This is a genomic window from Frankia sp. AgPm24 (genome assembly GCF_023243055.1).
GTDB lineage: Bacteria > Actinomycetota > Actinomycetes > Frankiales > Frankiaceae > Frankia > Frankia umida.
Genome location: NZ_JALKFW010000164.1, coordinates 1 through 48,245, shown reverse-complemented (window position 1 = coordinate 48,245; position 48,245 = coordinate 1). Strand labels below are relative to the sequence as shown.

Annotated in this window: 33 protein-coding genes; 15 read left to right on the top strand and 18 right to left on the bottom strand. The window is 70.5% G+C overall.

Features of this window, described 5'->3' with window-relative positions; all coding sequences use genetic code 11:
• Positions 1-164 precede the first annotated feature (164 nt).
• The gene (locus tag MXD61_RS09575; protein ID WP_248812485.1) at positions 165-1,181 is read right to left on the bottom strand and encodes a TIGR03617 family F420-dependent LLM class oxidoreductase; all 1,017 of its coding nucleotides are present in this window, start codon (positions 1,179-1,181) and stop codon (positions 165-167) included.
• 20 nt (positions 1,182-1,201) lie between these two features.
• Complete coding sequence (locus MXD61_RS09570) at positions 1,202-2,386, bottom strand: CaiB/BaiF CoA-transferase family protein (RefSeq protein ID WP_248812484.1); 1,185 nt, start codon at positions 2,384-2,386, stop codon at positions 1,202-1,204.
• A 306-nt stretch (positions 2,387-2,692) separates the two neighbouring features.
• Here MXD61_RS09570 and MXD61_RS09565 point away from each other — a divergent pair, with 306 nt between their 5' ends.
• Positions 2,693-3,760, top strand: a complete 1,068-nt coding sequence (locus MXD61_RS09565; protein ID WP_248812483.1) for a CoA ester lyase — start codon at positions 2,693-2,695, stop codon at positions 3,758-3,760.
• A gap of 145 nt (positions 3,761-3,905) precedes the next feature.
• Positions 3,906-5,159, top strand: a complete 1,254-nt coding sequence (locus tag MXD61_RS09560) for a lysylphosphatidylglycerol synthase transmembrane domain-containing protein (RefSeq protein ID WP_248812482.1) — start codon at positions 3,906-3,908, stop codon at positions 5,157-5,159.
• A gap of 96 nt (positions 5,160-5,255) precedes the next feature.
• On the opposite strand, the gene MXD61_RS09555 is transcribed toward MXD61_RS09560, so the two are convergent.
• A complete protein-coding gene (locus MXD61_RS09555) occupies positions 5,256-7,031 on the bottom strand; it encodes a kelch repeat-containing protein (RefSeq protein WP_248812481.1) in 1,776 nt (591 codons plus the stop codon).
• A gap of 411 nt (positions 7,032-7,442) precedes the next feature.
• Here MXD61_RS09555 and MXD61_RS09550 point away from each other — a divergent pair, with 411 nt between their 5' ends.
• Complete coding sequence (locus MXD61_RS09550) at positions 7,443-9,416, top strand: ABC transporter ATP-binding protein (RefSeq protein ID WP_248812487.1); 1,974 nt, start codon at positions 7,443-7,445, stop codon at positions 9,414-9,416.
• Positions 9,417-9,471: 55 nt separating this feature from the next.
• Here the strand turns inward: MXD61_RS09550 and MXD61_RS09545 are convergent, their stop codons facing one another.
• Positions 9,472-10,470 carry a lysylphosphatidylglycerol synthase transmembrane domain-containing protein gene (locus MXD61_RS09545; RefSeq protein ID WP_285223209.1) on the bottom strand — a complete coding sequence of 333 codons (999 nt, stop codon included), beginning with the start codon at positions 10,468-10,470 and terminating at the stop codon, positions 9,472-9,474.
• A 119-nt stretch (positions 10,471-10,589) separates the two neighbouring features.
• Positions 10,590-11,978: a glycosyltransferase family 4 protein gene (locus MXD61_RS09540; RefSeq protein ID WP_248812480.1), complete on the bottom strand. Its 1,389-nt coding sequence runs from the start codon at positions 11,976-11,978 to the stop codon at positions 10,590-10,592.
• Between the two features lie 231 nt (positions 11,979-12,209).
• Here MXD61_RS09540 and MXD61_RS09535 point away from each other — a divergent pair, with 231 nt between their 5' ends.
• Positions 12,210-12,881, top strand: a complete 672-nt coding sequence (locus MXD61_RS09535) for a TIGR03086 family metal-binding protein (RefSeq protein WP_248812479.1) — start codon at positions 12,210-12,212, stop codon at positions 12,879-12,881.
• On the opposite strand, the gene MXD61_RS09530 is transcribed toward MXD61_RS09535, so the two are convergent.
• Complete coding sequence (locus MXD61_RS09530) at positions 12,852-13,436, bottom strand: hypothetical protein (RefSeq protein WP_248812478.1); 585 nt, start codon at positions 13,434-13,436, stop codon at positions 12,852-12,854. The two genes, MXD61_RS09535 and MXD61_RS09530, sit on opposite strands and share 30 nt — an antisense overlap.
• 233 nt (positions 13,437-13,669) lie before the next feature.
• Here MXD61_RS09530 and MXD61_RS09525 point away from each other — a divergent pair, with 233 nt between their 5' ends.
• Entirely contained in the window at positions 13,670-13,873 is a 204-nt protein-coding gene (locus MXD61_RS09525) for a DUF4236 domain-containing protein (protein ID WP_163549811.1), read from the top strand.
• A gap of 64 nt (positions 13,874-13,937) precedes the next feature.
• On the opposite strand, the gene MXD61_RS09520 is transcribed toward MXD61_RS09525, so the two are convergent.
• Both MXD61_RS09520 and MXD61_RS09515 read right to left on the bottom strand, forming a co-directional pair.
• Positions 13,938-15,074, bottom strand: a complete 1,137-nt coding sequence (locus tag MXD61_RS09520) for a PP2C family protein-serine/threonine phosphatase (protein WP_248812477.1) — start codon at positions 15,072-15,074, stop codon at positions 13,938-13,940.
• A 102-nt stretch (positions 15,075-15,176) separates the two neighbouring features.
• Positions 15,177-16,847, bottom strand: coding sequence for an amidase (locus MXD61_RS09515; protein ID WP_248812476.1), 1,671 nt, complete (start codon positions 16,845-16,847; stop codon positions 15,177-15,179).
• 380 nt (positions 16,848-17,227) lie between these two features.
• Here MXD61_RS09515 and MXD61_RS09510 point away from each other — a divergent pair, with 380 nt between their 5' ends.
• Positions 17,228-17,953: a hypothetical protein gene (locus tag MXD61_RS09510; protein ID WP_248812475.1), complete on the top strand. Its 726-nt coding sequence runs from the start codon at positions 17,228-17,230 to the stop codon at positions 17,951-17,953.
• 109 nt (positions 17,954-18,062) lie between these two features.
• Complete coding sequence (locus MXD61_RS09505; protein WP_248812474.1) at positions 18,063-18,368, top strand: GlsB/YeaQ/YmgE family stress response membrane protein; 306 nt, start codon at positions 18,063-18,065, stop codon at positions 18,366-18,368.
• A 287-nt stretch (positions 18,369-18,655) separates the two neighbouring features.
• Here the strand turns inward: MXD61_RS09505 and MXD61_RS09500 are convergent, their stop codons facing one another.
• The 5 genes from MXD61_RS09500 to MXD61_RS27975 all read right to left on the bottom strand — a co-directional run bounded on the left by MXD61_RS09500 (position 18,656) and on the right by MXD61_RS27975 (position 23,850).
• Positions 18,656-20,125 carry a mechanosensitive ion channel family protein gene (locus MXD61_RS09500; RefSeq protein WP_248812473.1) on the bottom strand — a complete coding sequence of 490 codons (1,470 nt, stop codon included), beginning with the start codon at positions 20,123-20,125 and terminating at the stop codon, positions 18,656-18,658.
• Positions 20,126-20,320: 195 nt separating this feature from the next.
• A complete protein-coding gene (locus tag MXD61_RS09495) occupies positions 20,321-20,638 on the bottom strand; it encodes a hypothetical protein (RefSeq protein WP_248812472.1) in 318 nt (105 codons plus the stop codon).
• A 7-nt stretch (positions 20,639-20,645) separates the two neighbouring features.
• Entirely contained in the window at positions 20,646-21,062 is a 417-nt protein-coding gene (locus MXD61_RS09490) for a hypothetical protein (protein WP_248812471.1), read from the bottom strand.
• A gap of 283 nt (positions 21,063-21,345) precedes the next feature.
• Positions 21,346-21,951 carry a GNAT family N-acetyltransferase gene (locus tag MXD61_RS09485; protein ID WP_248812470.1) on the bottom strand — a complete coding sequence of 202 codons (606 nt, stop codon included), beginning with the start codon at positions 21,949-21,951 and terminating at the stop codon, positions 21,346-21,348.
• Positions 21,952-22,206: 255 nt separating this feature from the next.
• Positions 22,207-23,850, bottom strand: coding sequence for a protein kinase (locus MXD61_RS27975; protein ID WP_308222711.1), 1,644 nt, complete (start codon positions 23,848-23,850; stop codon positions 22,207-22,209).
• A gap of 265 nt (positions 23,851-24,115) precedes the next feature.
• On the opposite strand from MXD61_RS27975, the gene MXD61_RS09475 reads away from it, so the two are divergent.
• The 3 genes from MXD61_RS09475 to MXD61_RS09465 all read left to right on the top strand — a co-directional run bounded on the left by MXD61_RS09475 (position 24,116) and on the right by MXD61_RS09465 (position 27,589).
• Complete coding sequence (locus MXD61_RS09475; RefSeq protein WP_248812469.1) at positions 24,116-24,811, top strand: GntR family transcriptional regulator; 696 nt, start codon at positions 24,116-24,118, stop codon at positions 24,809-24,811.
• Between the two features lie 292 nt (positions 24,812-25,103).
• Entirely contained in the window at positions 25,104-26,702 is a 1,599-nt protein-coding gene (locus MXD61_RS09470; RefSeq protein WP_248812468.1) for an NCS1 family nucleobase:cation symporter-1, read from the top strand.
• Between the two features lie 158 nt (positions 26,703-26,860).
• Positions 26,861-27,589 (top strand): aspartate/glutamate racemase family protein, encoded by a 729-nt coding sequence (locus tag MXD61_RS09465; protein ID WP_248812467.1) that lies wholly within the window; start codon positions 26,861-26,863, stop codon positions 27,587-27,589.
• Between the two features lie 449 nt (positions 27,590-28,038).
• Here MXD61_RS09465 and fxsT (MXD61_RS09460) read toward each other — a convergent pair whose 3' ends face one another.
• Together fxsT (MXD61_RS09460) and MXD61_RS09455 are read right to left on the bottom strand one after the other, a co-directional pair.
• Entirely contained in the window at positions 28,039-31,968 is a 3,930-nt protein-coding gene (fxsT, locus tag MXD61_RS09460; RefSeq protein WP_248812466.1) for an FxSxx-COOH system tetratricopeptide repeat protein, read from the bottom strand.
• Between the two features lie 9 nt (positions 31,969-31,977).
• The gene (locus MXD61_RS09455) at positions 31,978-33,531 is read right to left on the bottom strand and encodes a TIR-like protein FxsC (RefSeq protein ID WP_248812465.1); all 1,554 of its coding nucleotides are present in this window, start codon (positions 33,529-33,531) and stop codon (positions 31,978-31,980) included.
• Between the two features lie 517 nt (positions 33,532-34,048).
• Between MXD61_RS09455 and MXD61_RS09450 the strand changes: the two genes are divergently transcribed.
• Positions 34,049-35,290 (top strand): FxsB family cyclophane-forming radical SAM/SPASM peptide maturase, encoded by a 1,242-nt coding sequence (locus MXD61_RS09450; protein WP_248812464.1) that lies wholly within the window; start codon positions 34,049-34,051, stop codon positions 35,288-35,290.
• Between the two features lie 128 nt (positions 35,291-35,418).
• Positions 35,419-37,143, top strand: a complete 1,725-nt coding sequence (locus MXD61_RS09445) for an HEXXH motif domain-containing protein (RefSeq protein ID WP_248812463.1) — start codon at positions 35,419-35,421, stop codon at positions 37,141-37,143.
• 14 nt (positions 37,144-37,157) lie between these two features.
• Here the strand turns inward: MXD61_RS09445 and fxsT (MXD61_RS09440) are convergent, their stop codons facing one another.
• Positions 37,158-39,707 carry an FxSxx-COOH system tetratricopeptide repeat protein gene (gene fxsT, locus MXD61_RS09440; RefSeq protein ID WP_248812462.1) on the bottom strand — a complete coding sequence of 850 codons (2,550 nt, stop codon included), beginning with the start codon at positions 39,705-39,707 and terminating at the stop codon, positions 37,158-37,160.
• A 931-nt stretch (positions 39,708-40,638) separates the two neighbouring features.
• Between fxsT (MXD61_RS09440) and MXD61_RS09435 the strand changes: the two genes are divergently transcribed.
• Both MXD61_RS09435 and MXD61_RS09430 read left to right on the top strand, forming a co-directional pair.
• Complete coding sequence (locus tag MXD61_RS09435) at positions 40,639-42,696, top strand: hypothetical protein (RefSeq protein WP_374628689.1); 2,058 nt, start codon at positions 40,639-40,641, stop codon at positions 42,694-42,696.
• 49 nt (positions 42,697-42,745) lie between these two features.
• Positions 42,746-44,167, top strand: coding sequence for a glutamate decarboxylase (locus MXD61_RS09430; protein ID WP_248812460.1), 1,422 nt, complete (start codon positions 42,746-42,748; stop codon positions 44,165-44,167).
• 80 nt (positions 44,168-44,247) lie between these two features.
• On the opposite strand, the gene MXD61_RS09425 is transcribed toward MXD61_RS09430, so the two are convergent.
• Positions 44,248-46,281 (bottom strand): AMP-binding protein, encoded by a 2,034-nt coding sequence (locus MXD61_RS09425; protein WP_248812459.1) that lies wholly within the window; start codon positions 46,279-46,281, stop codon positions 44,248-44,250.
• A 236-nt stretch (positions 46,282-46,517) separates the two neighbouring features.
• On the opposite strand from MXD61_RS09425, the gene MXD61_RS09420 reads away from it, so the two are divergent.
• Positions 46,518-47,315: a VOC family protein gene (locus MXD61_RS09420; protein ID WP_248812458.1), complete on the top strand. Its 798-nt coding sequence runs from the start codon at positions 46,518-46,520 to the stop codon at positions 47,313-47,315.
• A gap of 24 nt (positions 47,316-47,339) precedes the next feature.
• Here MXD61_RS09420 and MXD61_RS09415 read toward each other — a convergent pair whose 3' ends face one another.
• Positions 47,340-48,113, bottom strand: a complete 774-nt coding sequence (locus MXD61_RS09415) for a GntG family PLP-dependent aldolase (RefSeq protein WP_308222712.1) — start codon at positions 48,111-48,113, stop codon at positions 47,340-47,342.
• Positions 48,114-48,245 lie beyond the last annotated feature (132 nt).

The window sequence follows — 48,245 nt, the reverse complement described above, 5'->3', positions numbered from 1 at the left end:
AGAACGGGGCCAGTGGCTGGTTGCGGTGCGCCAGCGCCCGACGCACCGCCGGATCATCCCCGAGTCGGACCCGGCGGGGCCCCCCCCCCGGGCGCGGGGGGGCCGCCGGGCCGGGGGTCCCCCCCGGGGCCCGCCGCGGGGCGGTGCCGCGCGGCCCGGTGCGCTCAGGCGGCCGGGGGCCGGACGTGGGCGAGGAGCTCGGTGAGCAGACCCGGCTCGGCGTCGTAGGGCGTGTAGAAGGAGGTCCGGGCGAGGACGTCGCCGACCTTCGCGTACAGCGCGGGGCCGGCCTCGGCGGGGGTGCCGACGACGGCGAAGGTGTGCAGGATGTCGTCGGTGATGAGCGAGCCGAGCTCGTTCCAGCGGCCTTCCTTCGTCAGCCGGGTGAGCTCGGGCTGCAGGTCACCCCAGCCATGCAGCTCCAGCACGGGCCGGTAGGCGGGGGTCGAACCGTAGAAGGCGATACGCGCGCGGGTGCCGGCGACGGCGGTCGCGAGCTCCTCCTCGGTGCGTCCGACGGCGACGAACATCGGGCCGTTGAGGACGAAGTCGTCGAGGGTGCCGCCCCGCTTGGCCCGACCGCGGCGCAGCGCCGGCAGGGTCACCTCGTCGAGGTAACGGCGGGTGGTGAAGGGGTGCAGGAAGAAGCCGTCGGCGACCTCACCGGCGGCCTCGGTCATCGCCACGTTCACCCCGGCGACGTACACCGGCGGCGGCCCGGCCGGATGCGGCTCGGGGGCGAAGAACGGCGTCATCAGGGTGTGGGAGTAGAACTCGCCCTGGAAGTCGAGCTTCGTGCCGTCCTGCCAGGACGCCCAGATGGCCTTGAGGGCCAGCACGTACTCGCGCATCCGGGCCGCCGGGCTCGACCAGGTCATCGAGAACCGGCGCTCGATGTGCGACTTGACCTGCGAACCGAGGCCGAGAACGAACCGTCCCTGCGCGTAGCGGGCCAGGTCGTAGGCGGAGGTGGCGGTCGTCATCGGGCTGCGGGCGAAGGCGATCGCGACGGCCGTGCCCACCGTGATGTTCTCGGTGGCCTGCGCCGCCTGCATGATCTGCAGGAACGGGTCGTGGTTGGTGTCGCCGACCCAGGCGCCCGCGTAGCCGGCGGTCTCGGCGTGGCGTGCCGCGGTCGCCGCGAGGTCGATGTCGGTGCCCAGGACAGCGTCGATCTTCATCGATGTTTCCCTTCAGCCTGTCAGATCACGCGGTCGGCGCGTAGCTGGGCGATCTCGTCGGTGGTGAGGCCCACCTCGGCCAGGACGGCCTCGGTGTGCTCGCCGAGGGCCGGGACGGGCCCCATGGGCAGGGCCCAGTCGGGGGTGATCGGCGGCGGCAGGGGGGCGCGCCAGGGGCCGGCGGGGGTGGCGACGTCACGCCAGCGGTCCCGGGCGCTCAGATGCGGGTGGTCGATGACCTCCTGCACGCTGTTGAGCCGGGAGTTGCCGATCGCCGCGTCGTCGAGGATCTTCTCGGCCTGGGCGATGGGAACGGTGGTCGTCCAGGCGCGGATGGCCTCGTCCAGGCGGGGGCGCAACCGGACCCGGTCGTCGTTGTGGGTGAAGGCGGGATCGTCGGCGAGGTCGTCGCGGCCGAGCACCGTGCGGGCCAGCCGCTGCCATTCGCCGTCGTTGGTGGTGCCGAGCACGAGGGTGAAGCCGTCCGCCGTCGGGTAGGCGCCGTAGGGGGAGACGGCCGGGGAGCTCACCCCGTTGGGAACCTGCTGCTCACCGGTGCCCATGGTGATGTTCATGGTGTAGCTCATCCACTCGACCACCGTGTCGAACAGGCTGATCGACAGGGCGGTGCCGCGGCCGGTCGCCGTGCGGGCGTGGATCGCGGCGAGCACGGAGGTCACCGTGTACATGCCGGCGCCGATGTCGGCCACGGGGATACCCGGCTTGGCCCGGTGCTCCTGCGTTCCGGTGATCGAGCAGGAGCCGGCCTCGGACTGCACCAACAGGTCGTAGGCCCGCTTGTGGGACAGCGGGCCGCCCTCGCCGTAGCCGGAGATGTCGACCGCGACGATCCGCGGGAAGCGTTCGACCAGTTGCTCGGCGGCGAATCCGTAGCGGGCGGCCGCGCCCGGTGCGAGGTTCTGCACCACGATGTCGGCCCGGGCGAACAGCCGCTCCAGCGCCTCGGCGCCGCGCGGGTCGCGGAAGTTCAGCGCGACCGACTCCTTGCCCCGGTTGAGCCAGACGAAGTGCGCGGCCAGTTCGCCGAGCACCGCGTTGTCGTAGTCGCGGGCGAAGTCACCGCCGCGCGGGTTCTCCACCTTGATGACGCGGGCGCCGAGGTCGGCGAGGGTACGGGTGGCCGTCGGGGCGGCGACAGCCTGCTCCAGCCCGACCACGACGAGATCCCGCAGCGGGAGATCCAACGCTCCTCCTGGCAGTCGAGCGGGCAGTCACTCTGGCGACTGCCTCAATAAACCAGAAGTGCGTCTGTGGCGCGGGGTTGCGCGTCCAGGCTCACCCTGCCCTGACCGCGCACTGCGAGCTGCGTCACTCTGGGCAAATATCGTTACTCTGTGTGATTTAACTCGGGGCGGGTGAAACGGGGAGCTGGTAACGTGCCTCGTCGTCGAGCGTCGTGCCCGTCGCTGGTGGTGACCCCGTCCGCCCGACGGTTCGGTCCGCCCGACGGTTCGGTCCGCCAGCCAGGTTCCCCTTCCGGGAGACTCCCCATGCGCAGTGCCAAGGACTTCTTCGCTCCGCTCGCCGTGGGCGCGCCGGCCCCGGCGCGTGAGATCCCGTGGCGGCCGTCCCGGGTGATCCACTTCTTCGACCCCAGCAACGCCAAGATGGCCGCGAAGCTGCCGACCCTCATCCCCAAGGTGGATGTGCTGCTCGGCAACCTCGAGGACGGCGTCAGGGCCGACAACAAGCTCGCCGCCCGCGAGGGACTCATCAAGATCATCGAGGGTGGCGCGGAGTTCGGCGACACCCAGTTCTGGATCCGGGTGAACAGCATCGACTCGCCCTGGGGGCTGGACGACCTGCTCACCCTCGTGCCCGCGATCGGCGCGAAGCTCGACGTGATCATGCTGCCGAAGGTGCAGGGCGCCGAGGACATCCACTACGTCGACCGGCTGCTCGCCCAGCTCGAGGCCCAGGCCGGCCTGACCCGCCCGATCCTCGTGCACGCGATCCTCGAGACCGCCCGCGGCGTGAGCAACGTCGAGGAGATCTGCGCCGCGAGCCCCCGCATGCAGGGCCTGTCGCTGGGCCCCGCCGACCTCGCCGCCGACCGGCGGATGAAGACCACCCGGGTCGGCGGCGGCCACCCCGGCTACCTGGTCCGCCAGGACCCCACCCCGGACGACCCGAGCGCCGTGCGCGCCACCTTCCAGCAGGACCCCTGGCACTACACCCTGGCCCGGATGGTCGACGCCTGCGTGGCGCACGGGATCATGCCGTACTACGGCCCGTTCGGTGACATCGCCGACACCCTGGCCTGCGAGGACCAGTTCCGCAACGCGTTCCTGCTCGGCGCGGTCGGCGCCTGGTCGCTGCACCCGGTGCAGATCGACATCGCCAAGAAGGTCTTCAGCCCCGAGCCCAAGGATGTCGCCTGGGCCAGCCGGGTCGTCGAGACCATGGGCGACGGCACCGGCGCGGTGATGGTCGACGGCACCATGCAGGACGACGCCTCGGTCAAGCAGTGCCAGGTCATCCTCGATCTCGCCCGCCGCCTCGCCGCCCGCGACGCCACCCTCGCCGCCAGCTACAACCTGCCCGGACCCACCGCCTGACCAGCCCTGCGACCACCGCCGGCCGGCCGGTGCGGCCGGGCCGGCCGGCGGTGGGCTGATTCGCCTCGTCGATCGCTCGTCTAGGGTGACGCGCAGGAGGTACGTCGGGCGGCCCGCACCGCAGGTGGGGCGGAGGAGGGCGCGAGTGCCAGCCGACCCAGCCGGCAAACCGCTGGACAAAACCTGCAAGCCGGACAACCTGGACGACGTGGACGACGACGCATCCGCACCGACCGCGACACCGGCCGCTGCCTCGACCGCCGCACCGGAACCCACCGTCCCGACGGATTCGGCCGAGCCGGCACCGCCAGTGGAGCCGGTACCGCCGGTTGGGTCGGCGCCGTCAGCTGGGGGTGGCGGGACGCGGCCGCGGCGGTTGGGAGCGGCGGGGCGCTTTCGCACCGATGTCGTTCCCGGCGGTCTGGCCTGGGGGCGGATCGCCGGCCGGGTGATACCGCTCGCGGTCACCGCGGTGGCGATCTACCTGCTCGCCCCGCAACTGCTCACCGTGTTCTCCGCCTTCCCCCGGCTGCGGCACTTCCGTCCGTGGTGGTACCCGGCGATGGTCGGCTGGGAGATCGCGAGCTTCGCCTGTGTGTGGCAGCTGCAACGGCTCGCCATCGACGGGCTGAGCTGGTTTCTGTCCATCACCTCGCAGCTCGCGTCGAACAGCATCAGCCGGATCATCCCCGGCGGGATCGCGGTGGGCGGCGCCGTCCAGTTCCGGATGCTGAGCCGGGCGGGCTGTGATCCCGCGGCCGCCGGGTTCGCCCTGACCGCGATCTCCATGGTCACGACCAGCATCGTGTTCGGGCTGCCGCTGTTCGTCCTGCCCGCGTTGATCTTCGGCCAGCCGGCGCCGCGCGGTCTGATCGCGGCGGCGTGGCTCGGGGGCGTCGCTTTCGCGGTACTGGCGGTGGCCGGCCTGGTGCTGGCCCGCTCGGAGGCCGCGATGCGCCTGCTGGCGCGGCTGCTCGCCCGGGTGCTGCAGCTGGCCCGCCGCCCGGTTGATCCCGACCTGTCCGACCTGCTGCTGATCCGCCGCGACGAGGTGCTGCACTCGCTCGGACGTCGGCTACCCGCCGCGTTGCTGTTCGCGGCCGGCAAGTGGACCCTCGACTACCTCGCCCTGCTCGCGGCGTTGGCCGGTGCCGGCCAGCATCCTCGGCCGTCCCTGGTGCTGCTGGCCTACGTGGCGGCCAGCGTCCTGGCGATGATCCCGATCACGCCCGGCGGTCTCGGTTTCGTCGAGGCCGGCCTGACCGGGACCCTCGCCCTGGCCGGGGTTCCGCCGGCGGCCGCGGCCCTGTCCACCCTCGCCTACCGGCTGGTGTCCTTCTGGCTGCCGCTGGCCGCCGGCGCCCCCGCCTGGATCGCCTACCGCGTCCGTTACCGCTAGCCGTTCCCACCGGACGACCCAGCCATCCCCGGACGACCCGCCATCCCCCGGACGGCCCACGATGGCCGGCCGTCCGGGGGTGCGGGACGGGGCTGGTCAGTCGGACAGCGTGGCGACGGTGGCCTCGGGCTGGTCACTGTCGGACGTCCCGCCCAGGACGTAGATGTGACCGTCGCCGCCGGTCGTGGCCGCGGCATCCGCCCGGTCGGACGCCTCACCGGAGGTGCCGGAGTCCCACGAGTCGCGATCCGGGGAGTAGATCTGCACGGTGTCGGTGACCGCGTTGTCCGAACCGCGTCCGCCCACGACGTACACCCGCCCGTCCGGGCCAGTGGCACCGGCGGCCCGGGTGACCGGGGTGGGCAGACCGGCCACCTGCGCCCACGAGCCGCTGCCGCCCTCCGTCCCGGGGGTGTAGACGTACGTCGTCGAGGCCACCCGCGGGGCGGACGTACCGTCGATGGTGCCGCCGGCGGCCAGAATCCGGCCATCCGAGAGGGCGACGACGATCGGCGCGTCCAACGCGGACGGCGGAGCCGGCGCGGTCGACCACACGTTCGCGGCCGGATCGTAGATCGCCAGCGTGGTGCCGTCGAGGGCGTAGATCCGTCCGTCCCCGCCGCGGGCCGCCCGGGGCTGGTCCATCGGGGCCGGCAGGGAGGTGGCGTCCGACCAGGAGTCACTGGCCGGCTGGTACACCTCGACGGTGTCCGTCGGACCGTCCGCGTCCTGCCCGCCGATCGCGTAGATCCGTCCGTCCGCCCCGGTGACGGCGGCCAGGTCCGTGCGCGGCGTGGGCAGATCGGCGACGTCCGACCAGGTGCCCGACGTCGGATCGAGCACCGCGACGGAACCCACCGGTGTGCCCGAGGCTCCGGCTCCCGCACCCGCACCGGCACCGGCTCCCGCTCCGTTGCCCGGGCCGGTTCCGGCCGGGCCGCCGGGTGTGGGGCTGCCCGTGCGGCCCGCGGTGGACGTCGCACTCGGGGTGGCCGTCCCGCCCGGGTTGGGGGTGGTGGTCAGGCCGGGTGACCGGCTTGGGCCGGTGGGTGTGGCGGAGTCGCCCGGTTGGGCCGGGTCCGTGCCCGTGGCGCCCTCGGACGCGTTCGGTAGCGGTTCGAAGCCCGGCTCGTCCGTCAGCGCGCCGGGGATGACCCTCGCCCCCGAGGGGGCCAACCCCGCGGGACCCACGCCCGGCGACCCGGTCGTACCCGGCGAGGACGTCCCGCTCGGCGACGTGCTGCCGCCCGGTGAGGCGGTGCGGCCCGGTGCGGTGGTCGTGCCACGGGAGGTGGTCGTGCCCGGGGAGGCGGGAGTGGTCGCGGTGGGGCCGGCGGGGGGTGCGGGTGCCACGCCGGCGCTGGGCGCGCCCGTGGGGCTGGTGCCGGCCGCGGCCGATTCCGCGCTGCCGCCGATCGCGTAGATCTTCCCGTCGCATCCTGTGGTCGTGGCGAGTCCGGCGACGGCGTCGGGCAGGTCGGCGACCGGCTTCCAGGTGCCCAGCGGTCCGGTCGCGGACGCCATTTTCGGGCAGGCCGACCCGCCGGCAGCGCCCCCGCCGGGTGCCACACCTGGCGAACCGGACGTGCCCGGAGTGGACGTCCCACCCGGGTCGCCGCCTTCGTCCGGCCCGGTGCTCCCAGCCGACCCTGCGGTGCCGCTCGGAGTTGGGCCGTCCGTGCTGGGCGGCCTGGTCGTGGGACCGGAAGTCGCTGCCGAGGGCGCCGAGGACGTGCCGGGTGGTGCGCTCGGGAACGCGGTGACGCCGACGGCCGCGTCCATCAGCCCGGGTGTGGCCATCGCGGCGGTGAGGGTCGCGGACAGGACGAACGCGCGAGAGGCGCATCGTCGGGACGTGCGGGACCAGCTCATCGGTTTCCCCCTCTAAGGGCCCGCGTCGGCGGACCCCGGCCGGGTGGTCGCGCGGTGCGTTCGCACCTGCGTCCCGCACCCGCTCCCGCTCCGGCTCCACCTGGCGGGCATGCACGCAGAGTGTTCCCAGGGATGCGAAAGGTAATCTCATGGAGCCGTCCAACCCCCCGCGCCGGGGCTCGCCGATGGTCGCGGCCCCTTCCGCCACCGGTGGGAACTAGCCTCTCCCTCGTGACCTCGCAGCCGCCGACCCTTACGTCAGGGTCCAGTCACCCGACCGGTGCCAGTCACCCGACCGGTGCCAGTCACCCGACCGGCACCGCCGACCCGACGGACGCCACTCACCCGGTGGGCAGAGCCGAGCGGGCGGGGGACCTGAGGTGGGCGGGGGTGACCGGGCTGCACGCGGGGATGGTCGCGCGGCTGACCGGGGTGGGGGAGGCGCGGCGGGCCGAGCGGTTCTTCGCCGATCAGGGGCCGGTCGTGGCGGTGCTGGTGGCGCTGTCGGTGGTGGGGTCGGTCGCGGTGGCGGCGGGGCCGTTCCTGCTGCGGCACCTCGTGGATGTCTCGCTGCCACGGGGGCACGTCCGGGATCTCGCCTGGCCGATCGGGCTGCTGGGGGCGCTGCTGGTGTTCGAGTCGGCGGTGCTGTCGGCACGGATGGCGCTGATCGCGCGGCTGGGCGGGGTGGTCTCGGTGCGCATCCGGCAGACCGTGAACACGCATCTGCAGCGGCTGCCGTTCAGTTTCTTCCCGCGTAGTCAGCCGGGTGAGGTCATGACGGTGATGACCAGTGATGTGCTGGCCGCGCAGAACGCGATCTCCGCCACGGTGCAGGCGGTGATCTGCCGGGTGGCGGACATCGCGGTCGGCACGGTGGTCGTCTTCGTCCTGGACTGGCGGCTCAGCCTGGCGGTCATGGTGTTCGCGCCGGCGACGCTGCTGATGGTCCGTTCGGGCCGGCGGCGCCTCGCGGAACTGTCCCGTCACCAGCGGGAACTCGACGGTGTGCTGATGGCGCGCCTCGCCGACACCGCATCGGTGTCGGGCGCGCTGCATGTGCGGTTGTTCGACCGGGTCGACCATGAACGGGAGTGGTTCGACGCCGCCGGCGCCGAGCTGATCACGGCCTCGCGGGACCAGGCCCGGTTGACGTCCCGGGTCCGTTTCCTGGTCAACCTCGGCATTGTGGCGACGATGACGGTGGTCGTGGCGCTTGGCGCCTGGCTGGTCTCGTCCGAGCGGACCACGCTGGGGACCGTCGCCGCACTGGGTGGGGCGCTGCTGGTGTCGTTCGGCCCGCTGTCGTCCGCGATCGACCTGCGCACGGAGCTCGCCGGTGCCGGCGCCGCGTTCCGTCGCATCTTCGCCCTGTTGGACGTCCCCGAGGACGAGATCCGCGCCCGTTTCGACACGTCCCCCGACGCGTCCCCGGACAGGTCCGCGCGCCGGGACGCGGCTGGTGCGGTGCGCGCTCCGGCGCTGACAACGCCCCGGCCGGCGGTGCCGGGCGGCCGTGGTGACCACAGGGACGAGGGTGACCACAGGGACGAGGGTGGCCCTCGGGACACGGGTGACCTTTGGGGCGCCGGTGGTTCCGGCCGCGGCGAGGAGCTGGGGCTCGGGGTGGACCTGGCGCTGGAGGATGTCTGGTTCGGCTACGACCGCGCCGGCGGCGGCGACGGTGCCGGCGGTGCCGCCGGCGCCGGCTGGGACCTGAGCGGGGTGACGTTGCGGGTCACGGCGGGGACGACGACGGCGGTGGTCGGGGCCAGTGGCGCGGGCAAGACGACGGTCGCCTATCTCGCCAGTGGGATGCACCGGCCGCAGCGGGGATCCGTCCGGCTCGACGGGGTCAGCCTGGACGACATCGCGCCGTCCAGGCTGCACGCGCAGGTCGGTGTGGTCCCGCAGGATCCGCACCTGTTTCACGACACGATCGCCGCGAACCTGCGCTACGGACGTCTCGACGCCACCGACGACGAACTGCTCGCCGCCCTCGACGCCGCCTCCCTGTCCGCGCTGGTCGAACGCCTGCCGGACGGCCTGGAGACCCGGGTAGGCGCCCGTGGCTACCGGCTTTCCGGTGGGGAACGTCAGCGGCTGGCCATCGCCCGGGTGCTGGTGCAGTCGCCGCGGGTCCTGGTGCTGGACGAGGCGACGTCGGCGCTCGACACCGTCTCGGAGGCCGCGGTACGCGCCGCCCTCGACCGGCTCGCCATCGGACGCACCTGCCTGGTCATCGCGCACCGGCTGGCCACGGTGATCGACGCCGACCGCATCTACGTCCTCGATCGGGGCCGCGTCGCCCAGCACGGCACCCACCACGACCTGCTCGCCGCCGGCGGCCCCTACGCCAAGCTTTACCGCCCCACCGCGGTGTGACCGAGCGGCCGCGCCGACGTGTACGGCGAGGATCTCCTTTGGGTGCCTTCCCGGGTCAGAGCTGGCCGCGGCGGACCATGACGGCAAGGACGCAGGCGGACGGGGCCATCGGGAGCCACACGGTGACCAGGCGGTAGCCGAGGACCACGCCGAGGGCGACCTGGGGTGTCTGGCCGGTGGCGATGAGCGCGGCGAGCAGGGCCGCGTCCAGTGATCCGAAGCCCCCGGGGGACGGGACCACCGCCGACGCGGTGCTGGCGACGTAGTAGAGGGTGAACACCGCGCCGACCCCGAGTGGCAGGTGCAGCGCCTGGACGATCGCCCACAGGGTGATCGCGTGGACGAGCGGGATCGCCGCCGACCCACCCCACAGCAGCGCCGCGCGTCCCGGCGAGCGCAGGGTGGTGCCCACCCCGCACAGGTGGGCCCGCAGCCGGGACCAGAGCCGGGTTCTCAGCTGGGCGCGGAGTGCCACCAGCACCGCCAGCGCGGCGGCGGCCACCGCGGCGCCCACGGCCACCGTGGCGAACACCGGGCCGCTGCCCGGCAGACGAGCGGTGTCGACCTCGAGGAAGCCACCGGCGAGCAGGGCGAGGAGCACCGCGAGGTGGGTGGTGACGCCGGCGGTCGCGTCCAGGCCGACGGCGGTCAGCGACTCGGGCAGCGAGAAGCCATGGCGGTGCAGGAAACGCAGTTTGACCGCGCCGACCCCGAAACCGGCCGGCAGCACGTGGTTCGCGACACTGCCCGCGACCTGCGCGGCGAGCAGCGGTCGGACCGGTAACGCCCGGGACACCGCCCCCTGCTGGCAGGCGGCCCCCGCGAACCAGGTGAACTGGGCGACGACGGTCGCCCCGATCAGCCAGGCCGGATGCGCGTCGGCCAGCGCCGCCGCCCCACCTCGCACGGTCGACCATGACCGCACCACCCACCAGACCACCACCACCGGTACCAGGCAGGCCAGCGCCGGCCGCACCGCCCACCAGCGTCCGCGCCCAGGCGTGACCCGCCGAGCCGGGCCGACCGGACAGGTCAGGTTGGCCGTGTTGGCCATGTCGGCCGGACTGGTCGTGCTGGTTGGGCTGGTTGGGCTGGCGTCCGGAGGCTGGACCCAGGTGGCGGTCGGTATCGCGGTCGGGGTGGCGTCCGGTGTGGGTCTGGTGGGGGCGGGCGTCACCGGCGCTGGCTGGCGTCGACGCGGTCCGGGAGGTGCTGGCCGGTGGTGTCGTCCGCGGGGGCGGCGTCGTCCATCGGGGTGGAGTGGTCCATCGGGGTGGAGTGGTCCATGGGGGAAGGATGGTCCATGGGGGAGGCGGGGGTGCGGTCGATGATCTGGTCGGTCAGGTGGTCGTCGACGGGGAGGCCGGTGAGGATGCGGGCGAGGCGGCCGCTGAGTTCCTGCCAGCTCCACGCGGTGCGCATCCACTCGCGGCCGGCGAGGCCCATCCGGGCGGCGCGGTCGGGGTCGTCCAGCAGGTCGAGGACGGCGCTGGTCACGGCGTCGACGTCGCGCCCGTCGACGACGGTGCCGGTGCGACCGGGCAGGACCACGTCGGGGGCGCCACCCTGCGCACCGGTGATCACCGGCAGGCCGCTGGCGGCGCCTTCCAGGGACGACAGGCCGAGGCCCTCGAGGTCCAGGCCGAGCCAGCGGGTGCGTGAGGGCATGGCGAACACGTCCGCGGCGTCGAGGTAGGCGGGCAGCGTCTCGTCCGGGATGGCGCCGGTGAAGTGGACGTCGTCGGCGACCCCGACGCGCCGCGCGAGCAGTCGCAGCCGGCTTTCGGCCGGGCCCTTGCCGACCAGCAGCAGCCGGGCGCCCGGGTGCCGCCGGCGCACCGTCGGCCAGCCGCGGATCAGCATGTCCTGGCCCTTGCGGGGGACCATCCGGGCCACGCAGATGACCACCGGACGGTCCGACCAGCCGAGCATGCGGCGAATCTCGTCGCCGCCGGCCCCGGGGTGGAAGCGTTCGACGTCGACCCCGCCGGTCAGCCGGGCCATGGCCGTGCCGTCGGGGGCGACCGCGGCCAGCCGGCGCCGGGTGAACGAGGTCAGGTAGGTGAGCACGTCCGCGCGGGCGGCGCAGCTGCGCACCAGCGACCAGCCGACCGGCAGCCGCGACCAGGCCACCTCATGCCCATGACTGGACGACACGACCCGCCGCACACCGGCTTCACGCAACACCGGTGCGAGCAGGCCGTATGGCGCCGAAGTGGGAAACCAGGCGGCCTCGCATCCCTCGGTGCGCACCAGATCCGCCAGCACCGCGCGGGACCGCCGGGACGTCACGACTCGTTCGCCGATGCGCACGACGGGGAACGGCAGGGTGCGGTCGAACTCGTCCGCCCCGGCAACGGTCGGCGCGACGACGATCACCCGGTCGGCGGGCAGGCCCGCGGTGAGATGACAGGCGAAGGTCTGGATGCCGCCGAGCACAGGCGGGAACTTGTCGGCGACGACCAGCGTCCGGGGGAACGGGGCGCCTGCCGGTGCCGTGGGATGTGGGCGGCAGGCGTCGTCCCGGGAGACGGGTTGCGACGGCAGACGGCGACCATCCATGAGGGGAGATGATGACAGGCGGCCGATGTGTACCGGATGAGTGCCGCGCACCCGATGGTGCATGACGGCGTGTAGCGGAGAAACGGCCCGGGTCTGTGGCCAGGTGTGGGCTCTTCGTAATCATCTGGATGCGCGGGGTTGGACGGTCGGTGCCGGTGGGTAGGTGCTCTGCGGCGGGTAGGCGGTTCGAGGACGTGGCGCCGAAGGGGGCACCTGGAGATGGCGAGCAGCATGCTGACTGCCACGGCACGTCGCGAGTGGCTGGACTGGGCGATGGACATCTTCGACATCCAGGTCCGTGCGGTCCCCGAGGGCGCCTGGGACGCGCCGACGCCCTGCCGGGAGTGGAACATCCGCCGCCTGGTCAACCATCTGACCGTCGAACATCTGTGGGTTCCGCCGCTGCTGGCCGGCCTGACCCGCGAGGACATCGGACGCCGCTTCGACGGTGACCAGCTCGGCACCGACCCGGTCGGTGTCTGGAGCGCCACCGCCCGCCGGTCCCGCGCGGCCTGGAACCGCAGCGAGGTCTGGACGCGCAACCCCGTCCTGTCGTTCGGCCCCACCCCCGCGGACGAGTACGCCTTCCAGCTCACCGCCGACCTGCTCCTGCACGGCTGGGACCTCGCCCGCGCCGTCGACGAGGCCGGACGCCTCCCCGGCGACAGCACCTCGGCGCGCACCGTGGGCAGCAACCTGGAGCTGGTCCGCTGGGTGCACCAGGCCCTCGCCCGTCAGATCGACGCCTGGCGGGTCGTCGGCATCTTCGCCGAACCCGTCACGGTGCCTGCCGACGCCGACGAGTGGACGAGCCTGATCGCCCTCTCCGGTCGCCGCCCGGACTGGCGTCCGGAGCCTGCCGCTGGCCGCCGGTCAGCAGAGCGGGAAGATCGGAATCGGTAGGCCGGACCCGCTGATGGCCTGCTCAGGAGGCTGAGTGCAGCGGTGGGGCGCCGGAACCGGGCTCGCCGTGGCCTGCTCGGCGTCATCCGGATTCCGCGGTGTCGGCGGTACGGCCGTCGGCACGCGCGTCGGCACCCGCCAGGTCGGCGGGACGGCCATCGGAACCCGCCCGGCCAGGGGCCTGCTCACCACCCCGTCATCCACCACTCCCAGCCGGCCGATCTCACCGGCGGCCGCCACCATGTCGCCAGCGTCACCCGGATCGTCGCCGTCGCCCGAATGGCCACCGTCACCCGAATGGCCACCGTCGCCCGGATCGTCGCCGCGCTGGCCGTCGCCCCTGATGCTGTCGCTGCCGACGCCGGACGGGGACGCCATGCGCTGCTGCGACAGCGCGACGAGCCCACCGACGGCGAACGCGGTCACCGCGCTGAGCAGTACGACCAGCGCGACCAGCAGCCGCAGCACGGACCGGTCGGTCCGCGGATCACTCTCGCCGAATGCCACCACCGTGGACCTCGGCGTGTCCGTCCGCATCGTGAGGTCGATCCGCATGCTCAGACGGTAATGGCCTGATTCCGTATCCGTCGGATATCGGTGTGCGCGTCGCCCGACAAACACCCGCGCCGGGTCCGGCGGCCCTCGGCGCCGCTCTCCTCGGCATATCGAGGCGGCGAGGTGTAAACCGCGCAATACCGGAGACAAGCGCATTGTCGCTGTTTCGGTACGGATATCGGGCCGGGTCGAGGACGAACAAAGCCCGGCCCGCATCCCGCAGGAGGTGCCAGATGGGTCTGCGATACACCCGCCGCCCGAAGTACGGGCCGTTCCACGTCAATGTCAGCGAGAACGGGGTGTCCTCGGTGACGCTGAAGCTCGGCCGGATCTCCTGGCGGGTCTGGTCCCGGCAGCGCCGCGGCGGCCTGTCCAGCGTCGACCTGCCCGGCCCCTTCTCCTACCGCCGCGAAGGCCGCCGCCGCACCCGCACCTGACCCGTCCGGCGGTGAGCAGGTCCTTCCGCGGGCCGTTTCAGGCGATTCGGACCGTGCGGGGCGTTCAGCGGGTGGCGACGGTGGGCGGGGGAGGGGCGGAGGCGCTGGGGGCGCCGGGGATGGCGGGGGCCGGGTGGCGTTCGACGAGCAGGAGGGCGAGGTCGTCGTGCAGGGCGCCGTCGGCGTGGGTGTCCAGGGCCGTGGTGAGCCGGTCGAGGGCCTCCTCCTGGCCGCCGCCGCGCAGCAGGTCGAGATGCTCGTCGAGGTCGAAGAAGTGGCCGGCGGCGTCCCGGGCCTCGATCAGGCCGTCGGTGAACAGCAGCAGCCGGTCGCCGACCTCCCAGAACGCGTTCGTCACGGTGAACTGGTCGGCGAGGCCCAGCGGCGGGCTCGGGGAGCGCAACGTGAGGGTTCGGCTCGCACCGCGTGGCGACACCAGACGCGGCGGATGGTGGCCGGCCGAGCACATCCCGAGCCGGCCGTCGGGGTGGATGTCCAGCACGAGCGCGGTGACGAAGTCCTCCGGTCCGGCCTCCCGGGCGACGGCGCGGGTACACGCCGCCGCGACCTGCTCGGGATCCAGCCAGGTGACAGCGGCCTCCCGGAAGGCGCCCAGCACCACCGAGGCCAGCCGCACCGCGGGCAGCCCCTTGCCCCGCACATCCCCGATGATCACCCGGATGCTGTGCGCGGTCGGCACGACCTCGTACAGATCGCCGCCGACGGACGCCTCCCGCGCCGCCGACAGGTAGCGGGCGGCGAAACCCACGCCGTCCAGGCGCCCGGGCACCGCGGGCAGCAACGCACGCTGCGCCACCTCGGCCACCGCCTGGACGCGGTGCAGCTTCGAGCGCTGCCGCTCCCGGAACACACAGATACACACGGCGATCGCCGCCTGGATGGCGATCAGCAGAATGGCCGCGATGTGCTGACCGGTGCCGAACCGGTCGTCCCACAAGCCGGACACGATGCCCAGCAGCACCGTCACCCCACCGACGCCCGCGGTGATGAGCGTCGGACAGGCCGCGGCGAGGATCAGCGGACCAAGGCCGAAATACCCGGCCAGGGCGACGGTGGAGAACACGTCGGCCAGCAGCGTGCCGAGCAGGACCGTGGTACCTGCAACGACGAACGCGAGGTTCTCCGACCGTTCGTCCGTGGGCATCAGGGCGGCGGGGGCGTCCGTCCGGACAGTGCGCATGGGTCATTGTCCCGACCCGACCAGGAGTTCGGCCACACACCCTGACAGGACGTTCCGAAGGTCACCAGAATCTGACCGGATGGTCAGATCCGGCCGTACGGGTCAGCCGATGTGGGCGACCCGTTCCCCCGGATAGTGCAGCTGCCAGCGCTCGGCGTCCTCGAGTTCCGCGGCCAGGGAGATCAACCGGGTCTCGGCCGTGGCCGGGCCCATCAGCTGCGCGCCCACCGGCAGCCCCGCCGGGGTGAACCCGGCCGGCACGTTGACCGCAGGCCAGCCGAGCACGTTCCACGGCCAGGCGAACGGGCAGGCGGCGACGATCGCCTGGTCGGTCGCCCAGTTCGTGTCCCGGTTGAGCTCGCCGACCCGTGGCGGCGGCGTCGCGGTGGTCGGGGCGAGCACCACGTCCACCTTGCGGAAGACCCGGCCGATGTTGAGTCGGGCCACCGGTTCGGCCGCGCGGGTCAGCGGGAGGATCGGGCGCAGCAGCCGTCCGGTGCGGGCGTTGGCCAGGGTGCGCGCATCGAGCAGGGACGGGTCGGGCACCCGCCGGGCCCAGTCCCGGATGCCGTCCATCGACCGCGGCAGAAAGATCGTGCCGAGCAGCCCGTAGGGCGGTTCGACCGGGATGACCTCATGCCCGAGCCTGGCCAGGACCTCGGCGATCCGCTCCACCGCGGCCCGCACCGCCGGGTCGAGGTTCGCCGGCATGCCACTGTAGGGACGGTGCAGCGACAGGCCGATCCGCAGCCGGGGCGGCGGATGCCCGGCCGCTTCGAGGAACGACTCCGCGGGCGCCGGCGGTCGGTCCCGGTCGGTCGGCAGGCTGCCGGACAGGGCGTCGAGCAGCCGGGCACCGTCGGCGACCGTCCTGGTCAGCGGCCCGAACACGGTCAGCCCGTTGAACTGCTCGCGCACCGGGGCGCTGGAGATCCGCCCGCGCCGGGGCTTGATACCGACCAGATGCGTCCACGCCGCCGGGATGCGCACCGACCCCGCACCGTCCGAACCGATCGCACCCGGGACGAGTCCCGCCGCCACCGCCGCCGCGGCACCCCCCGACGACCCGCCCGGCGAATGATCGAGATCCCAGGGGTTGCGGGTCACCCCGAACGCCGGACCCTCGGTGAACGGCCACTGGCCGAACTCCGGGGTGTTCGTCTTGCCGACGATGATCGCCCCCGCGGCCTTCAGCCGCCGGACCATCTCACTGTCGCGGGCCGCCGGCGGGAACTCGCCCATCGCGCCGAACGCGGTGGGCATCCCGGCGATGTCCGTGTCATCCTTGATCGCGATCGGCACGCCGAGCACCGGCCGATACCGGCCGGTCGCCGTGCCACCGGCCGCCGACCCTGTGGCCGCTCGGGTGGCCGCGCCCTGCTCGAGCGCCGCGTCGGCCGCCGCCGCCTCGTCGAGGGCCTCCAGGGCGCGAATCCGGCGGAAGGCGTTGAGCGTCGACTGTGTCGCCTCGATCCGCTCGAGCGCCGCCTCGACCAGCTCCCGCGAGGTCACCTCGCCGCGGGCGAGCCGTTCGGCCAGCACGGACACACCCTCGAGGTCGTCGGGTGTCGCGGTGCTCCGGGCACGCGGTTCGTCCGGCCGGGCATCCTGCGGGTGGGCGTCCTCGGAACTGACGAAGGCTCGTTGCGGGTCGGGCATCAGCACTCCCTGCCAGCCGCTGTCCCGGCCTGCGCGGGCCGCGTCCAGGCCTGCGTCTGCACCGTAACCGACCTCGGCCCGCCCGAGACAGCCCAGCGGCGCTACCTCAGTCATTGTCCCTGACGTGTCAGGATGTGGATTCTGGCGTGGATCCGCTCGCCACCCCGCGTGACGATGGGCGTAGATCAGCCCGATATGGGTGATATGTTCATAGGACCCGTGGCGCAGTGACGCATCACCCCGTCCACATCGTGTTATCAACATCGATGATGGGGTATCGCCGTCCGGGAAATGGGCGGTGAACTTTTTCCCCGCCACCAGCACTGCCACCGACTCGCCACCGGCACCGACTCCGACCGCCGACGCACCGCGGTCCCCGCACCGCGTCGGCGGGCTGGGCCGCAGGCATCCCGGACGGTGCGCGCGGTGCGCGGAGCAGGCCAGGTCAGGCTAGACGTCGAGACCAGAACGACCAGATGAAGGGAACCAGGACGATGTCAGCGGACCCGAACCCGGCGACACCCGATCCCACACTGATCGCGACGCCGAACAGCTCGCGGCCCATCCCCCCGGCCGCGCCGTCGAGCGTCACCTCCGCGGCCACCTCCACCGGGGCCGGCTCGCCCGAGCCGGTGGTGCCCGCCCCCACCCCGTCGGAGGCGGCGGCCGTCATCGTCGACCCGTCATCCCCGGAGGTCGACGAGGTGGCCCCGTCCACCCCCGGCCGCTCCGCGTCGGAGTACACCGACGAACCGGATGCGGACGAGTCGACCGCGAGTGACGCCGGGGCGGAGTCCTCGGGTGAGGAGGGTACCCGCGAGCGGGTCGCCTCCGGTGCCGCCGAGGTGCGTCAGCGGGTGACCGGGGCCGCGCAGACGTTGGCGCCGCAGCTGGGTGCCGCCGCCGGACGTACCCGCGAGGCCGCGGGCAAGGTCGCCGGCACCGTGCGGGACAAGGCCGCCGACAACCCGAAGCTGGCCGCCGCGACCGCCCGTTCCATCGACGCCCGCGACCGCGCCCTCGGCACCGCCCTCGAACGGCTCGCCCAGCACCCGCAGGCCAGCGCCGCGGCGGAGAAGGCCTTCGCCACCAGCGGAAAGGCCGCCCGCTCCGCCGGTCAGCGCGCCCGCGGCAACCCGCGGGCCACCGGTGGTGTGGTGGCCGGCATCGTCCTGCTCGCCCTGGCCGGACGCCGCCGCCGCCGTCGCAAGGCCAGCTGACTCCCACACCGGGACGTGTCACGACGTCTGGGAAGAAAATTGGAATACCGCGTTTGTCACCCAGGTCGACGGGAACGAATGAACCAGTCACCTCGGCAGGGAGAATAAAATGGTCACATTCGTTGTCGTCATGATTCTGCTCGGTCTGGTCGCTGGCGCGGTTGCGCGAGTGGTTCTTCCCGGGCCCGACCCCATTGGCATTCTCGGCACCATTGTTGTCGGCATCATCGGTTCCTTCGTCGGCGGCTTTCTCGGTTACGTCCTGTTCGACAAGGACCTGGGCGAGGGTGCCCTGCAGCCGTCCGGCATCATCGGCTCGATCATCGGTGCCATCCTCGTGCTGCTGATCTGGCGGAACGTGGGCACCGGTCACAGCCGCTCGCACGGTCGCAGCCGGCGCTACGCCCGTCGGTAACCGAGCGGGTATCGGTCACGGCGGCACCGACAGGTGATCTCCGGGACTGCCGAGCACCTCTGACGGCGGTCGCGGGGCGCCCCCGGTAGGAACCAGACATGGTTCTCCCCGGTGGCTCCCGCGGCCGCCGTCAGTCATGTCCGGACTCGCCGCTGGTGCCGCGGGCAGGATGGCGACAGCGGAGACGGCACCGCCGGCACTGGTCTGCGGCGGCACGCGGTCAAGCCGGCCATCCGTGCACGGATGGCCGGCTTGTGAAGGGATTCCGCGTCAGTGGGAGCGATCGTTCAGTGGGAGCGATCGTTCGTGGGGAAGGAGTCATCGTCCGGGTCGGACGGGGCCTCACTGAAGTCGCGGGCGCGCCTGGCCGCATCGGGGTTGTCACCCGAGAACAGCGAGGCATCAGAGGCTATGTCGCCGTGGGAGTGCTGCGCCGACGGCGGGGATGAGGACGCCGGCCCACCCCGCTCGGCCTCGGCCCCGGCGCTGCCGGAGCCGTCGTGGCGATCCTGCTTGCGCAGGAGCGTGCCGATCGCACCGCCGCGACGCGCACCGTTGTGGCCGTCATGGTTGTTGTCGGTACCAGCGATCCCAGTGGCGCCGGCATACCGGCCGCTCCCCTCGCGCCGTGTGTCTGCACCGGATCGTTGACCTGGTGTACTGGCGGAGGTTCCCGGGTCGAACTCTGCCGGGTCGGAATCACGCTGTCCGAAGACGGCCGAACCGACATCCCGACCGGGGCGGCCGAACTCGACGCGGGTGCGCGGCAGGGCGCCCGGGTGGTTGCGCTGCAGCCACAGCACGAGGGCTTCCCGCACGTGGCAGCGCAGGTCGAAGGTGGTGGGGCCGTCCTTGCCGCTCACCAGCACCCGGATGCGAATGTGGTCACCGATGGCGTCGGTCACCTGCAGAACGCACACCCGTCGGTCCCACAGCTCGTTCGCCTCGAGAACCCGGTGCATCTCCGCGCGCATCTCCTCGATCGGGACCTCCCAGTCGAGATCGAGTTCGACGGCACCGAGCACCGCGGATTCCTTGCGGGTCCAGTTCTGGAAAGGGGTGGTGGTGAAGTAGGTGGAGGGAAGGATCATCCGGCGGTCGTCCCAGATGTGCACGACCACGTAGGTCAGGGTGATCTCCTCGATGCGGCCCCATTCCTCCTCGACGACCACCACGTCATCGACGCGCATCGCGTCGGTGAAGGCGATCTGCAGGCCGGCGAAGACATTGGCCAGCGATGTCTGGGCGGCCAGGCCCGCGACGATGCCGACGACTCCGGCGCTGGCGAAGATACTGGCCCCGGCGACCCGCACACTCGGGATCGTCATGAGGATCGACGCGGCGGCGATGACCGAGATGACCGCGACCGTGATCCGGCGCAGCAGACTGACCTGGGTACGTACGCGGCGGGCGTGGCGGTTGTCGACGACGTCCACCCGATAGCGCAGCAGCGCCAGTTCCTCGAACACGAACGCGAGGACCGTCACGCACCAGGCGAAGGCGGCGATCAGCAGGACGCCGCACAGGCGTGCCGATGAGGCGGTCCAGTCCTGTTCATGGGTGGTGCCCAGACTGATCTGGATCGCGATCAGGACCAGGGTGAGCCGGATCGGTCGGCGGCCGCGGTGGGCGAGGTCGGCGACGATCGCGGAATGCTGGCCGATTCGTCCGGCCACCCGGTGCAGCAGCACCGAGGCGGTCAGCGCGATGATCACCGCACCGGCCACCACGGTGAGCACGGCAATCGTGGACTGCATATCGGAAAACGAAAAATCGGGCGCGGCGCTCTCACGCACAGGCAGGCTCCTCGTCCGTCAGGGACAGTTCCCGTTCTCCCTGCCCATGAACGGTCGCCTCGATGAAGTGACAAGCGTCATAGCCCGCGACGCAGGCCCGTCGTGGGCGGCGGTGTCGCCCCGTCCGACAGTGCACGCAGGATGGAAAGATCCAGCTCATTGCGGATGCGGGCGACGATGCTGGCCCACCGTCGGGAGAACCCCGGCCGCCCCTCCAACGCCCGCCCACACCCACGAAAGCTCCGGCTCGATAGCTCCGGCTCGGTGTGCGCCCCCGGTATCCACTCGGCGGGGGCCGAGGAACCCGGACGACAGATCGTCCCGGCCACCGGTGACGACGGCGCGGGCCAGCGGTCGTGAGGTCAGCCGCACGGCCGCGGGCGCCAGCTCCAACAGTTCCTCGACCGCGTCCACGCTCACCGCCCGGGAGTGCCGCGACAGCGCGGTGCGCACCTCGCCCAGCAGGACGCTCACAGAACGCTCATGGGCCGAGCAGAACGGGGGAGACGCGCTCGGGGGTCGCCACGTCCCGCCCCCGTCGGCGCAGGACGCCGAGCCGGGCGAGCTGCCAGACGGCGGCCAGACAGGCGCAGGACCATCGGCGCTTCTCCTCCGGGCCGTTCCACAGCTCGACATCCAGGAACAGGGAGTGCTGGTACCCCGCGTTCTCCACCGGCGGCGACCAGCCGACGAGCCCGCCCATGGCCTGACGCGCGCCCATCGCGGGCGAGCGCTGACCGTTGGTCAGCCAGCCGGCCTCGGTGACCTGCGGGCGGGAACCGTCGGCGCCGAACGGCGGGTCCGCCACCAGCAGACCTTCGACCAGCTCGGCGAGCGAGCCGCCCGGTGCCCGCACCAGCCCGGACTCGCGGGCCAGATAGTCGCAGGACATCACCACACGGTCCTCGCCGGGACCGAGCAACGTAGGACAACTGGCTCGGCACCAGTCGCTCTGCGGAAGGGCACCGCGGAGCGGTTCTGCTCGAACGGCGGATTGGGAGTCGCCGCCTCATGATGCGCCCGACCCGTGTGCACATGACGGCCATCAGTCGTTTTTTGCTTGTCGATTGGTGGAGTTCCCGTATTTTTCCGATATCAGGTGGGTGGTCGCCCGGTCAGATGTTCGGCCGAGTAGGTGTTCCTGATGCGGAAAAAGTTCGGACAATGTTGCTGGCGTCGCGTCAGTCCAGCGTCGGCAGGAAGCGGTACATGACGTGGAGGTCGACGTCGCCGAGCCAGGGATGGCGATAGGCGGCGGGCAGAGTGCCGATCAGCCGAAATGCCAGTGAGCGCCACAGGGCGACCAGCTTGGGATTCACCGAGATGACCGCGTTGAGCTGGATCGCCCGGTAGCCGCGGTCGGTCGCGTACTCGATCATCTGTTCGGCGGCGAGACGGCTCGCGCTCTCCCAGTGGCCGCCGCCGCGGCCGGCCGCACCGCCCGCGCCGGGGCGGGCGCCGACACCGCCCAGGACCCGGGCCCGGTGTGGCGGGCCGCCGTGGTCGATCCACTTCGGGTCGACCAGCAGCGTGGCCTGGGCGACATGATCGCCGAGCCCGGGCAGGCTGGGAAGCAGCAGGGCGGTGGCCACCACGGTGATCCGGCCGGCGGCGTCCTCCTGCTCCATCACGAGGACGTCGGCCGGCGAGGGCAGCATCCAGGCGGCGCGGGCGGTCTGCTCGTCGGTGTCCGGTGGCCAGGGGCAGGTCTCGCCTTCGACCACGACGGCGCGCCAGACAGGCCAGATCGCATCCCAGTCCGCCGGGGACGCTCGCCGTGTCCGCACCAGTTCGATCCTGCCCGTTGACCACGTTGCCTGAGCGGCCGTGTCGCGGCGCGAGCCACCGTGTGACGGGCAGGTTCACCGTCCACCGGATCGCCGTGCCTCGCCGGGTTCTCGCGCCGATCCCCGTGCCCCACCTGCGACCTTATGCCCGACCTAGATCATCTGTCGGATTTCGGTGACGTGATGTGGTTCGCGTGGATATGCCGTTCGCGCGGCTGTCTGGTCCGTACGGGTGGTGCGGGTCGGTCCGGGGGACTACTGGCGATGGACGGCGAAGGTCGAGCATCCGGCCAGGCGCACCTGGCCCGCCAGGTCGTCCGGGCGGGTGGCGTCCGGACGCGCGGTGAAGTTGGCCATGGTGTAGCCGGGGGGCTGCTCGATCCAGCGCACACCGGTGAAGTTCAGCACCCCGTCGGCGAAGATGATGCGAGTCAGGTAGGAGCCGCGGGGCACACCGGGATTGGACGGCAGCGGGTAGAAGTCAAGCCGTGCCCACAGATCCTGGCTCGGGGTCAGAACAATACTGAGCAATAGCCCGGTCGGGCCCTGCGAACAGACGTACCCGCCGCGCCACAGGCCGGGCAGCGCGATCGGTGGTGTGGCGGCGGCGCTCGGAGTCGCCGCCACGGAGCCGCCGCCGGTCGAGGGCAGCGACGGCGACGGGCCGGGAAGCGCCGTCCCGGCAGGTACGGGCACGGCCCTCCCCGGAGCCGGCGCGGTGGCGGTGCGGGCGGTGCCGGCCCCGGGGGTGGGCTTCGCGGGCCCACCGCGGGTGAGCAGGGTCGCGACGATCGCGATGGCGAGAACACCCGCGATGGCGATCACGGCCGGAATCCACGGGCCCGACAACCACCCCGGCCGACGCCCTGGCCGTGGCACCGGCTGCCCTGGCTGTCCTGGCTGCCCTGGCTGTCCTGGTCGCGAAGCCGCCGGAGGCGAGGGGCGCGCCACGGCTGCCCCCGTGGCCGGTGGCGAAGGGTGGATGACAGGCATGGGGCCGAGGTCGGTGACCGTGCGGGGAAGGCCGGGGAGCCGCCATCGCTCGTCCAGCAGGCGTTGGGTCGCCTCGGCGGGGTCGGCCGTCGGGTCGGCGGCCGCGGGCAGAAGCTGGTGCAGCAGGTCCGTCGCGCTCGGCCGGCCACGCGGATCGGGGCGCAACGCCGCCAGCAGGACGGGCAGCAGACGGTCGGGGACGCCGGTGAGATCAGGGCGTTCCCCGATCACGCGGTACAGCAGGACCTCGGGTCGACCCAGCCCGTACGGGGGGCGTCCGGTGGCGGCGAAGGCGAGCGTCAGCGCCCAGGAACACACGTCGGTGAAAGGCCCGGTCTCACCGGCGGCGACCTGCTCGGGCGCCATGTAACCCGGACTGCCCAGCAACGAGCCCGGACTGGTCAGCGGCGTCGACTCGGCATACCAGGACACCCCGAAATCGATCACCTTGGGGCCGTCCGCGGTCAGCAGCACATTGGACGGTTTCAGATCCCGGTGCACCACGCCGACCCGGTGCATCGCCGAAAGCGCCTCCGCCAGACCCACGGCGAGGCTGTCCAGGACGCCTCCGGTCAGGGCGCCTTCGGCCTCCACCACCTCGGTCAGACTGGAACCGGCGACGTATTCGGTGGCAAGCCACGGTCGGTCGGCCTCGGGATCGGCGGCCACGACCCGCACCGTGCACACCCCGCCGACCGCCCGGGCGGCCGTCACCTCACGGCGGAAACGCTGCCGGAAATCCGGGTCGCCCGCCAATCGGGTGGCAATTCGTTTGACGGCAAGCGGTCGACCGGCGGGATCGGTGGCCAGATAGACCACGCCCATCCCCCCCGAACCAAGCCGGGCGGCAACCGGATAACCACCGATCTCCGCCGGGTCGCTGGGGCGCAGAGGCGAAACCGGCACGGTCGATCTCCTCTCCGCCAGTTCGGTCCGTCAGTTCGGTCCGTCAGTTCGGTCATTGTGTCCGGTCGGCGAACATGGCCGCACCTCTGGTCCGGTCCGCCCCGATCACGGCCGGGCTGGCCCGGTTCGCGGGGGTGGGCTGGCTCGGTGCACAAACGTGATCTGACGGCGGACGGGACGAAACAGTTCGGGGCTACAGTCCCGGACGTCCACTGCAGATCCGGCCCGCCAGCTGCCCCGGCGGATCCATCCCTGGGAGGATGGGATGCGAGTCCCCCGGCCACCGGTGACATGGGTCGCGACCCTGTCCACCGACTGGGATGGATCGGCCCGTGAGGCCATCCTCGGCGAGCTCAAGCGGGTCATCCTCGACGGCGCGGCCGCACCCGGCCTGCCCATCCCGGTCGATGAGGTCGCCGCGCGTTACCAGGTCAGCCGGATTCCCGTCCGTGAGGCGTTGATGAGCCTGGTCGGTGAGGGGCTGGTGGAGCATCGGGCCCGCGCGGGCTACACCGTCGCGGCGCTCACGCCCGCCGAGCTGCGCGAGTTCTACCTGGTGCGGGAGGCGTTGGAGGCCTCCGCGTTGGCGGCGGCCGTGCGCCGGGCCACAGCCGCGGACGACGAACGGGTCCTGGCGGCGCACGTCGCCACCGCCGCGGCGATCGAGGCCGGCGACGCCCGCGGGCACCATCGCGAGAGCCGCCGGTTCCATCTCGCGCTCGTCAACGCCGGCGCCATGCCCCGGCTGGCACGCATGTACGAATCGGCCTGGAACATGACCGAGCCCGCCCGGCCGATGGACCACGCGCCGCGCGACGTGGTCACCGCGCTCAACGAGGACCACGAGCGGATGCTCGCCGCCTTCGCGGCTCGGAACGCGCCGGCGCTGCTGGAGATCTCCCGCCTGCACCACGCCCGCCTTCGGGCCTCCCTCCCCGGCAGTCCCGGCCCCACGCCCTGACCGTCTTATCGCCCGACCGCCGGCTGCCCGCCCCGGGCCGGTCGGCCGCGATTCTGATCAGCGCAGCACGGAGCAACTCGGCCTCGACCGTCCACCAGCGGATATATCTGTCGCGTCATTCGACAGAAACATCACCACCCTACTGTCTCTCGACAGAGGCCGGCCGGTGGATTCATCTCGCCGTGACCGGAGCGGTCTGACGCCGAAGCGGGCCGCGCTTCCGGCGACCCGTCGTGTGTCTGAAAACGCCCGATCACCCGCGTGGACCGCGCAGCCATCCGAGGGAGAAACAATGAACGAGTCCGAGGCTACCGCGGCGCCGCCGCGGGACCTGCCGACAAGCAGTGGAGATATTCTCGAAGCCGCTGGCCAACCGGTCGGTTCGGGCGCGGTGAAGCCAGGTTACGATCCACGGCTTGCCAATGAGGATCTGGCTCCGCTACCCAGACAGACCTGGTCGACCTACAACATCTTCGCCTTCTGGATGTCGGATGTGCACAGCGTCGGCGGATATGTGACCGCCGGTAGCCTGTTCGCGCTCGGGCTGACCAGCTGGCAGGTCCTGGTCGCGCTTCTCGTGGGCATCACCATCGTCTATTTCTTCTGTAATCTCGTGGCCCGGCCCAGCCAGCAGGCGGCGGTGCCCTATCCGGTGGTCTGCCGGGCGTCCTTCGGTGTGCTCGGTGCCAACATCCCGGCCATCATCCGTGGGCTCATCGCCGTGGCCTGGTACGGCATCCAGACCTACCTCGCCTCGGCCGCCCTGGACGTCGTCCTGCTCAAGCTGTTCGGCGGCCTCGCTCCCTACGCGGATGTCCACCAGTACGGCTTCCTGGGCCTGCCGTTGCTCGGGTGGTGCAGCTTCGCCGCCCTGTGGGTCCTCCAGGCGGCGGTGTTCTGGACCGGCATGGAGACGATCCGCCGGTTCATCGACTTCTGCGGCCCGGCCGTCTACGTCGTGATGTTCGCCCTCACCGGCTACCTCATCTACAAGGCCGGGTGGGGTGCGATGAGCCTCAACCTCGGTGGCGAGCGCCATGGCGGCTCCACCATCTCGATCATGCTTGGTGCCATCGCCCTGGTCGTCTCCTACTTCTCCGGTCCGATGCTGAACTTCGGCGACTTCGCCCGGTACGGAAAGGACTTCGGTGCCGTCCGACGCGGCAACCTTCTTGGCCTTCCGGTGAACTTCCTGGTGTTCTCCCTGCTGGTGGTGCTCACCGCCTCACTGACAATTCCCGTCTTCGGGGAACTCATCACCGACCCGGTCCAGACCGTCGCTCGGATCGACAGCACCTTCGCCATCGTCCTTGGTGCGCTCACCTTCACCACCGCCACCATCGGCATCAACATCGTCGCGAACTTCATCTCGCCGGCGTTCGACTTCTCCAATGTCAGCCCGCAGCGCATCAGCTGGCGCGCCGGCGGCATGATCGCTGCCGTCTGCTCCGTGCTCATCACACCGTGGAACCTGTACAACAACCCGGATGTCATCCGCTACACGCTGGAAACACTGGGCGCCTTCATCGGCCCGTTGTTCGGCGTGCTCATCGCCGACTTCTACCTGATCCGTCGCCAGACCATCGTCGTGGACGACCTGTTCACCATGTCCGAGCGCGGGTCCTACTGGTACCACAAGGGTTTCAACCCCCCGGCGGTCATCGCCACGGTGGTCGGCGCCGTCATCGCGATGCTCACCGTCGTGATCCCCGGGTCGGCGATCTCGTGGATTCACACCGCCGCCCAGTACAGCTGGTTCATCGGGATGGGCCTCGGGCTCGCCGTCTACTACCTGCTCGCCCGCCGCTCCCCGGTCACCGCGACCTCCCTGGTCGCCCCGGTACCAAGCCCCCGTACCCCGCAGACCGAACCGCGGGCCGCCACCCGCTGATCGCCACCCGCTGACCGCGATGTGTGGACGGCCACCGGTCCGTGTCGTACCGGTGGCCGTCCGCTTCCACCGCGTCCGGCGTCAGATGGCCGGTGCGGCCCCTGGCCCCGGACCGGTGCTCCGGCCTCCTTCGGATCTCCCTGGACGGTTGCCGCGCCATGCTCATCCGGGTCATCAACCCGAACACGACCGAGATCATGACCAGCCTGATCGGCAGGTCGGCCCGCCTCGCCGCCGGGCCGGGGGTGCGGATCGAGGCCGTCACCCCGGCGATGGGACCGGCCTCGATCGAGAGCCACTACGACGAGGCGCTCAGCGTGCCGGGCATTCTGCGCGAGATCGCCACCGGCGAGGCCGACGGCGCGGCCGGCTATGTGATCGCCTGCTTCGGAGACCCGGGTGTCGACGCGGCCCGCGAGGTGGCCACCGGCCCGGTGCTCGGCATCGCCGAGGCGGCGATGCGCGCCGCGGCCACCCTCGGCCGGGCGTTCAGCGTCGTCACCACCCTGGACCGCACCCGTGGCCGGGCCTGGGACCTGGTCGACCGGTACGGGTTGCGGTCGGTCTGCCGCGGCGTGCGCGCCTGCGAGATCGCGGTCCTGGACCTCGAGGCCGACCCGACCGCACCGGCCCGCATTCTCGCCGAGTGCCGAGCGGCACGTGATCACGACGGCGCCGACGTGATCGTGCTCGGCTGTGCCGGCATGGCCGACCTGTGTACCTCTCTGTCGGCCGATCTCGAGATTCCGGTAATCGACGGCGTCTCGGTGGCCACGGCGATGGTCGCCGGTCTCGCCGGCCTCGGTCTGCGCACCAGCGGCCGCGGTGAGTACGCCCCACCACCGGCCAAGCCCTACACCGGCCCGCTGCGGACCTTCGGCGCCTGAGCGCGCTGGCTGCCGTGGCACACGGGTGTGGTTGAACAGTCGTTGATGGCCAGAACGATCCGAGCGCTTACCGTGACGCTGTCAGAAGAGCGGACCCGGTCGTGGCGTGTCGAGCCGTGTTGCAGAGAGTGATAATCTGCCCAGTCCGCACCCGACCATTACGTGCCTCGGGGGATGGGCCGTAGGCTGCAGCACACATCGGCCGTCCGGCCGGAGTTGGAGGGGAAGCGAGTTATGGTCGCCGGGTATCAGGCATTCGAGTCGGATGTGCCAGATCTTTCCCAGATGGACCTTGCTCAGCTCCAGGATCACTCTAATCCGCGGATACGTCGCGCGCTGGCCGTGCTGCACCGGGCGGCGGAGAGCCCGTTTGGCGCCCTGGCCGGATTCAACTCGGTCATCGAGCGCTCCGCGGACAGGGATGGCGACAGCTTCGAATCCTAGCCGGACTATGCCGGCGGAGAATCTATCTCAAAATCAACTCGCTCTCCATCGAGGATTTTTGCGATCGTCGGATGGTCGGCGCCGAGCATGCTCGTAAGCTCCTCGAGAAGACCGCTGCTGCTGCTGCTGATGTTGTTGTTGCTCCCGGTGTCTCCTCCAAGTGCGGCGGCGCGGTGTGCCATAGCTACCAGCGTACGCGGGTGCTCGAATCCAAGGTGGATCTGTAGCGATTTTTCCACGAGGCTGTCGAGCTCGTTTCTTTCGCTGGTCCTACCGAGATCGACGTAGCAGTTGGCGAGGTTCGTGATGCCGTAGTAGATGAACGGGTGGCCCTGGGGAAGCGATACTCGAAGATCGTCAACCAGCTGTTCGGCCAGGGCCGCGGCTGCCGTCGCGTCGTCATTCCGGCGTCGGGCGACCACCAGGGCGTTGGCTGCTCCAAGGGTGTCAAGGCTGTCGGAGCCCAGCTGGCTCCGCGCCTGCTGATATGTTTCCTCGGCCAGGCTGCGGGCGACGGCGCTTTCCTCCGCCAGACAGAGGTCGTAGACAAGGCTCACCGCGGTGGCGAGCGTCTCCCGGTGATCATATCCGTGAAGTACGCGAAATTCTTCCAGGGTCTCCTCGGAAATCTGGCGAGCCGCCCTTTCGTGTCCGCACCATCGTAGCGATACGGCATAGTTACGCATGGTTCTGAGCGTGTCCGAATAGTTTTCCCCGATCCTTGACCTGCATTCCTCCCAGGCTTCCTGGAGTACGTTCATGGAATCTCTGTACCGACCGCACTCGCGTAGATCCCTGGCATAGCTGTCGGCATACTGCAAAATATCGACGCCCTTGTACTGCGGCTGCTGCCAGGTGCGATCATGAATGTCCCGGCTCAGTTCGAGGGCCCGTGGGAACTCGCCGACGAAGCGAAGCGAAACGGCCAGGTTGTTCGCAGCCTTTATGCCATCGTCATGGTCAAGAAGATTTTTGACTCTAAAACGCTCGTAGGTCTGCTCGTCGAGCGAGCGTGCCTGCTGGTACTCGCGTTTCCCACGGAGATCACCGCCGAGGGCCCGCGCTGCCCGCAACGACAGTTCGTGATCTCGGCCCAGACCACGCACCAGCCCGCTACGAGCAGCTTCGTCCAGCTGGTAGGCCTGTTCCGGTTCACCGAGGGCGCGTAGGTTGTCTGCAAGATCCAGGGCGATCTGAAGTGTCCGCCAGTCGTCCTCACCGAAGCGGTCGCGCCAGACTGTGAGAGCCTCGCTCGCGAGGTCCCGACTGCTGCTGAAGCGCCGTTGGGTATACAGGCTGCGTACCAGGTTGCGGATCAGTCCGATCACCATGGGAGAGGGTGAGCGAACCGCACGTGAGGCCAGGATGTGGGGGTGCAGGCGTGTGTAGCCGGGCCAGGCCTTTGGCTCGTCGGGGTCCGCCGGGTCCGCGGCGGCCAAGAGAGCATGGACACGGCCGCGAACGTCGGACCGTCGCTGCGGAGTGAGATCATCACGTAGCACGGCCTGCACCAGGCGGTGCATCTCCAGGCAAGGTTCGCCATCCTTCTGCACTAGCCGGACCAGGGCGTGTTCGGTCACATGGCGAACAGCGATCTCCAACGTGGCCACGTCCCGCAGCGCCTGATCCTCTGGATCCGAAAGATCAGGAGGATTGTCACTGCCGGCGAAGATCTGGAGGCTGATCGGCTCCGGGCCGAGAAAAGCGCACAGCTGCGCCAGTCGTGCGGCTACCGGCTGTTGTTCGCGTAGCCGCTCGACCGAGAGCAGCCAGGTGAGCGCGACCGGTCTGGGGTAGGTGGGGATCTCCCCTTCCAACAACAGCGGACGTGGGCTGCGTTTGAGGTGCTGGAGATAGGCGTGCGCGGATATTCCGCTCCCGGCATGCCAGGCGCCGGCGTGTTCCAACGCGAGGGGCAGATCGCCCAGGGCATCAGCGAGCTGATCCGCGATCTGCTCGGTGAGCGATGACGCTCGGCGGCACAGCATTGCGATGCTCTCGGCGCGGCTGAAAACCCCGATCTCCAACCGCGTCTGCCGACCCTGCCAGCGCTGGTTCCGGGACGTGATGAGCACATGGCCTGGGCCGTGTGGCAACAGGTCGACGATATCGTCCGGATTATCAGCGTTATCGAAGATCAGGAGCCAACGTCTGTACGGTACGCCCCGCCGAAGTGCATTGAGTACGTCCGCGACGGCGTCGCGCCCGGGTCTTTCCGGCAGGTGCAGCTGATCGGCCAAGGCGGCCAGACTGCCGCGTATCAGAGCTGGCTGGTCGCAGCCGACCCAGTAGACCAGGTCGTAGGAGACATCGAATCGGTAGGCGTACTCGACGGCGATCTGGGTCTTGCCCACACCGCCGAGGCCCTGAAGAACCAGGGTGCGTGTCGGTGCCGCCCCCGCTCCAACGAAACGCTCCCGCAGCTCGGCCAGTTGGCTCTCACGGCCCATGAAGGCAGGGTTGCGGGCGGGAACATCAGTCCAGATCTGTGGCGGCGCACCGGGGAAACGGACGGTCGACGCGGGTCTGACCGTCGAGGCGGCCGGGACACGCTCGGTGGGTCGGCCAACCATTGTGAGCAGTGCCCGCCGCGCCGATGCCTCGTCGAGGCCGGCGAGTTCGGCTGGATCGAGGCCCTCGAACTCGGCGGGTAGTTCGACCTCCTGCACCCGGACCGCGAGTGGCTGGCGGGCGACATCGGTATCAGGGATACGACTGGCCGCTGTAGGGCGAGCAGCTCCAGCGGCGAAACTCACATACGCGGGTGAAAGTATGACAATGGTCCGGGATCCGGCGTTGTCCGCAGCTGCCTGCCGGCCGTTCTCCTGATCTACGGGAATCTCAAGAGTGATGGCGAAACCTGTCGCCGCGAGTTCCTCGCCGATCCAATCCGCCCAGCTGCGGTCGCGCGCGGCGTAGCGCACCCGCATCTGCGTCGGAACGGCGAGCTGCTGGCGTTCGAATCGGGCAAGGTGGCGTCGGCGCTGATGTTCGTCCTGTTGGGGTAGTTCGCAGACCTCGCCGTCAGTGAGATGCGAGGCCAGACGCTCGTAGGCCGCCAGAAGCGTGTCCTTCTGATGCGGACGGTCCCCGAAGACAGCGAGTATCTCCTCGTAGGAGTAATACGGTTTGTAGGGAATCTCGACGTCTCCCCAGTACCGTTCACGTTCGTCGAGATCCATGCCGCGAAGGTAAGGTGCAAAAGTAGCGCGGGCCACGTCGCGGCCCCGTTCGAGCTTCGCCCGCTCGCTGTCCTCCACTCGCATCGGAACCGGGAGGATACGGATTCTCCGGTCGTTTTCCAGTGCCGCGATCGATCGGGCCACCGCGACCGCACCCTCTATGCTCTGGCTGCTCAGAGTAAAACAGTTGACCACGATGTCGGGTAGCTGCATCGTGCAGATTCCGGCTGTGTCGCTGAAGCCGGTCCTACTGTCGATCAAAATCCAGTCGTAGGAGCTTCGCATGCTCTCAGCGAGAGCATCGATGAAATCTGCGCCGCCGTGCTCCTCGTAGAAGGTGGTCCAGTCGAATGCGCTGAGCCGTCGGGAGTAGGCGGCGTCGTGCTGCCCGGAGCACACGAAGTCGATCGTGCCTCCGTCGGGAAAATCCCAGTTCAGGGACTCTGCGTAGGGAGTGATCGAGCTGACCTGCGCCAGCCAGTCCTCCTCATCGGTTCTAGGCGGTGACAGCGCCGCCGCGGTGAAGCTCCAGATCAGGTCCATCACGCCACGGGTCGATCGCAGCTGTGGGTCCTGGAGGAAAGGATGGAAGTAACGCTGTAGTCCGGGTGCCTCAAGATCCCAGTCGACGACGAGTACGCGACGGCCTCTGCTGGACAGCAACCAGGCGATATTGGCGAGCGCCATCGATCGGCCAGTGCCACCTTTGTAGGAGTAGAAGGTGACGATGCGGCCCGCTGGTCTGCCCGGCATGCTCCGCCCCTACAAGCCGTTGAAGATGGGCGCGGAGCGATGCCGAGAACCAGGCTGGCGGGTGGCGGAGGACGACCGGAAGATTCGCGCCTGGGTCGCCACCAGCATGTGAAGCAACGATTCGTCGAACTCCTCGTGAGTGTGAATCTCCATGCGAAGGTTGTCCTGCCGGACCAGATTGTTCCTGAGCGCATGTCGCAGGGACTCCTGGAGGAGCTCCGCGTTCTCTGCGGTCTCGGCATCATCCTGGTTCCAGGGAACCAGGATGCCGGTGGTCGGTTCGTTCCGGTTGTCGTACTCCCGAAGTGCTGTGCGGAACTGTTCGAGCTGCGTGGTCCAGGCGTCGACTATGAAGACCACCATCTCGTTGCGGCTGCGCGAGGCCTCCAGCAGACTGGTGATCATATCCTGCTGAAGTGGGACGATGCTGGACGACATGTTCTGGCGGGCGGCGACGGCCTGCGCGGCGATGCACACACGCTGGTGTGAGCGAGGGTGGTATGGCGTCCATTCATCGAACTGACCGCCGTAGTAGACCAGATGATTCCGAAGCCGCGAAAGTTCGGTGGCCGAGGCCACCGCCATGACAAATGTGACTCGCAGGGGTCCCTCGCCCCTGCGTCGTGCTCCACCTTCTCGAGGCACTTCGCCTGGCGGTCTGCCGGCGTTCGCGTCCGGCTCTCGCGACGCCAGATCGTCATTGCCGGGCCGACGGGCCGGCAGGCCGGCAGCATCCACAGCAGATCCCTGCGGGCTGCCCGGATGAGGTTGGAACATGTTCCTGGAGTCGGGGCCCGCCGATGCTCCGAGAGGATTCCCGTCCTCGCTGTCCGGTGGTAACGAACCGGGTTGCTGCTCGGCGTGGTCAGGGGTCACCTGACCACGCTTGAGATCGTCGGGTTCGAACGCACTTCGGATCTCGTGGAAGGCGGGCGGATCGGGCTGCTGTGGAAGTGGGGACATGCGCACAAGGTGCACGATCCGTTCCGCCAGGGCCACCAGGAACTCCTGGTACTCGTCTTGGTTTCGCTTGAGCTGCAGCAGGTAACGCAGGCCGCGCTGGGCGTAGAGCTTACCGAAGCTGACATGATCGTACTGCAGCCTTGCCAGGGCGGATGGCAGATCCGGCAGGGGCGTCCAGATCACCGGGAGTAGGGAGGGTGACTGGCCGGTGCCGGGAAGGCGCCCGCGTTGGCAGCGATCGCTGAACGCCTGCCACTCCTTCCCACAGTACTCGCTGGCGAAGAAGGTCGGTGAGCAGATCGCGACGAAAGTGTGGCATCGGTGAAGTGCTTCCGAGAGCTCGGTCGACCACGCCTCACCGGGGGCAATGTTGGTGGTATCGAGGAAGCCGACGCCCTGGACAGATGGGTGGCCGCACCTGGTGCGGACCTCTCGCCGCAGATCTTCGACAAACCTGTGCAGGTAGTTGTCATCCTGGCCGTCGAGGCGCGCGTAACTGAGGAAAAAGCACAGGGGCGACCCGGACATCTGGTCAGCCGCGCCCGCACGGGCTCGGGGCGATGCTTGGGAGCCGGCCTGGCTGCCGGCGGCGATCGGCACCTCCCCGCGCCGGGGCGGCCGGTATTCTACGGCATAACGACGACCAGATCCGCCTGTCGGCCGGAAGCCGGGAGCCGGTCAGCAGCGGCTTCGATGATCGTCTGTTTTTCACCCAGTGCCCCCGCACCCTGCGCAGCCTGCTTCTTCTGGTGCGGCCGTCATCGATACCGCGAAACGGAGTCTACGTCGTGGCCCCGGATGGGGGGCGGTCATCGATGCCGACCGGAGCAGTAGCTCGACAGCATTGCGCGCGCGAGCGGCGGCAGCCGGCTAGATTGGAAGATCAGAGTGGGGCGAGGAGGTAATGTAGTGGCCAGCGGACCGGCAGCTATCGAGTCTCACCAGCCCGATATGACGGGCATGTCTCTCGATTTGATCATGGAGGCGGGTGGTCCGGAGCTCAGCCGCGCGATTCTACGCCTGCGTCGAGAGGCTGCCGGGGCAATTCCTCGATACTCCGGCTTCAACTCGAGCCTCCTGCGTCCAAGTACATCGGAGATGTCAGTCGAGCTGGGCAATGGCTCCTGAGCTCTTCGATGTGGCGCGGTCCGCGCCGTCCGAATGGCCGGTTGGCGTTCCGATCGAGGAGCTCACCGGTCATTCGTACTGGCGTGGGCAGCCCTTTCGGCAGTTCGTTCTCAAGGTGCACAGCAGGTGTAATCTCTCGTGTACTTACTGCTACGTCTACCAGCTCGCGGATCAAAGTTGGCGTGAGCAGCCCGCGGTGATGAGCCGTGGGACGGTGGACGCGACGGCGGCCCGGGTTGCGGAGCATGCGCGCCGGCACGGGCTCACAGCCGTGCAGATAACCCTTCACGGCGGTGAGCCGCTGTTGGCCGGAGCCGAACTGCTCGGGTATCTCGTCACCGCGTTCCGTGCCGCGGCACCATCCACAACCGAGGTGGCCTTCGGTCTGCAGACCAACGCGGTGCTGCTCGATGACGCCATGCTCGAGCTGTGTCTGCTCCACGGCGTTCAGATCGGGGTGAGCATCGACGGTGGGGCGGCGAGTCACAACAGTCGGCGCCTGCGGCGAAACGGCCGAAGTAGCTTCGAGGCGACGGACGCGGGGCTGGCCCGACTGGCGAGCGGGCGATTTCGTGACATCTTCGCGGGCCTGTTGTGCGTTGTCGACATCGGCAGCGATCCGGTGGAGGTGTACGAGAGCCTGCTCGCCTGGCGACCACCCGCGGTGGATTTTCTGCTGCCGCATGGAAACTGGCGAGACCGTCCCCCTGGCCGGGGGCCGGACGAACAGCACACACCGTACGCGGACTGGCTCATCACCCTGTTCGAGCGCTGGTACAGCGCGCCGGAGCACGAGACTGAAATTCGCCTGTTCGCAGAGATCATCGTCATGCTGCTCGGTGGGCAAAGCCAGGTGGAAAGCGTGGGCCTCACTCCGTCCGCCGTGGTCGTGGTCGAGACTGACGGTGCCATCGAGCAGGTCGACGCTCTGAAGTCCGCTTATCACGGTGCTGCCCGCACGGGTCTACACGTTGGTCGGGACGACTTCGATGCGGCACTGCGCCATCCAGGCATCGTGGCGCGCCAGATCGGTGCCGCTGCGCTCAGCGCGCACTGTGCGGACTGCTCCGTTCGCCGGGTCTGCGGTGGCGGCTACTACCCGCACCGCTACCGTCCCGGCACGGGGTTCCGGGACCGCTCGGTGTACTGTCCTGATCTGTTCGCGCTCATCACGCACATCGGCCGCCGAATCCGGACCGAGCTCGACGATGTCCGGCGCCGGACCGGGTGAACATCCGGTTCCATCAGCTCGACCGGTCCGACTTCGACGAGCTGGCATCCGGTCGTGCGAGAAGTGACCTCGTCCACCGCCTACGTACCACGCAGCTCAGCCGGCGCCTGCTTCTCCTCCGAGCTGTCATGGAAGACGCAGCCCGGCTGGCACCTGAGGCCGCTCTGCGCGGTGAACTCGTCCACAGCTACGGTGTTCTCGCGACCGCGCAGAGGATCAGGCCGGAAGTGATTACCGAGCTGCTGCTGTCGCCGAGCTTCGGGCTGTGGGCGATGCACTGCCTGCGGCGCCTGCGCGGCACCGTGACATCGCCCCGATCGATCGATGGTGATCTCGCCGGACTCGGCGCCCTGGCCGCCGTGGCGGCCCTGCGGACAGGCCTCGACGTCGAACTGACCCTGTACGCCCCACGGGGCGAACTGGTGCTACCCACGCTTGGTCGCCACCGCGGCGACCTTCCCACCTGGGCGCGAGCCCGGATCGCGGGCGGTGTGCTTTCTCTCGTCCCATCCGTTGCCCAGGGCGGCCATGCCGATGTGATCATGATTGATTCGGTGGCGAGTTCCGCGGGGCAGGACGGGGTTGATCATGGGCCGGTGGGCTGGCTTCCGATTCCGGCTCTGCGCAGCGAGGTTGCCGGGGAACGAATCGACCTGCGATTCGACTTTCTCGATCCAGGCCGGGGTCATCTCGGCCTGCCGATCTCCGGCGACGTCGAACCCGATCTCCTCGATCAGTGGCAGCACCGTCTGAACGAGGGTTGGCAGATCCTCGGACGACGAGATCCCGAGGCGGCCCGGGCGCTGTCCGCCGCGATCACTACGGTCTTCCCACTGCGAGAGACCGACGATGCCAGCGAGCTCTCCGCCTCCGCGGGGGAGGCGTTCGGTGCTGTCGCGATGACCTTGCCCAGAGATGGTCTGTCCTGCGCGGCCGCGTTGCTCCACGAGTTCCAGCACAACACGCTGTCGGCTCTGCTAGACCTGGTTACGCTGTGCGAGCCGGCCGACGGGCGGCTGTTCTACGCGCCCTGGCGCGCCGACCCACGTCCCTTGGGCGGCCTGCTGCAAGGGGCGTACGCCTACCTCGGACTCATCGGCTTCTGGGGCGACGAGCGTCGGGAGAATCCGGAGAACGACTACGCGCACTTCGAGTTCGCCCGGTGGCGGGAGGAGGTGTGGCGGGTGCTGGTGACCATGCGTATGTCGGGCGTCATGACCCCGCTCGGGCTGCGTTTTCTCGACGGTATGCAAGCCGCCGCGTGGCCGCACCGCTTGGCCGAAGTGCCGGCCGAACCACGGGCGCTGGCCGCGCGGATCAGCGCGGAGACCAGGCTGACCTGGCGGTTGCGCAATCTGGAACCCGCGGCCGATCGGGTTGCCGCCCTCGCGCGGGCGTGGCTCGCGGGCCGCCCGGCCCCGCGTGGGCCGCGAGTGCCCACCCAGGTGCGTCCGGCGCCGCGGGCGTTGCCTCGTAGCGCCCAGCTGGAGCTGGCACACCTGCGGCTGCGGCGACCGAAGGCCTTCCAGGCCGCCCGGGAAGGTGTGCTCGGTGTGTTCGGCGTCGACCTGCCGGCCTCGGATCAGGCGCATGCCCTGGGCGATCTTCCGTCAGCTCTGGCCGGCTACCGGGAGCGCATCAGCGACGCCCCGGCCCGCCTCGATGCCTGGGTCGGCATTGCCCTCTGGGCCTGGGAGGACGCGACCACGCCGGCCCGGGCGTTGGCCACCGGGCCGGAGCTCGTCCTCGCGCTGCATCGCGAGGTGCTGGAGCTGGGCGGGCAGCGACCGGACCCGGTTGCCCTGGCGTCCTGGCTACCTGAACTGTCGCCGCCGCCTGGTACCGGGTTGTAGCGCTGGCGTCCGGGCTACAGCGCCGGCGGCTCGAAGTCGAAGTCGAGGCGTCCACCGCTCAGGCCCACCCGCACGTCCGGATGGTCCTCGCCCAGGACCTGTCGGTAACGGCGCATCGTGTCCTCGGTCAGCGCCGCACCCTCGTCCGCCCGGTCGACGGCGACCAGATCCAGTGCCACATTCGCCGCGCAGACCAGGGTGTGCGGATGCTCGGGGCCGAGCAGCTGCCGGAACGCGGCCAGGGTCGGCTCGCCCAGGGACAGGGCCTCGTCGGGATGCCCGAGCACGGCCCGCACCGTGGCCAGGTTCGCCACGCAGGTCAGGGTGTAGTGGTGGCGCGCGCCAAGCCGGCTCTGCAGGCCAGCGCGTGCCTCGATCAGTAGGGTCTCGGCCTCCTTCACGCGTTCGAGCTGGCGGTACACCAGCGCGAGGTTCAGCGCGCTGCCGTAGGTGTAGGGATGCTCCGGGCCGAGGACATCGCGGAACCGGCGGATGGTCTTCTCGATCCGCTCGGTCGCCTCGTTCGGGTCGGAGGCCACCCGCTGGGCGTTGCCCAGACTGATCGCGGCCGCCAGGCTGTCGGGGTGCTCGGAACCGAACGGTGGTGCGCTGGTGTAGCGGTCATACACCTCGCGGGCGAGCTCCAGCGCGCCCGCGAAGTCGCCGGCCTTGCGCCGGGCCACGGAGAGATCCTTCGCCGCGAGCAGGACTAGGGGGTGATCGACCCGGAGCTCGCGGCGCTGCACGAGGTCGCGGTAGAGCAGGTTGGCCTGCTCGGCGAGCTGCCTGGCCTCCAGATAGCGGCCTGCTTGGCGCAGATCACGGGCGACCGCGCTCATCGAATGGATGACCCACAGGTCATCTCCGCCGGCCACCGCGCGTTGATCGGCGAGGTTGCGCTGGTCGGTCTCGAGGGCACGCTCGTATGAACCGATCAGGCCATAGTCGACGGCGAGGTTGTTGGCGGCGCGTAGCGTGGGTCGACCTTCCTCGCCGAAGACCGTCCGATGCCGGGTCAGGCTGTCCTCGTCGAGCTGCCAGGCCTGGTCGAAATCGCCGCGGGCGCGCAGGTCGGCGCCGTGGCCGTTCAGGATGTACAGGGTCTCCTCGTGGTTGGGGCCAAGTACCCGGGTGATCGCTTCGAGAGTGGGCCGGCGCAGTTCGTAGGCATCGCGATAACGACCGAGCGCCCAGAGGATGTCCGACTTGATGCCCTGAAGGACAAGAACGTCCGGATCGTCCGGCCCCGAGTCCGCGATCCAGACTGCCAGGGCTCGATCCGCCTCGACCAGGCCGATGGTCGGGTCGCCGGCGTAGTTCAGATAGCGCACGATGGTCTCGATCAGCCGACGCGCCGGGGGCAGGGTCGACCGGTAGACCTCGGACGGCACGATGTGGGGCAGCAGCTGACCGAACTGCAACCAGTTGACCGGGACATCCGGTTCGCCGGGGTCGGCCGCGATCAGCAACTGGTGCACCTCGTTGCTGATCTTGCGCTGATCCTCCTCCGACAGTTCGTTGCGGATGGCGATCTGGACGAGCCGGTGCACCTGCAGTGTGCGCGCGCTGCTGTCGATCCGGGCCAGGGCGTAGCGGCCGATCTCCCGGATGGCGCGACTGACCGCGAGCCGGTCCTGCATCTCGGTGCCGAAGTCGGAATCCAGGATGTACCGGCCGCGGTCGAGCATCTCCAGTGAGATCGGTTCCGGGCCGAAGAACGCACAGCGGCGCAGCAGCCGCAGCGCGAACTGCGACTGCTCCTGCAGCCGGCTCATCGACAGGCTCCACACCGCGGCCACCGACGTCGGATAGTCGGTGGGCTGGCTCTCCGCGAGGAGCCGGCCGGATGCCTCGCGGAACAGCTGCAGGTACTCCTGAGCGGCCATTCCGGTCTCGAACTGCAGGGCGCCCGCCTGTTCCAAGGCGAGTGGCAGGTCGCCGAGCGCGTCGGCGAGCTCGTAGGCGTCGTTCGGGGTGATCCCCGGGACGCGGCGCTGCAGGAACTGCGTGCTCTCTGCCCGGTCGAAGACATCGACCTCGATCGCGTCCACCTGGCCCAGCCAGCCCCGGTCGCGTGAGGTCACGATGACGTGCCCTGGGCCGTGCGGGATGAGGGGGCGAATCAGTTCGGGGCTCTCGGCGTTGTCGAAGACCAGCAGCCAGCGCCGGTAGGGTTCGCCGCGCCGCAGCGCGTCCAGCACCAGGGCGACCGCGTCCTCCGTGCGCAGCGGGCCGCTCTCGGTCAGGCGCAGCTGGGGTGCGAGCGTTGCCAGGGCGGACCGGATCATCACCGGCTGCTCGGCGCCGACCCACCAGACCAGGTCGTAGTCGGTCTGGAACTGATGGGCGTACTCGACCGCCAGCTGGGTCTTGCCGACGCCGCCCATCCCCTGCAGCGCGTGTGGCAGCACGGCGGTGATGTCGAGGTCGTCGGAGGTGATCCGTCGCCGTAGATCGGCCAGCTGCTTCGTCCGGCCGGTGAAGTTCTTGTTCCGTTGTGGCACGTTGCCCCACACGATCGGTACCCGCCGACCCGTGTCCTGCACCGGAACCGAACCCACCACCGCATCCACTCTTGGCCCCCCGCGTAGCTCTACGCGAGGCGCGGTCTGGCGGTCTGCTGGTGCCTACCCCGGATCCTGCCGCGCCTCTTGCTCTGTTCTGGCTGTACCCGACGTTCCGCTCCGGCCGGGTCGGTCCACTTCCGGGACCAACGGACTTCTGGCCGAGTGACCTGCCAAGCAAAAATTCTTCAGTCTACCGACTGATCCTACCTAGTGGTCGGCGAGGTAGGAAGCCATTCGGGCGTACGGGCGTGTATGCCCTCCGATACGCCCGGGCCGCATCGGCGTCCGCGGCCCAGTACATGTCTATCAGCGTTCTCGCCCATCGCGAATTTTGATCTTGCCGCATTCGGCGGTCAAAATTGGCAAAACTCGCAGGTCAACCCCTGAATCCGAGTCCGATGGGGTCGCGTCCGCAGCCAGATGCTGTCCGAGTCTTGTTTTCCCGGCGGTCACGGACGTGGAGATGCCGCCCGCGCACGGCCCCGGTGTCCAGGTCGCTGACCGAGGAAGCCCTGTCGCCGTGGGGTTGACGGTACGGACCATCGTTGACCCACCGTGAGATCGCGCTGCTCACGGTGCCCGGTTTCGGCCGGTTCAGTCAGGAGAGCCGGGCGGTTCGGCTGGTCTGGCTGCGTATTACGGCCTGCCGGCCGGGGTGGCTGTCCGGCAGGTGGTGCTGACCGTTCTCCGATAGGATTTGCCGACGTCAGGGATGGGCGACGAGGAGCTCTACCACATTGGGTGTCGAATCGGTCAGGGCGAGCGGCGAGGTCGTCATTTCGTCGCGGGTGGGCGGAGTGCCGGCTCACCGCCGGGCCGCGGGCCGAGTGCGACGTCGGTCGGTATCGGTCGAACGCGTGGCTGGTCACACTACCGGCCGGATGGGTGCGACGCGGCCCACCGGGTCGACGGGATCCCGGGTCGAGCGATGACATCTCGAGCCGAAGACGGCCCGTTTTCCGTGGCGCGTCCTTTCGTTCCCGCCGCCGAGGCGCTGTTCTTCGGGCGGGCGGCCGCTGCGCATTCGTTGTTGGCGAAATGGCTGGATAGCCGCCTGGTCGTGGTGTACGGACCAACAGGCGCCGGAAAAAGTTCACTGATACGGGCCGGGGTCCTACCGAATTGTTCCGACCGGGATGCCGACGTGCTGGCGCTGGGGCGCGTCCGGCCGCTGGCCGACGGCGATCTGGGCATGGGCACCGTCGCACCGGCAGGGAGTCCCCAGGTCAACCCGTTCGCCGCGGCGCTGCTGCGGTCCTGGTCCGGCCCGGGCGACGCCGCCCCACTACCGCCGATGTTGAGAGACGTGCTGTCCGGGGTCGGGCGTGGCCGACCCGCGACCTGCTCGCAGCGACCGGTGCTGGCGGCGGTGGACCAGTTCGAGGAGCTGCTCGCGCCGCACCCGCCACGGCTCGAGGTGCTACGCGAGCAGTTCATGACGCTTCTTGGCGCCGCGGTCGCGGCGATGCCGAACCTGCGGCTACTCCTGATCATCCGGCAGGGCAGCCTGGCCGAGCTGGCGCCGTACGAGTCGATCCTCGCCGCCGGCGGTGAGATCACCAGGGTCCGGGTCGACCCCCCCGATCGTGGCGCCGCGGCCCTGGCCCTGGCCGAGCCGGCCCGGCGGGTAGGCGGCAACCTGTCTCCCGAGGTCATCGATGCCTGCCTGGACGATCTCACCACGAGTCGGGTGACGGACGTCGCCGGAGCGCCGTCGGTGCTGACCAGCGACACCGTGCAGCCGTTGTTCCTGCACCTGGTCATGGCCGCGTTCGAGCGGGAACGCGCGGGTCACGCGGAGGCCGTGGTGGCGGAGCTCCCGGCGTGGGGCGCCACCGACGTCCTGCTGGCGGCCTATCTGACCCAGGCCATCGCGCAGGAGGCCCGCCAGTATGATCTTGACGCGGGCGAGGTGCGGCACTGGCTCGCCCAGACCTTCATCACCGAGCGCGGGCGCCGCGCCGGGGTGGACGAGGGCCTCGCCACGACCGCCGGCATGCCCACCGCTCTGCTCGTCGCGCTCGCCGAGCGGTACGTCCTGGTCGTCGAATGGCGGGCCGGTGCCCGCCGGTTCGAGCTGTTCGACGACCGACTGATCCCGGTGTTGCAGGCGGCGGTGCCGACCTGGTCGATCGCCGGCGCCGCGGCGACCGAGATCGGCGCGGCCGACCACCTGCACGCGGCCCTGATCAGCCGGGTGGACGGCGATGACGCCGCGGTTCGTCTCCACACCGGTGAGGTGCTGCGCCAGGAGGCCGCCGATCCGCGGGTCCGGGCCCAGGCGCTGCTGCTGCTGGCCGACATCGACAGTGAGCGGGGTCACCTCGAGCAGGCGCGAGCTGGCTATCAGGACGCGGCGCAGCTCTACGAGTCGCTCCCGGACGTGGAGGCCTCCGGTCGGGCGCTGGCCGAGGCCGCCCGGCTGCTGCTGCGCACGGGACGCCTCGGTTCCGCGGTCGCCGAGTTGCAGGCGGCGGCGACCCGGCTGCCCGCGGACGCGAACATCCAGATCGATCTTGGACGGGCGCTATGGTACTCCGGCCAGCGCTGGGCCGCCACCGCCCTGTTCTCGACGGCGCTGGCGCTCGCGCCCCGTTCGGCGGCGGCGCTGGCCGGACGCGGCCTGCTGCGGGTCGAACTCGGTGATGACGTGGCGGCGCTGGAGGATCTCAACCGGCTGGACCGGCTGAACCCGCAGGCGCAGCAGGCGGTCCCGGCGGCCGAGACCCGGGCGGCCAGAGCGCTGGCGATGGCCAGGCTCGGCCAGCCGGCGGCGGCGTCGGCGGAGACCACGGCGGTGCTCGACGACGCGGCCGACAACGGTCCCGTGCTGTGGCACGCGGCCGAGGTGTTCCGGGTGATCGGTGACGACACCCGGGCCGAGGACCTGCTGCGGCGGGCCGTCGAGGCACGCGAACCCGCGCTGCTGCCGCACCAGCGTCGGGAGGTGGACCGGCTCCTGGGTCATCCCGGCGCGATGGCCTGACGCGACCACCTGACGGACCACCCGACGGGATCAGGAAGAGGGGCCAGCGATGTCACTACATCCAAAGGCGAGTGGGCGGCAGTCGCAGCGGACCGTCGCGATCCGGCCGAGGCTGGTGCGCCCGGGGGGCGACACGAGCGTGCCGCGGTTTCGGCTGCCGGCGGAGTCGATGGCGCCGGAGACCGCCTACCAGCTGGTGCACGACGAGCTGATGCTCGACGGCAACGCGCGTCTGAACATGGCCACGTTCGTCACCACCTGGATGGATCCGTTGGCCGACCGGCTGATGGCCGAGTGCGCCCCGAAGAACATGATCGACAAGGATGAGTACCCGCAGACCGCCGAGCTCGAGGGGCGCTGCGTGAACATCCTCGCCGATCTGTGGCATGCCCCGGACGCCGCGCACGCCGTCGGTTGTTCGACGACCGGGTCGTCCGAGGCGTGCATGCTCGCGGGCCTGGCGATGCTGCGCCGCTGGCGGGCGGCCCGCCAGACGGCCGGTGCCGCGACGGACCAGCCGAACATCGTGATGGGGGCGAACGTCCAGGTGTGCTGGGAGAAGTTCGCCCGGTACTGGGATGTGGAACCACGACTGGTGCCGGTGGGGCCCGGGCGCACCCATCTCACCGCGGACGAGGCGGTGCGGCACTGCGACGAGAACACGATCGGCGTGGTCGCGATCCTCGGGTCGACGTTCGACGGCAGCTACGAGCCGGTCGCCGAGATCGTCGCCGCCCTCGACCGACTGGCGGCGACCGAGGGCGGCCCGGACATCCCCGTGCACGTGGACGCCGCCTCCGGTGGGTTCATCGCCCCGTTCTGCGACCCCGACCTGCGGTGGGACTTCCAGCTCGACCGGGTGGTGTCGATCAACACCTCAGGGCACAAGTACGGGCTGGTCTACCCGGGCGTCGGCTGGGTGCTGTGGCGGGACCGGGCGCATCTGCCGGACGAACTCGTCTTCGAGGTCGACTACCTCGGCGGGTCGATGCCGACGTTCGCGTTGAACTTCTCCCGTCCCGGTGCCCAGGTCGTCGCGCAGTACTACACACTGATCCAGCTTGGTTTCGCCGGGTATCAGCGGGTGGCCCAGGGCTGTCGGGACACCGCCCGCTGGCTCGCCGGGCAGATCGCCGAGATGGGTCCGTTCGAGCTGGTGTCCGATGGCAGCGGCATCCCGGCGTTCGCCTTTCGGCTGCGGGACGAGATCAGCGACTACACCGTCTTCGACATCTCCGAACTGCTGCGCACCCGCGGCTGGCTCGTGCCGGCCTACCACTTCCCGCCGGAGCTGACCGACCTCGCGGTGCTGCGGATCGTCGTGCGGCACGAGTTCAGCCGGGACCTCGCCGAACTGCTCATCACCGATCTTCGCCGGACCATCGACCGGTTCGAGTCCGCCCGCACCGGCGCGGGCGGGCATCGCCTCCCACCCGCCACACCCGCGGACGCCGCCTCCTTCCACCACTGACGTCGGGTCACCACCGACGTCAGGCGAGCACCGACGTCGGCTTCCCGGCCCGGCGCGGCCAGCGTGGCGCGCCGCGGCGGTCAGTGCGCGCGCAGGACAGGGCGCAGGGCGTCCAGGACGGCGGGGTCCTCGATGGTGGGCGGGACGGCGGGGGAGCGGCCGTCGGCGATCTCGCGCATGGTGCGGCGCAGGATCTTGCCGGAGCGGGTCTTGGGCAGCGCGGTCACCACGTCGACGCGTCGGAAGACGGCGACCGGGCCGATCCGTTCGCGGACCCGGGCGACGAGATCGGCGGCGAGGACGGCCGGGTCGATCTCCACACCGGCCTTCACCACGACGAGCCCGCGGGGGACCTGGCCCTTCAGTGGGTCGGCGACACCGACGACGGCGCATTCGGCGATGGCGGGATGCTCGGCGAGCACGGCCTCCATGGAGCCGGTGGACAGCCGGTGGCCGGCCACGTTGATCACGTCGTCGGTGCGGCCGAGGACGAACAGGTAGCCGTCGTCGTCGAGGTAGCCGCCGTCGCCGGTGAGGTAGAAGCCGTCGAAGGCACGCAGGTAGGACGCGGCGTACCGCTCGTCATCACCCCACAGGGTGGGCAGGGTGCCAGGCGGCAGGGGAAGGCGCAGGCACAGGGCACCCTCCACACCGGCGGGGACGGGTCGTCCGGTGTCGTCGAGGACCCGCACGTCGTAGCCGGGCATCGGCAGCGAGGGTGAGCCGGCCTTGACGGGCAGCGGCTCGAGGCCGAGCGGGGACGAGGCGATGGGCCAGCCGGTCTCCGTCTGCCAGTAGTTGTCGATCACCGGGATGCCCAGGGTGGTGGACGCCCAGTCGTAGGTGGCCGGGTCGAGGCGTTCGCCGGCCAGGAACAGGGCACGCAGTCCGGACAGGTCGTACCGACCGGGCAGCGCGCCGTCGGGGTCCTCACGGCGGATGGCCCGGATCGCGGTCGGCGCGGTGAACAGCACGTTCACTCCGTGTTCGGCGACGACCCGCCAGAACGCGCCGGCGTCCGGCGTCCCGACCGGTTTGCCCTCGTACAGCACCGTGGTCGCCCCGGCGAGCAGCGGCGCGTAGACGGTGTAGGAATGACCGACGGCCCAGCCGACGTCGGAGGCCGCCCACATGACGTCCCCGGCGCGGATACCGTAGACGTTGCCCATCGACCAGGCCATCGCGACGGCGTGGCCACCGTTGTCCCGCACGATGCCCTTGGGCCGTCCGGTCGTGCCGGAGGTGTACAGGATGTACAGCGGGTCGGTGGCGGCGACCGGGACCGGTGGATGCGGGGTGGCGGCGGCGAGGGCGGTGTCCCAGTCATGGTCGCGGCCGGGGACGAGCGGCGCGGGCTGCTGCGGGCGCGCGACGATCAGGGTGTGCTCGGGTGGATGGGCGGCGAGCGCGATCGCCTCGTCGAGCATCGGCTTGTACGCCACGATCCGGTTCGGCTCGAGCCCACAGGAGGCGCTGACCACGACCTTCGCGCGGGCATCGTCGATGCGGGCGGCGAGTTCGGCGGGTGCGAAACCGCCGAAGACCACCGAGTGCACCGCGCCGAGCCGGGCGCAGGCCAGCATGCTGATCACCGCGGCTGGGATCATCGGCAGATAGATGATCACCCGGTCGCCCCGCCTGACACCGAGCGCCGCGAGCGCGCCGGCGGCCCGGGCCACCTCGTCGGTCAGTTCGGTGAAGGTGTAGCGGCGGATCGTGCCGGTGACCGGCGAGTCGTGGATCAGTGCGAGGTCGCCGCCGCGGCCGGCGTCGACGTGGCGGTCGAGCGCGTTCGCGCAGGTGTTGAGCTCGGCGTCGGGAAACCAGCGGTAGAACGGTGGACGGTCCGCGTCGAGGACGCGCCGCGGCGGCCTGGTCCAGGTGACCGCTCGCGCCGCGTCCGCCCAGAACTCCGCCGGATCGTTCGCCGCCCGCTCCCACGCCCGCCGGTAGGCACCGACACCGGCGTCGCCACCGGGGCTGTCATCGCCACCGGGGCTGTCGCCGGGGCCGTGGCCGTCCTGGCTGAGGCGCGCCTGGTCGGTGCCGCGCTGGCCGATCACGTGCTGGTCGGCGGTCTCGTGGGGGCTGGTGCGGTGCTGGCCGGTGACCATGGCCGCCATCCTCTCGCGTCCGGCGGTGGACGGGGTGTCTTTCGGACGCGGCGCGGCCGTGGGCGCCGGGGCGACGCGTGGTCCTGACGTGAGCCGCGGGATTCGGAAAGTGGGTCGGGAGGGAGCGATGAAATTTTGTCGGTGGTGGGGTCCAAGGTGGTGACAGCCGCGATGGCGGCCGAGACCACCGCATGTGAGACCACCGCATGTGAGACCACGTTCGAGAAGGAGACACCATGCCCGCGAGCGAGAACATCCCGGCCGGCGCCCCCTGTTGGGTCGACCTTCTGACGTCGGACGCCGAGGGCGCCCAGGGGTTCTACCGTGACCTGTTCGGCTGGTCCGGGCAGGTGGCCGCGGAGCAGTTCGGCGGATACACCAACCTGGAGCTGGGCGGTGCGCTGGTCGGCGGGCTGATGCCGAAGGTCGCGGAGATGGGCCCGGCGCCCGATGGCTGGTCGATCTACCTGGCCACACCCGACGCGGAGAAGACCGTCGCCGCGGCGACCGAGCACGGCGGTGGGGTGATCGTGCCGGCGATGGCCATCAACGAACTCGGTGTGATGGCCGTGGTGACCGACCCGACCGGGGCGGCGATCGGCATGTGGCAGCCCGGCACCCACGCGGGCGTCGGTGTGCTCGCCGAGCCGGGCGCGCCCGGCTGGTTCGAGCTGTTCACCCGCGACTTCACCACCGCGGTCGACTTCTACCGTGAGGTGTTCGGCTGGGACGTCCACATCGTGAGCGACACACCCGAGTTCCGCTACGCCACCTACGGCAAGGACGAGTCCGCCCGCGCCGGCATCATGGACGCGTCGGCCTTCCTGCCGGAGGGGGTTCCGGCGCACTGGTCGGTGTACTTCGGGGCGGCCGACACCGACGCGACGTTGGCGCGTGCCGCCGAACTCGGCGGCACGGTGCTCCAGCCCGGTGAGGACACCCCCTACGGCCGCCTCGGTATCGCCGCCGACCTCACCGGTGCCGTGTTCAAGCTGATCGGCCCGAACAAGGCCGAGGCCCCGGCGGCCAGCTGACCGCGGCCGGCTGGCACCTCGAACTCAGGGGCGGGCGGACTCGGCGCGCAGCAGGGTGGCCAGGACCGCGCCGGCGCGCCGGGTGGCCGCGTCGTCGAGGTCGAGGTGGGTGACCAGGCGCAGGGTGGTCGGGCCGGTCGCGCCGATCAGCACGCCGGCCGCGGCGGCCTGCTCGATGCTGCGAGCGGCGTCGCTGACCTCGACCAGCACCATGTTCGTCTCGACCTGGTCGGGATCGACCCGGTCGGGGGCGACGTCGGCGAGCCGGGCGGCGAGCTCCGCCGCGCGCCGATGGTCCTCGGCCAGGCGGGTGACGTGATGGCGCAGGGCGTACAGGCCGGCCGCGGCCAGCACCCCGGCCTGGCGCATCCCGCCACCGAGGCGGCGCCGCCACTCGCGGACGTCGCCCTCCAGACCCGCCGGGCAGATCACCACCGAGCCGACCGGCGCGCCGAGCCCCTTGGACAGGCACACCGACAGCGTCGTGAACGGTGCGGCGAGCCGGCGCGGTTCGACCGAGCTGGCGATCGCGGCGTTCCACAGCCGCGCACCGTCGCAGTGCAGGGCGATCCCGGCCCGGGAGGTGAGTTCGCCGAGCTGCTCCAGCCGGGCCGGCGGCACGACCCGGCCACCGCGACGGGCCTGGGTGTTCTCCACCGCGAGGACCGCCGTGCGCACCATCCCGTAGCTGGCCGTCGGCACGCGGATCGCACGGGCGACCTCGGCGAGGTCGGCGGTGTCGGCGAGGCCGGGCAGGGTGCGGGTCTGCACACCGCCGAGCGCGGCGAGCCCGCCCAGTTCGTAGGTGACCGGAAAACGTAGCGCGTAGGCCTCGTCCTTCAGGGCGGGGTTAGCGCGTCAACTCGGCTGCCAGAATGACCGGGGAATCGTGTATTCTGCCAGGTATGGGAAGTCGGGTGGTGAAGCGGG

What these genes read in the sequence shown, in the direction of transcription:
- MXD61_RS09530 (WP_248812478.1), bottom strand. Translation starts at nt 13,436, where the DNA reads ATGCGGATCGACCTCACGATGCGGACGGACACGCCGAGGTCCACGGTG.
- MXD61_RS09475 (WP_248812469.1), top strand. Translation starts at nt 24,116, where the DNA reads ATGCGAGTCCCCCGGCCACCGGTGACATGGGTCGCGACCCTGTCCACC.
- MXD61_RS09565 (WP_248812483.1), top strand. Translation starts at nt 2,693, where the DNA reads ATGCGCAGTGCCAAGGACTTCTTCGCTCCGCTCGCCGTGGGCGCGCCG.
- MXD61_RS09420 (WP_248812458.1), top strand. Translation starts at nt 46,518, where the DNA reads ATGCCCGCGAGCGAGAACATCCCGGCCGGCGCCCCCTGTTGGGTCGAC.
- MXD61_RS09425 (WP_248812459.1), bottom strand. Translation starts at nt 46,281, where the DNA reads ATGGTCACCGGCCAGCACCGCACCAGCCCCCACGAGACCGCCGACCAG.
- MXD61_RS09535 (WP_248812479.1), top strand. Translation starts at nt 12,210, where the DNA reads ATGCTGACTGCCACGGCACGTCGCGAGTGGCTGGACTGGGCGATGGAC.
- MXD61_RS09555 (WP_248812481.1), bottom strand. Translation starts at nt 7,031, where the DNA reads ATGAGCTGGTCCCGCACGTCCCGACGATGCGCCTCTCGCGCGTTCGTC.
- MXD61_RS09450 (WP_248812464.1), top strand. Translation starts at nt 34,049, where the DNA reads ATGGCTCCTGAGCTCTTCGATGTGGCGCGGTCCGCGCCGTCCGAATGG.
- MXD61_RS09575 (WP_248812485.1), bottom strand. Translation starts at nt 1,181, where the DNA reads ATGAAGATCGACGCTGTCCTGGGCACCGACATCGACCTCGCGGCGACC.
- MXD61_RS09430 (WP_248812460.1), top strand. Translation starts at nt 42,746, where the DNA reads ATGTCACTACATCCAAAGGCGAGTGGGCGGCAGTCGCAGCGGACCGTC.
- MXD61_RS09520 (WP_248812477.1), bottom strand. Translation starts at nt 15,074, where the DNA reads ATGCGCACTGTCCGGACGGACGCCCCCGCCGCCCTGATGCCCACGGAC.
- MXD61_RS09540 (WP_248812480.1), bottom strand. Translation starts at nt 11,978, where the DNA reads ATGGATGGTCGCCGTCTGCCGTCGCAACCCGTCTCCCGGGACGACGCC.
- MXD61_RS09435 (WP_374628689.1), top strand. Translation starts at nt 40,639, where the DNA reads ATGACATCTCGAGCCGAAGACGGCCCGTTTTCCGTGGCGCGTCCTTTC.
- MXD61_RS09545 (WP_285223209.1), bottom strand. Translation starts at nt 10,470, where the DNA reads ATGGCCAACACGGCCAACCTGACCTGTCCGGTCGGCCCGGCTCGGCGG.
- MXD61_RS09550 (WP_248812487.1), top strand. Translation starts at nt 7,443, where the DNA reads ATGGTCGCGCGGCTGACCGGGGTGGGGGAGGCGCGGCGGGCCGAGCGG.
- MXD61_RS09525 (WP_163549811.1), top strand. Translation starts at nt 13,670, where the DNA reads ATGGGTCTGCGATACACCCGCCGCCCGAAGTACGGGCCGTTCCACGTC.
- MXD61_RS09470 (WP_248812468.1), top strand. Translation starts at nt 25,104, where the DNA reads ATGAACGAGTCCGAGGCTACCGCGGCGCCGCCGCGGGACCTGCCGACA.
- MXD61_RS09465 (WP_248812467.1), top strand. Translation starts at nt 26,861, where the DNA reads ATGCTCATCCGGGTCATCAACCCGAACACGACCGAGATCATGACCAGC.
- MXD61_RS09505 (WP_248812474.1), top strand. Translation starts at nt 18,063, where the DNA reads ATGGTCACATTCGTTGTCGTCATGATTCTGCTCGGTCTGGTCGCTGGC.
- MXD61_RS09445 (WP_248812463.1), top strand. Translation starts at nt 35,419, where the DNA reads ATGGAAGACGCAGCCCGGCTGGCACCTGAGGCCGCTCTGCGCGGTGAA.
- MXD61_RS09500 (WP_248812473.1), bottom strand. Translation starts at nt 20,125, where the DNA reads ATGCAGTCCACGATTGCCGTGCTCACCGTGGTGGCCGGTGCGGTGATC.
- MXD61_RS09515 (WP_248812476.1), bottom strand. Translation starts at nt 16,847, where the DNA reads ATGACTGAGGTAGCGCCGCTGGGCTGTCTCGGGCGGGCCGAGGTCGGT.
- MXD61_RS09510 (WP_248812475.1), top strand. Translation starts at nt 17,228, where the DNA reads ATGTCAGCGGACCCGAACCCGGCGACACCCGATCCCACACTGATCGCG.
- fxsT (WP_248812466.1), bottom strand. Translation starts at nt 31,968, where the DNA reads ATGCCGGGCAGACCAGCGGGCCGCATCGTCACCTTCTACTCCTACAAA.